Consider the following 55,456-nt stretch of genomic DNA (forward strand, 5'->3'; position numbering starts at 1 on the left):
ATGGGTCAGGACGGGTTGGTGATGGCGAACGGGAGTGTGTCGAAGGATGGGGCGTCGGGAGAAGCCTGGAGCAAGACCTGCCAGATCCTGAGGCGGGAGCTCGGCGAAGCCACCTTCGGGTCCTGGCTGGGCCAGGCCTCCCTGCGGGAGCAGGACGGCGATGTCTGCCTGGTGGCCGCCACCGGCGTCGCGCGGGATTGGATCCGTCGTCACGCCTGGCGCCGGATCGGCGAGCTCTGGGCCCAGAACGACCCCATGGGCCGCAACCTCGCCCTGAAGTCGAAGATGGAGTTCGAGGGCCAGGCCTCCGCCGCGCCGGCCCCGCTTGCCGCTGCGCCTGCGGCGCAGGCGCCCGCAGCGGAGCGCACCGCCCCTGAGGTCTCGGCCCGTCGTCCCGCGCCGGAACCAGCCGAGGCCCGGCCCAGCCTGTCGGGCGCCCGCCAGCAGGGCCTGCAGGAGCGTTTCAGCTTCGAGACCTTCGTCCCGGGGCCCTCCAACGAGTTCGCCTTCGCCGTCGCCCGCCGGGTGGCGACCTGGGCGGATGGACACTTCAACCCGGTGCTCTTCCACGGCCCCTACGGCTTCGGGAAGACCCACCTGCTGAACGCCCTGGCCTGGGAGGCCATGAGCACCGGCGAGGCCAAGCGCGTCGTCTACCTGACCGCCGAACGCTTCACATCGACCTTTGTCCGCGCCATCCAGGACCGCCAGACCGCGGCCTTCAAGGCCGAGCTGCGGAACGCCGACCTTCTCCTGATCGACGACGTTCATTTCGTCGCCGGAAAGCAGAACACCCAGGAAGAGCTCTTCCACACCCTGATCGCCCTGATCGAGGATGGTCGTCGGGTGGTTCTCACGGCGGACAGGTCGCCCTCCGAGCTCTCGGAGATGGAGCCCCGGCTGCGCTCGCATCTCCAGTCCGGCCTGGTCTGCGGCATCGAGCCGGCTGACCGGACCCTCCGGCTAGGGATCCTCGAGCGCAAGCTCGCCATCCTGGCCCAGGCCGGCGGCTTCCTGCCCTCGGCCCGGAGCGAGGTCCTTCAGTTCCTGGCCGACCGCTTCACCGACTCCGTCCGCGAGCTGGAAGGCGCCCTCAACACCCTGGTGGCCCGGGTCGGCGGCGACATCGCCCGTCTGGGCCTGGATGAGGCCCAGGCCATCCTGCGGCCTCACCTGGCTTGCAGCGAGAAGCGGGTGACGGTGGACCAGATCCAGAAGGCCGTGGCCGAGCATTACGGCCTCAAGCAGGCCGACATCATCTCCGAGCGCCGCGCCCGCGTGGTCGCCCGGCCCCGCCAGGCCGCCATGTGGATCGCCAAGCAGATCACCACCCGGTCCCTGCCGGATATCGGCCGCCGGTTCGGAGGGCGCGACCACACCACCGTCCTCCACGCCGTACGCCGGATCGAGGCCCTGAAGCAGGATGACGCCGTCCTCGCCCGCGACCTGGACGCGATCATCCGCAAGCTGCGCAGCTAGATCTCGGCGCCTCAGCTGACCCTTCCGTCCGGGGTCTTGCCCCGGTCCACTCTCCCCGGGCCGCAGTTGCGCGCCCGAGGGGATCTCCCGGCGAAGCCGGGTGAGAGGGTCAACGGCGTTCGAGCTTTCGGATCAGGGCCAGGGCGTCTGGCGGCGGGGGCCGTTCAATGCGGCGGTAATCCCGGCAATCCTCCGTCCGCGACACCAGGCCCAGGGTGAACATCGAGCGTCGCAGCAGGGCCGGGTCGCCGATGAGGCTCAGGGCGTTCAGCCGCTGGTTGAACCCGACTTCCGAGAAGGACCTTCCGGGTTCGACCTGGGCCCAGAGCCCCCAGAGGGCGAGGGTCTGGAGCGAGGTCTTCGCGGGCCAGGTCGCCAGGCGGCCCTCGGCGTCGAAGTGACGGGCGGTTCGCTCCACCAGGACGAGATCCGGCGCAGGTCCGGGGTCCGCCGCCGGGACGGCGGTCGCATCGGGCCCGCCGGCGGCCTGCGCACGAAACTGCTGGAAGTTCCTGTGGCCGGCGGCCCGGGCCAGGATGTTCAGCATCTCGACATGGCCGGGCGGTTCTGTCCGGGCCGCCAGCTGCTCCCGGAGGGACTTGGCCAGGGCCGAGATGTCGTCGACTGCATACGGCAGGAAGGTTCTGGGCATCACGGATCCTCGTGCTGCGCCTGGCCCGTGAGGGCGGTGTCGGGGTCGCCGGCTTCGACCTGGCGCGGAAGGAAGGCGTCAGATGCGGAAAGAACTCGGATTGCGCAGGTTTAGCTCCCCTCGCGGGGCGGCGACGCCTGGGTGAACTGCAGACCCGGCCCCCGCATAGCGCGACGGGGCGGACATGGAAAGGGCGGCCGGATCGCTCCGGCCGCCCCTGAAGTCCGTCGGGAGGGAGGGCGGATCAGCCCTCGGCGTCCTCGCCGGCGCTTTCCTTCTTGGACAGGTCCTCGCCGGTCTCCTGGTCGACGACCTTCATCGACAGCCGGGTCTTGCCGCGGTCGTCGAAGCCGAGAAGCTTGACCTTCACGGACTGGCCTTCCTGCAGGACGTCAGAGACCTTGTTCACCCGCTCCGAGGAGATCTGGCTCACGTGGACCAGGCCGTCCTTGGCGCCGAAGAAGTTCACGAAGGCGCCGAAGTCGACGATCTTCACGACCTTGCCGGTGTAGATGGCGCCCAGTTCGGGCTCCGAGGCGATCGACTTGATCCAGTCGCGGGCCGCGTCGATCTTGGCCTGGTCGGGCGCGGCGATGCGGATGGTGCCATCCTCGCCAATGTCGACCTTGGCGCCGGTTTCAGCGGTGATTTCGCGGATCACCTTGCCGCCCGAGCCGATCACTTCGCGGATCTTGTCCACCGGGATCTTGATGGTCTCGATCTTGGGCGCGAATTCACCGAGCTCAGCGCGCGGGGCTTCCATGGCCTTGGCCATTTCGCCCAGGATGTGCTGGCGGCCGCCCTTGGCCTGCTCCAGCGCCTTGCGCATGATCTCCTCGGTGATCCCGGCGATCTTGATGTCCATCTGGAGGGAGGTGATCCCGTCCTCGGTGCCGGCCACCTTGAAGTCCATGTCGCCGAGGTGGTCCTCGTCGCCCAGGATGTCGGAGAGCACGGCGAAACCGTCCTTCTCGAGGATCAGGCCCATGGCGATGCCGCTGACCGGCTTCTTCAGGGGCACGCCGGCGTCCATCAGGGCCAGGGACGCGCCGCATACGGTGGCCATGGACGAGGAGCCGTTGGACTCCAGGACCTCGGACACCAGGCGCAGGGTGTAGGGGAACTCGTCATGCGAAGGCAGCATGGGGCGGACGGCCCGCCAGGCCAGCTTGCCATGACCCACTTCCCGACGCCCGGGGGCGCCCATCCGGCCGGTCTCGCCGACGCTGAAGGGGGGGAAGTTGTAGTGCAGCAGGAAGCGCTCGTAGTACTTGCCTTCGAGGGCGTCGATCAGCTGCTCGTCATCGCCGGTGCCCAGGGTGGCGACCACCAGGGCCTGGGTCTCGCCGCGGGTGAACAGGGCCGAGCCGTGGGCCCGGGTCAGGACGCCGACTTCCGAGACGATCGGGCGCACCTTGTCCACGGTCCGGCCGTCGATGCGGATACCCGTCTCGATGATGTTGCGGCGGACGACCTCAGCCTCGAGCTCCTTCAGCACGCCGGCCAGCTTCTGGCCGTCGGCGCCGGTCGGATTGGCTTCGGACTTGGCCAGGGCGGCTACGGCCTTGGCCTTGGCCTGGCTGACCGCGTCGTGGCGCTGGCCCTTTGCGACGATCTTGTAGGCGGACGCCAGGTCTGCGCCCACCAGCTTGCGGGCCTCGGCCTTGAGGGCCTCGGTGTCGTCGGGGGCGAACTCGAAGGGCTCCTTGGCCGCATGCTCGGCCAGCTCGATGATCGCGTCGATCACCGGCTGCATGGCCTTGTGCGCAAAGGTCACGCCGCCCAGGACCACCTCTTCGGAGAGCTCCTGGATCTCGGACTCCACCATCATGACCGCGTCGCTCGTGCCGGCGACGACCAGGTCCATGGCCGACTCCTTCATCTGGTCGAGGGTCGGGTTCAGGATGTACTCGCCATTGGCGTAGCCCACGCGGGCGCCGCCGATCGGGCCCATGAAGGGGGCGCCGGACAGGACCAGGGCGGCCGAGGCGGCGACCATGGCGACGATGTCAGGGTCGTTTTCGAGGTCATGGGCCAGCACGGTGGCGACCACCTGGACCTCGTTCTTGAAGCCCTCGACGAACAGCGGCCGGATCGGACGGTCGATCAGGCGCGAGGTCAGGGTTTCCTTCTGGCTCGGCGCGGCCTCGCGGCGGGGGAAGGAGCCGGGGATCTTGCCCGCGGCGTAGTACTTCTCCTGGTAGTTCACGGTCAGGGGGAAGAAGTCCTGCCCGGGCTTGGCGCTCTTGGCGTAGACGGCGGTGGCCAGCACCATTGTCTCGCCATAGGTGGCCAGGACGGAACCGTCAGCCTGGCGGGCCATGCGGCCGGTTTCGAGGGTCAGCGTGCGACCGCCCCACTCGATGGTCTTTCTCTTGATATCGAACATTTGGCTTCTTTCTTCTCCCGCGGGCGTATTCCCAGCGGGGGCGGACAGGGTGTCGGACGACCGAAATCCTCTCCAGGAACGACAGGCGCGGTGAGGATTTCTGTGGAACCCCCGACGTAGGACGGCGACCCCCGAATGGGCCTCCGCGCACCACCCCTGGTCCCCCGGCCTGTCGCGGGGGCGGCGGTGAATGAAGCCAGGGCCCCCTTCGGGGCCCCGGGAACTAGCGGCGCAGGCCGAGCTTCTCGATGATCGCCTGGTAACGGGCGACGTCGGAGGTCTTCAGGTGGTCCAGCAGACGGCGGCGTTGGGACACCATCTTCAGGAGGCCGCGGCGGGAGTGGTTGTCTTTCTTGTGGGTCTTGAAATGCTCGGTCAGGTTGGCGATCCGTTCGGACAGGATGGCCACCTGGACTTCAGCGCTTCCCGTGTCGCCCTGCGAGCGACCATGGGACTGGATGAGTTCCGCCTTGCGTTCCAGCGTAATCGACATCGTAAAGTCTCCGCTCTGGTCAGAGGTGAAAGACGCGTGCGGGTTCGAGCCGTCCCATACGCATCTCGCAGAGCGCCACCAGCGAACCGCCCTCCATGGCTGAAACGGTCCGGGATCCGGAGGTGAGCCGGGTCCTCAGGTCGTCAACCTGTCGGGGAACGAGAACGATGGGCCGTCCCTGCCTGAGCCTGAATGCGTCTTCTGTGGTCACGGCCAGCTCCGGGATGTCGTCCAGGGCGGTCTCGACCGGAAGCAGGGCGTCCAGGAGGGCGGCCTTATGCCCCAGATCCTCCAGGTTTTCCAGTGTAATCGCCCGGGCCTCCGTGAAGGGCCCCACCCGGGTCCGCCGCAGGGCGCTCACATGGCCGCAGGCGCCGAGGCGCTCGGCCAGATCCCGGACCAGGGACCGGACATAGACGCCCTTGCCGCAGTCGATCTCGATCTCGACATGGTCCGGGTCCGGCGCGGCGGTCACCCGGGCCCGGTGGATCACCACCCGGCGGGCCGCCAGCTCCACGGTCTCTCCCGCCCGGGCCAGGTCATAGGCGCGTTCGCCGGCCACCTTGATGGCTGAGTAGGCGGGAGGAACCTGGTCGATCTCGCCGACGAAGTCCGGCAGGGCCGCCTCGGTCGCTGCAGGGCTCGGCCGCACGTCGGAGGCCGCCGAGGTCTCACCCTCGCGGTCCAGGGTGGTCGTCGTCCGTCCCCAGGCGATGGTGAAGCGGTAGGTCTTGCCCGCCTCCATCATGAAGCTGACGGTCTTGGTCGCTTCGCCCAGGGCTATGGGCAGGACGCCTGTGGCCAGGGGGTCGAGGGTCCCGGCGTGACCAGCCTTCTGGGCGTTGAAGATCCTCCGGACCCGGCCGACGGCCTGGGTGGAAGTCAGGTCATAGGGCTTGTCCAGGCAGATCCAGCCCGAGACCGCCTCGCCGCTCTTGCGTCGCCCCACCTCAGTCCTCCCCGTCCGCCGTTTCGGATTGCCCATCGGGGTCCAGGTCGCGGGCGACGCGGGGGTCGCGGAACAGGGCCTCCATGCGGGCCGCCTCGGTAAAGCTCTCGTCGTGGGCGAACTTCAGGTCGGGGGTGAACTTCATGTCGATCCCCCGGCCCAGGCGGCCCCGCAGGAACTTCGCGTGGCGGTTCAGGCCCGCCACCACCCGCCCCGCATCCTGCCCGCCGAGGGGCTCGACGAAGGCGAAGGCGTGTCGCAGGTCCGGGCTCATCCGCACCTCCGTCACGGTCACGGACACGCCCGCCAGGTCGGGATCGGCGATCTCCTCCTCGCGGAGGATCTCGACCAGGGCGTGGCGGATCAGTTCTCCGGCCCGCAGTTGGCGCTGCGAGGGTCCGGCCGGGGCGCCGCGACCGGCGCCGGTATGCTTTTTCATGGGAGGGTCCCGGATGGCTGGCCCGGACCGCGGATCGGACGCGGGCTCGGGGAAAGGCGGGGGGTTCTAGTCGCGCGCAGGCCCCCTGTCCAGCGGCGCTGTCCTCAGGCGCCTGTCCGGCGCTGGAAGAAGTCGATCACCTTCTGCTCTGCGGCCTTGGTGGGGCCATCCTCGCGCAGGTGCAGGGTCAGGACCGAGTGCGGGGGCATGTCGGCCGGAGCGGCGTCGGCGTCGTCCAGCTCGACCGGATCGAAACGGTCGCCGAAGGTCGCCTTCAGGGTCTCGAAGCGGGCGTCCGGCACGAACCGGTCGGAGCGGAAGCGCAGGCCCATCACGGTCAGGTCCTCGGCTTCCAGCCGGTCCTTCACGCAGCGCAGGTCCGCGGGCGAGACGTCGATGTCGGCGCCCCGGGCGCGGGAGCCGAAGGGCACGGGCAGGGAGGGCTGGGACAGGACCGGCGCCACCACGGCCGGCTCGGTCATCATGGCCAGGGCGAAGCCGCCCGAGAAGCACATGCCCACGGCGCCCACTCCCGCCCCGCCGCATTCGGCGTGGGCCTTGCGGGCCAGGGCCCTCAGCCAGTCGGCGATCGGGCTGGTCCGCCCGGTCCGCCAGACGTTGAACTCGCGCCGGACGCAGAAGGCCGTGGCCATTGACTTCAGGGCGTAGCCGCCGCTGACCGGCCGGCCCGGATCGCCGATCAGGCTCGGCAGGAAGACGGTCATCCCGGCCTCGGCCACGCGGTCGGCGAAGCGGATGACCAGGGGGTGCAGGCCGGGGATCTCGTGGATCACGATGACGGCGGGTCCCTGTCCGCGACGCCAGACCGGACGGGTCCAGGGGCCGTCCTCGAACTCGAACTTCTCGTAGGCGGAGAGCGCATCTTCCCAGGCCATATCAGCCTCCCTCAGAGCCGGATCTTCAGCGAGGAGAGATCGCCCTCAAAGCCGCTCAGCCGCCACCGGCCCTCGGACGAGCGGGTGAAGACGAGGAGGCAGGGGCCGTCCTTCTCACGGGTCGCGCACACCCGCCCGTCAGGCTGGGCCTTCAGGCGGCTGGCGATGGCCACCGTCCCGGGCAGCGGCTTGTCAGGCGAATATCCGTAGGCCTCGGCCACCTGCCGGAAGACCCGCGGCTGGAGGAGGGCGTCGCCGGCCAGGTTGGCCAGGCCTGGAGCGACCACGGCCCCGAAACGGCCAAGGTCGAGGCCCTCGATCTTCAGGCGCCCGGCCTCCCGGGACAGGCGGGCGGTCATTTCCGCCTTCAGGGCCTCGCGGTCGACGCGGGCGTCGAAGGCGGCCCTGTCGTCGTCGCGGATGGCCACCAGCAGGGCGTGGACGTCGTTGGCGGCATCCAGCCGGTTGGCCGTCGCGCAGGCGGCGAGAAGGAAGAGCAGACCGGCGAGGGCGAGGCGTTTGATCATGAAACCCCCTGGGACGCGCATTCCGGAGAGGCGCATCCTAGAGGCTGCGCTTCACCTCTTCGATGTTGAAGCACTCGATGATGTCGCCTTCCTGGATGTCCTGGAAGCCCTGGAAGGCCATCCCGCACTCCACCCCGTTGCCGACCTCGGCCACCTCTTCCTTGAAGCGCTTGAGGGTCTGCAGGACCCCCAGTTCGAGGACGACGATATCGTTGCGCACGATCCGGACGCGGGCGCCGCGGCGCACCACGCCTTCGGTGACCCGGCAGCCGGCGACCTTGCCCACGCGGGTGATGTCGAACACCTGGAGGACCCGGGCGTTACCGAGGAAGGTTTCCCTCTGCTCGGGGGCCAGCAGGCCGGACATGACGCCCTTCACGTCATCGAGCAGGTCGTAGATGATCGCGTAGTAACGGATCTCCACGCCCTCGCGCTCGGCGAGCTGGCGGGCCTGGGTGGTGGCGCGGACGTTGAAGCCCAGGATGGGCGCGCCCGATCCCTTGGCCAGCATCACGTCGCTCTCGCTGATCGCCCCGGCGCCGGACAGGATGATCCGGGCGCGGACCTCGTCGGTGGCCAGCTTGTCCAGCGAGCCGACGATGGCCTCTGCGGATCCCTGGACGTCGGCCTTGATGATGACCGGCATCTCCGAGATCTTCTTGTCCTGCATCTTGGCCATGAAGTCGGCCATGGAGACGCCGCCGCCCACGGGGGCCCCGGCCTTCTCGCGCTTCAGGCGGATGCGGTATTCGGTCAGCTCGCGGGCGCGGGCCTCGGATTCCACCACGGCGAAGGCCTCGCCGGGGGACGGGGCGCCGTCCAGGCCCAGGATCTCCACCGGCTCGGAGGGCCCGGCCGAGACAACCTGTTCGTCCCGTTCGTTGAGCAGGGCGCGGACGCGGCCAAAGCTGGCGCCCGCCACGACGATGTCGCCGCGCTTCAGGGTGCCGCGCTTGACCAGGACGGTCGAGACGGCGCCGCGGCCACGGTCGATCTTGGACTCGATGACCACGCCTTCGCCGGTGCGGTCTGGGTTGGCCTTCAGCTCAAGCACCTCGGACTGCAGCAGGATGGCCTCGATCAGGTCGTCCAGGCCGGTCTTCTTCAGGGCCGAGACCTCGATGATCTGGGTCTCGCCGCCCAGGCTCTCGGCCACCACCTCATGCTGGAGCAGCTCGTTCACCACCCGGGTCGGGTTAGAGTCCGGCTTGTCCATCTTGTTGACGGCCACGATGATCGGGGTCCCGGCTGCGCGGGCGTGCTGGATGGCCTCGATCGTCTGGGGCATGACCCCGTCGTCGGCGGCGACCACCAGGACGACGATGTCCGTCACCTCCGCGCCGCGGGCGCGCATGGCGGTGAAGGCGGCGTGGCCGGGGGTGTCCAGGAAGGTCACCTTCTGGCCGTTGGGCAGCTTCACCTGGTAGGCGCCGATGTGCTGGGTGATGCCGCCGTGCTCGCCGCCGGCCACGTCGGCCTGGCGAAGGGCGTCCAGCAGCGAGGTCTTGCCGTGGTCGACGTGGCCCATGACCGCGACCACGGGGGCGCGGGTCTCCAGGTTCTCGTCCACGTCCTCGGCGCCCAGGAAGCCTTCCTCGACGTCGGAGTCCGAGACGCGCTTGACGGTATGGCCGAACTCGGTGGCGATCAGTTCCGCCGTGTCGCTGTCGATCACGTCGTTGATCTTCACCATCATCCCCTGGCGCATCAGGAACTTGATGACGTCGACGCCGCGGGTGGCCATCCGGTTGGACAGCTCGGCGACGGTGATCACGTCGGGGATGACCACCTCGCGGGCCACGCGGGCCTGCTCCTGCACGCCGCCCTTGCGCTTCTCGCGCTCACGCTCCCGGGCCCGGCGGACCGAGGCGAGGGAACGCATCCGTTCGACGGCGCCCTCGTCATCCCCGGCGACGGCCTGGATGGTCAGCCGCCCCTCGCGGCGCTGGGTGGCGCCCTTGGCGCGGCTGATCGGCTTTCCGGCCGCGTTGGCGGCCTTGCGGCGCGTATCCTCATCGTCGTCCACGCGGCGATCGAGGGTCTGGGAGCCGGGCCGGGGGGCCTGGCGGGTGGCGCGCTGGATCTCGGGGGTCGCCGGGGCGGCGGCCGGGGCCAGGCGCGGCGGCCTCGGACCGCCGGGGCGCGCGCCGTCGCGGGCGCCGGGCGCCGGGCGCGGCGACAGGGCCGAATAGCGGACAGGCTCGCCGCCCGGGGCTACGGGCCGGGGCGGCCGGGGGCCGCGATCGCCGTCACGCGGGCGGTCAGGGGCGCCGCGGTCGCGGGGCGGCTGGTCGGCCCGGGGCGCGCGCTGGCCGAAGCTGGTGTTCTCGAAGCGGCCGGCCGGACGTTCAGGTCGGTAGGTGGTGGTCGTCGGCCGGTCATCGCGACGTTCGCGGGACGGCTCGTAGGTCCGGGTCTGACCGGACGCGGCGGGCCGTGAGGGCTCGACCGGGGGGCGGGGCGCCGGCGCAGCGGGCGCCACAGCGGCCGGCGCCGCCGGAGCTGCGGGCGAGTCGGGGGCCGGCTGGGGCGCCGCCGGAGCGGGCGCTGGCGCCTGTGCTGCGGCTTCCGCCTGGGCTGCGGCGCGGGCGGCGGCCTCGGCCCTGGCGGCGGCTTCGGCGCGGGCGTTGGATTCCGCGGCCTGCCGGGCCTGGTGTTCGCGGGCGAGTTCGATCGCCCTCTGGCGGGCCTTGAGCTCCTCGGAGGACAGGCCGCCGTCAGAGGAGACCGGTGCGGCGGGCCGGGGCGCGGCCGGCGCGGCGGGGGGAGGCGTTCGGCGCTCGGCGGAGGACGGGGCGGCAAGGTTGCCCGGAGCCGGGCCGGCCGTGCGGGCGCGCTTGGTCTCGACCACCACCGTCTTCGAGCGGCCGTGGCTGAAGCTCTGCTTCACCGTGCCGGCGCTGACCGATCCGGCGCCGAGGCGCGGCTTGAGGGTCAGGGGCTGGCGTCCGCCGGGGGCGGAGGGACGGCCGTTGTCTTTATCGTCGCTCATGCGCTCGCTTTACATCCGGCCGGACGGGTCCAGCCCACTTCAAAATCCCTAGCCCTGGGCCGGGTCCGGCGTCCCGGGCGCCGAAGGGGGCGCCTCGATCCAGGACTCCGGAACCAGGGGGCGGAAACCCGAAAGCCGCTGGACATCCAATGTCCAGCGGTCGGAAGCCCGTCCCGCAAGGAAAGCGGTGTGTATCACATTCTCGCCGCCCAAGGCCAAACTCAATTCTTCACCGGTCCAGAGACCCGCCACCCCTGGCTGCGGAGAGGCCCTTCGGGCGGCGGCCAGGACCTTCCGGCGGCCGTCTGCGGCGCCGTCCGCGGCCTCGATGATCCAGGCGGCCCGCCCCGCCGCGATCGTCGCCACGACCTTCTCGAAGCCAAAGACCAGTTCTCCCGCCCGCCGGGCCAGGCCCAGTCCGTCGAGGAGGCGCCGCACCAGCAGGCGCTCGACCTGGTCCGCGAGGCCGGGATCCGCCTTCAGCGGCGCCCGCGCCGCCCGGCTGAACAGGCCCTTGCGGGCCGCGGCGTCCACCGACGCCCGGTCCGCCGCGACCCAAAGGCCGCGACCCGGCAGCCGGGCCGCGAGGTCCGGCGTGACCTGGCCTCCGGGCCCTGCGGCGAAGCGGATCAGGGACTCGCGCGGGCGCACCTGTCCCGACACCAGGTCCCGGCTCTCGCGGGAGGCCTCGGCGTGGGTCTTCGGGGTCCTGGGCCCGGCGACGGTCACTCCGGCGTCAGGCCTCCCGGGCGCCCGGCTGGCCGAAGACGATGTCCTCTTCGCTCAGCTCGGCCTCGATCTCTTCCTCCACCTCTTCGGGGGGGGCCTCGATCCAGCCCATGGCGACCCGGGCGCGCATGATCAGGGCCTCGGCCTCGGCGGCGTCGAGGCTGAAGGCGTCCAGGACGCCCGGCTCGCGCACGCGCTCGCCGTTGCGGGTCTCGTACCATCCGCGCAGGTCGTCGGGGACCAGGCCGGCGAGGTCCTCGACGGACTTCACCTCGCCCTCGCCGAGGGCCACGGCCACCGGCAGGGTCACGCCCTCGATCTCCAGGAGGCCGTCCTCGACGCCCAGTTCACGGCGGCGGGCGTCCAGCTCGGCGGCCTCACGCTCCAGGTGATCCCGGGCCCGGGCCTGGATCTCCTCGGCGGTGTCCTCGTCAAAGCCCTCGATGTTGGCGACTTCCGAGGCGTCCACATAGGCCACGTCCTCGACGGTGGCGAAGCCCTCGGTGACCAGCAGCTGGGCGATGACCTCGTCCACGTCCAGGGCCTCCTGGAACAGGGCGGTGCGCTCGGCGAACTCGCGCTGGCGGCGCTCGCTCTCCTGGCTCTCGGTCATGATGTCGATCTGCCAGCCGGTCAGCTGGGACGCCAGGCGGACGTTCTGGCCGCGCCGGCCGATGGCCAGGGACAGCTGCTCGTCCGGCACCACCACCTCGACGCGCTCGTCCTCCTCGTCCATCACCACCTTGGACACCTCTGCGGGCGCCAGGGCGTTGACGATGAAGGTGGCCTCGTCGGGGTTCCACTGGATGATGTCGATCTTCTCGCCCTGGAGCTCGGCCACCACGGCCTGGACCCGGCTGCCGCGCATGCCGACGCAGGCGCCGACAGGGTCGATGGAGCCGTCATTGGAGACCACGGCCATCTTGGCCCGGCTGCCAGGATCGCGGGCCACGGCGCGGATCTCGATGACCCCATCGTAGACCTCGGGCACTTCCTGGGCGAAGAGCCTGGCCAGAAAGCCGCCATGCGCCCGGCTCAGCAGGATCTGCGGGCCCTTGGCCTCACGCCGTACGTCGTAGATGTAGCAGCGGATCCGGTCGCCGATGTTGAAGTTCTCGCGCGGGATGGACTGGTCGCGGCGCATGATGCCCTCGCCGCGGCCCAGGTCGACGACGGTGTTCCCGTACTCGACCCGCTTGACCACGCCGTTGACGATCTCGCCGACCCGGTCCTTGAACTCCTCGTACTGGCGCTCGCGCTCGGCCTCGCGAACCTTTCCGGTCACCACCTGGCGGGCCATCTGGGTCTGCACCCGGCCGAACTCAAAGGGCGGCAGGACCTCTTCGTAGGTTTTTCCGACAGAGGCTTCGGGGTCGTCCCGCAGGGCTTCGGAAAGGCGTCGGACGCCGATCGGCTCGACGGGCAGCCCGTCCTCGTCGGTGAAGATCTCGTCATCCGGGATCACCCGGATCACCCGCTTCAGGCTGGTCTCGCCGGTCTTGGGGTCGATCCGGACCCGGATGTCGTGCTCGGCGCCGTATCGGGCCCGGGCCCCCTTCTGGATGGCCTCCTCGATGGCCGAGATGACCACCTCGCGGTCAATGGATTTCTCGCGCGCCACGGCCTCTGCGATCTGCAGAAGCTCAAGCCTGTTTGCGGCGATCCCTGTCGGGCTCATGGGACGTCCTCCTGGTCGGAATCGGGATGGGTGTCGCCGGCCATCCGCTGGGCGCGCGACTGGGCGCCCCGCTCCATCAGCCGGTCGGTCAGAACAAGCTTCGCCTCGGTGATCCAGGCGAAGGGGATGAGGGCGGTCTCGGCCTCGCCCTCGAGGTTGACGGCGACCTGGTCGCCCTCGACCCCGGCGAGCTCGCCGCGGAACCGCTTGCGGCCCTCGGCCATGCGGTCCAGCTCCAGCCGGGCCTCGTGGCCTTCGAAGGTCTCGAAGTCCTTCAGCCGTGTGAGGGGCCGGTCGACGCCGGGAGTGGAGACCTCAAGCGTGTACTCGCCGGACACGGGGTCGGCGGCGTCCAGGACCTCCGAGAGGGCCCGCGACAGGCGGGCGCAGTCCTCGACGTTCATCTCGCCCTCGGGCGTGTCCGCCATGACCTGCAGGCGACGGGCCTGGTCGCCGCCCATCAGCCTCAGCCTCACGATCTCGTAGCCCGCGGCCTCCGCCACCGGGTCGAGAAGCTCCAGGAGTCGGGCGTCTTCCGCCGTCCTGCTGCGCATGCGCTCTCTCCGCGCCCCTGCGGGGCCCTCGGGTCCAACAAAAAAGCGGCCGGGCCGCAGCCCGCCGCTCGCAGACGTCATCCAACGTCACAAACGATGTTGCGACGGTGTATAGACGAGACGACCGCGCCTGTCAGCCCCTTCCGCCGGCTGGCGCTTTCGGCCATCACCCCGGCGCCTTCGCCGCCCCCTCAACAGGACCCTCGCCCATGGACATTTCCCGGATCCCCGTCGGGGTGAACCCGCCCTACGACGTCAACGCCCTGATCGAGATCCCGCAGGGTGGAGCGCCTGTGAAGTACGAGCTGGACAAGGCCTCGGGCGCGATGTTCGTCGACCGCTTCTTGCATACGGCCATGTTCTATCCGGGGAACTACGGCTTCATTCCCCACACCCTGTCCGGCGATGGGGATCCCATCGACATCCTGGTGGTGGGCCCCACGCCGGTGGCCACGGGCGCCATCATCCGATGCCGGCCGATCGGCTGCCTCATCATGGTCGACGAGGCGGGCGAGGACGAGAAGGTCCTGGCCGTGCCGGTGGACAAGCTTCACCCTTACTACGCCGGCATCGATTCCTGGCGGTCCCTGCCGTCCATCCTGACCGAGCAGGTCGCCCACTTCTTCTCGCACTACAAGGACCTGGAGAAGGGCAAGATGTCCGAGGTCGGGCGCTGGGCCGACCCGGAGGAGACCGGCGACCTGATCCGCCAGGCGATCGAGCGGGGCCGTCAGGCCGGGGCCTGATCCGCCTCTCCGGCGGCCCGGATTCGCGCTCTGCGCTCCCGCGCCGCGACGACCAGGGTCAGGACCAGCCCCACCGCCCCCAGGGCGGCCGAGTAGACGAAGAAGGCGACATAGCCCGTCCCCAGGCCCGCGGCGCTCACCCCCGACTTCGCCGCCGCCGTGGCGAAGGCGCCGGACGCCGCGGGGAAGAGGACAGATCCCGCGCTGTCCGCCATCCGCGCCGCCCCCTCGACGATGCGGCCCGACTGCGAGGCGACCAGCTTGCCCAACAGGGCGTAGAGCGATGAGAAGAGGGCGTACTGCGAGGCGGTGAAGCCCCGGCTGGTCAGGCTGGACATGTAGGCGATCAGGCAGGTGCCGGCGAAGCCGGACGCCAGGTTGTCCAGGCCGATGGCGACGGCCAGGGCCCAGAGCTGCGGCCCCTGCAGGGTCAGCCAGGCGAAGGCCAGGTTCGAGATGGGGCCGGCGAAGGCGCCGATCACCAGCGATCGCATCAGGCCGAGGCGCGCCACCGCCCAGCCGCCCAGCCCCACCCCCGCCACGGACATCACCACGCCCAGCACCTTGCGCACCTCGGCGATCTCCAGCTTCGAGAACCCGAGGTCGAGATAGAAGGGGTTCATGATGTTCAGCACGAAGTCCGGCAGGCGGTAGACGCAGATCAGGGCCAGGATCAGGGCCGCGGTTCCCTGGTGACGCCGGACGAAGTCAGCCAGGGGCTCGCCCAGGGCCCGGAAGAGAAAGCGGCCGGGCCGGGTGGGCCGCCCCGGCAGGGGCAGGACCGCCGCCGCCAGCAGGGCCAGCCCCCCGAGGGCTGACGCCACCTGGGCGATCGCGCCGGCCGGCTTGGCGGCCCAGAGGTCGTCCAGGCCCTGGGCCGGTCCCGCCAGTCCGAGGGCGGCCAGGGGCGCCCGGATCAGGAAGGGGTCGCCCGACAGGCCTGATCCCAGGAGGGCCGCCGCAGCCAGGACGAGGCCGCCGCGGCCGACCCACTCCAGGAGGTCGGGGACCGGTCGCCGGGGGGCGGGATGGGCGTCAGCCGGGCGGGGCGCCAGGGCGGCCTCCCGCGGCGCGGCCAGGACGCCGGCGGTCCCCGCCAGCATCAGGCCCGCCATCAGGGCGTAGGAGCCCCCCCAGCCCATGGCGTCACTGAGGACCAGGGGCAGGATCCCCGCCAGGATCATGGCGATCCGGTAGCCCCACTGGTAGGCGGCGGCCAGGGCGCCGGCCCGCTCTTCCCCCGCAGCCTCGATCCGCCAGGCGTCGATGACGATGTCCTGTGTGGCGGAGACAAAGCCCACCAGCACGGCGAGCCCCGCCATGGCGCCCAGGCTCTTCGCCGGATCGACCCCCGAGATCGCCAGGAGGGCCAGGATGATCACCGCCTGGCAGACCAGCATCCAGGAGCGCCGGTGGCCCAGGTTCCGGGTCAGGCCAGGGATCGCCACCCGGTCGACAAGGGGCGCCCAGAGGAACTTCACGGAATAGGCCAGGGTGGCGAGGCTGAAGACGCCGATGACCTCCAGCGACAGTCCCGCATCCCGCAGCCAGGCCGAGAGCGTGTCGAAGATCAGGAGGTTGGGAAGGCCTGAGGCGAAGCCCAGGGCCAGCATCACCAGGGACCGGCGCTCCAGGTAGACCGCCAGGGCCTGGAGGGTCGATAGCGGCTTGCCGCCCGCTTCCGGAGACTGGGTGTCGTGCATGGGTCCGTCCGGGTCGCCGCCCGGCGCGGCCCTCGCACAGTGGCGCGCACCGCCGGCGCCGTCCAGCGGGTCAGGTCCAGCGGGTCAGGTCATGTGCAACTGGCGGCCGTTCAGGCCGAGCGCCGGCGGCCGGTGGGCTCGTTCCAGCCCCTCGCCACCCGCGAGAGGACCCGCCTGAGGGCGTCTGCGGACAGGGGCTTGACCAGGAAGTCGTCCATGCCGGCCGCCAGGCAGGTCTGCCGGTCGTCCTCGAAGGCGTTGGCCGTCAGGGCGACAATGGGTGTGGCTATGCCCTGGGTGCGCATCTCCTGGGCGGTTTCCGGTCCGGTCATGCCCGGCATCCGCATGTCCATGAGGATCAGGTCGTATGCGCCCACCGCCACTGCGGCCAGGGCCTCGGGCCCGCCGGCGGCGTGGTCGACCACGCAGCTCTCGCGGTTCAGCATGGCCGTCGCCAGGAGGGCGTTGATGGCGTGGTCCTCGACCAGCAGGACCCTGAGGCCAGGCGCCACGGCGGGGGCGATCCGGTCGTCCAGCCGCTCGATCCGGCTCCGACCGCCCGCAGCGGCCAGGACCCGCTCGGCGAGGGAGCCCGGGCGGAGCGGCTTGATGAGATAGCCGGCGAAACCCCGGGCCCGGTAGTCGTCGATGAGACCGCGGTCCTCGGGGGACAGCAGGATGATGGCGGGGCGGTCGTCCGGCGGAGCCCGGGGCGCCAGGACGTGGTCCACCAACAGCACCTCTGCGTCCGCCGGAAGGTCGCGCACGCTCGCCGCCGCGACGCCCTCGCCGCCGCGGGAGGCGACCTGGCGCACCGCCGCCTCGCAGACCAGCGGGCTGGGACTGACGACCCCAATCCTTCGGCGCGCAAGGTTCCGGCCCGGCGCCCCGCCGGCCCGCGGGGCCGGCAGGTCGAGCCAGAAATCGGCGCCTCCGCCCGGGGCCGGACTGACCCCTGCAGCGCCCCGCAGGGCTATGGCCAGGCTCCGGACGATGGCCAGGCCAAGCCCGGCGCCGCCCAGGCTGACCCCGTCGACGCGGGGATCGGTCTGGACGAAGGGCTCGAAGATGCGCTCGCGCTCTCCATCCGTGACGCCCGGCCCCGTGTCGCGGACGCTCAGGCGGATCCGGCCGGGTCCGGCGGGCGAGGCCGAGACGAGAACGCCGCCCTCGCTCGTGAACTTGATGGCGTTGCCCACATAGTTGAGCAGGACCTGGCGCAACCGTCCCTCATCCCCGCGGATGCGGCCCAGGCCGGGCGCAATCCACCAGCCGATCTCCAGCCCCTTCTCGGCGGCCCGCGGGGCGGTGAGCTCGCAGACCCCGCGCAGCAGGTCCTCCAGGACCACTTCCTCGGAATGGACCTCGATGGCCGAGGCGCCCAGGCGCGCGAAGTCCAGCAGCTGGTTGACCAGCCCCAGCATGTGCTCGCCGGACTCGCGAAGGGCGTCCACATAGCTCCTCTGCTCTCCGGTCAGCGGGGTGGCTTCCAGAAGGCGGGCCAGGCCCAGGACGCCGTTGAGGGGCGTACGGAACTCATGGCTCAGCCCGGCCAGCTCCTCGATGGTGACCGGGGTTGCGACCCCTTCAGGCGCCGCCGGCGGGTCGGGGGCTCCGGCGCCTGCATCCGCAGCTGGGGTCGGGGCGTTGAGGGCGACGGGTCGGGTCATGCCGGTTTCGTCGCACGCCATGTTTAAGGCTCCGTCAAACCGGGCGATTAACGCCCCGTCAACGGGCGCGGTCAACCGCTTGGGTGCGGGCCCCGATCGCCGCGGATCACGCCCCGGCGCCGACCCCCCGGTAGGCCAGGGCCTCGGCCACGTGGCGGCGGGCGACGACCGGTTCGGCGTCCAGGTCCGCCAGGGTTCGCGCCAGCCTCAGCACCCGGCTCCAGCCCCGGGCGGTCAGGCCCGCGGCATCGGCGGCGCGGGTCAGAAGGGCGCGGGCCTCGGGCTCGGGGTCGGCGATGGCCTGCAGCCAGTCGCCGGACGCCCGGGCGTTGGCCGCCTCGGTCTCGGGACGTCCGGCCTCGGCCGCGCGCCGGACCTGGATCTCCCGGGCGGCCTCCACCCGGGCGGCGACCACGGCTGAGCCCTCGGCGGCGGCGGGCAGGGCGAGGTCGGCGGCGCGGACGGCGGGAACCTCCACCTGCAGGTCGATGCGGTCCAGGAAGGGCCCCGACACCCGCGCCCGGTAGTCGACCTGGCAGCGCGGCGCCCGGCCGCAGGCGCCCCGACCCTCGCCCCCCTTGCCGCACTTGCAGGGGTTCTGGGCGGCGACCAGCTGGAACCGGGCCGGATAGCGCACGTGCCCGGCGGCCCGGGCGACGGTGATCTCGCCGGTCTCAAGAGGCTGGCGCAGGGAGTCCAGGGCCTGGGCGCTGAACTCCGGCAACTCGTCCAGGAACAGCACGCCATTGTGCGCCAGGGAGGCCTCCCCCGGGCGGATGCGCGCGCCGCCGCCGGTCAGGGCCGCCATGGTCGCCGAGTGGTGCGGCGCGCGGAAGGGCCGGGCCCGGGTCAGCTCGCCCCGGGCGATCAGGCCGGCCACCGAGTGGACCATGGAGGTCTCGAGCAGCTCGGCGGCGGACAGGGGCGGCAACAGGCCGGGCAGGCGGGCGGCCATCATCGACTTGCCCGCCCCGGGCGGCCCGGTCAGCAGCAGGTTGTGGCCCCCGGCGGCGGCGATCTCCAGGGCCCGCCGGGCGGTCTCCTGGCCGCGCACCTCGCTCAGGTCGGGGGCGGGCGCGCCTTCGGTCAGGGCGCCCGGTTCCGGGGGCGAGAGCGCCTGGGTTCCGCGGAAGTGGTTGACCAGGGCCACCAGGCTGGGCGGCGCCAGCACCGGGGTCGATCCCGCCCATGCGGCTTCCGGCCCGCTGGCCTCGGGGCAGATCAGGCCCAGCCCGAGGCCGCCCGCCGCCACCGCCGCCGGCAGGGCGCCGGCCGAGGCGGTGATCCGCCCGTCGAGGGACAACTCGCCCATGGCCGCCCAGCCCTCCAGGGCGTCGGGCGGGATCACCCCCATGGCCGCCATCACGGCCAGGGCGATGGGCAGGTCATAGTGGCTGCCCTCCTTGGGCAGGTCGGCGGGGGCCAGGTTGCAGATGATCCGGCGGCCCGGCATGGCCAGGCCTAGGCCGGCGAAGGCGGCCCGCACGCGCTCGCGGCTCTCGGCCACGGCCTTGTCGCCCAGTCCCACCAGGACGAACTTCTGCTCGCCGGCGGTCAGCTGGACCTCGACCTCGACGGGTCGGGCCTCGACGCCCAGGAAGGCCAGGGTGGTGACGCGGGCGGCCATGAGCGCTCCTTGCGCTGCGCCCCGGTCCCCAACGGCAGACAAGCATGACGCCCGCCGCCTCGCAAGAACAAATACGGAACCGAAGGCGGCTCAGCCGCCGGCGCGCTTCGTCTCGATCACGTCCCAGAGCGCGGTGATGGCGTCGATGCCCGACAGGCGCTTCAGGGCGCGCGCGCCGGTGGGGGAGGTGACGTTGATCTCGGTCAGGTAGTCGCCGATCACGTCGACGCCGACGAACAGGAGGCCCCGGGCCCTCAGCTGCGGGCCGATGATGGCGCAGAGCTCCAGGTCCCTGGCGGTCAGCTCCACGGCGTCGGCCCGGCCGCCCACGGCCAGGTTCGAGCGGATCTGCCCGGGCGCCGGCACGCGGTTGATGGCGCCGACGGGCTCGCCGTCCACCAGCAGGATGCGCTTGTCCCCCTTGGTCACCGCCGGGATGAACTTCTGGGCGATCACCGGCTCGCGGCCGATCATCCGGTGCAGGTCCAGGAGGGCGTCAAGGTTGGGGTCGTCCGCCAGCAGGCGGGCCACGCCCGAGCCGCCGCCGCCGTAGAGGGGCTTGAGCACGATGTCCCCATGCCGGGCGCGGAAGTCGTAGAGGGCCTCGACATCCGAAGTGATCAGGGTCGGCGGCTGCACCCCCGGGAAGGTGGTGACGTACAGTTTCTCCGGGGCGTTACGCACCTCGGCCGGGTTGTTCACCACCAGGGTCTTGGGGTGGATGGCGTCCAGGAAGTGGGTGGTGGTGATGTAGGCCATGTCGAAGGGCGGGTCCTGGCGCAGCAGGACCACGTCGGCCTCTGAAAGGTCGCGCTGTTCCCATGGACCGAAGGCGGCGTGCTCGTCCTGGACGTCCTTCACCCGGACGGACCGGCCGCGGGCCATCAGGCGTCCGCCTTCCAGGGCCAGGCGGTCCGGCGTGTAGACGAAGAGGTCGTGGCCCCGGTCCTGGGCCTCCAGCATCATCGCGAAGGTGGAGTCTCCCTGGATGCGGATATGCTCCAGCGGGTCCATCTGGACGGCGACGTTCAGCTTCATGGCGGGCTCCCTCTCCGGGGGCCTTCTAGCACGGCCCGCCCGCTGCGCGTCAAAGCCCCGCCCCTTACTGCCCCGCCCAGGCGTCGGCCAGGTGGCGGGGGCGACGCCCGGGGGCCAGGGCCACCAGGTCCAGGCGCACGGTCCGGCCGGCGAGGTCCGGCCTGCGGGCGGCCAGGGTCCGCCCCGCCCGCCTCAGCCGGTCCCTCTGGTCGGGACCCACGGCTTCCAGCGCCGCCTCCAGGCTGGCGCGGGACTTGACCTCCACCACCGCCAGGACGGGTCCGCGCAGGGCCAGGATGTCGATCTCGGCCTGGGGGGTCTTCAACCGGAAGCCCAGGATCCGCCAGCCCTTCAGCATGAGCCAGGCCAGGGCCACCCACTCGGCCCGGCGGCCGCCGGACCGGGCCAGGGCCCCCAGCCTGCGCCGCCAGGGCCGGGCCGCCGCCTTCATCCGGCGCCCTTCAGGTCCAGGGCCCGGCGATAGAGCTCGCGCCGGGGCAGGCCCAGGGCCCGGGCGACTTCCGAGGCCGCCTCGCCGGGTGAAAGGCGCGTCAGGGCCTCGGCCAGGGCCGCGTCGGCGTCGTCCGCCGTGGCGGCTTCCTCGCGGCCGGGGGCGATCACGATCACCACCTCGCCCAAGGGATGGTCCAGCGCCGGGTCGGCGGCCAGGGCGTCCAGGGGCCCGCGCACCAGGGTCTCGTGCAGCTTGGTCAGTTCGCGCGCGACGGCGGCGGGGCGGGGCCCCAGCACCTCGGCCATGTCTGTCAGGCTCGCCTTCAGCCGGCTGCCGCCCTCGAACAGGATGAGGGTGGCGCGGACCCCCGCCAGCTCGGCCAGCTCCCGCCGGCGGGCGGCGGACTTCGGCGACAGGAAGCCGGCGAAGAGGAAGCGTTCGGCGGGCAGACCCGAGACCGTCAGGGCCGCCAGGGCCGCCGAGGGGCCGGGCGCGGCGAAGACGGGCAGGCCCCGGGCGATGGCCTCCCGGACCAGGGGAAAGCCCGGGTCCGAGACCAGGGGGGTGCCGGCGTCGGAGGCGAGGGCCACCCGCCCGCCCTGCTCCAGCAGGGCCAGGGCCCGGGGCGCCGTGCGCCCGCCCGCGTGCTCGTCATACCGGGCCATGGGCTTCGACAGGCCGTAGGCTGCGAGAAGCTTGCCCGTCACCCGGGTGTCCTCGGCCAGGACCAGGTCGGCCGCCGACAGGATGTCCAGGGCCCGCAGGGTGATGTCCCTCAGGTTCCCGATGGGAGTCGCCACCAGGTAGAGGCCGGGCGCCAGGGGGGCGTCGGACAGGGGCGGCGGCGGGGGTCTGCGGCTCATGGCCCAGCCTTCGCGGCATTATGCGGCCAATGCAAGGCGCCCGTATCAGCGGGCCAGCAGGCGCTCCAGCACGGCGTCGAGCAGGCGGCGGCCGTATGCGGTGACTCTCAGCCGGTCCGGGTCGGCGGCCAGAAGGCCCGCTTCGGCCAGGTCGCGCACCTCGGGGTGTCCGGGCGACAGGCCAAGGACGGACAGCTCCCGGAAAGGGACGCCCTCGGCCAGCCGCAGGCCGGAGAGGACCCGCTCCACGGCGGCCTCTGGCGCCGGGAGGACCTCGGCCTCCCCCTCGCCCTCGCCCCGGGCGACGGCGGCGATGTAGTCGGCGGGACGTGCTGCGCAGACCTGCCCCCGCCGCACCCCGTCCAGTGTGAGCCGCCCGTGCGCCCCCGGCCCGACGCCCAGCCAGTCGCCGCCCCGCCAGTAGGTCAGGTTGTGCCGGGACCGGTCGGCGGGGGTGCGGGCGTGGTTGGAAACCTCGTAGGCCTCGAAGCCTGCGGCGGACAGCCGGTCCTGCGTCACGTCCCAAAGGTCCGCGGCGCCGGAATCGTCGGGCGGGACCAGCCGCCCGCGGCGCACCGCCCGCTCGAAGGCCGTCCCCGGCTCGATGGTCAGCTGGTAGGGCGAGACATGGCCGGCGCCCAGGTCGAGGGCCGCATCCAGCTCCGCCGCCCAGGCCTGCGGCGTCTGGCCAGGCCGGGCGTAGATCAAGTCGATGGAGACCCTGGAAAAGACCGCCAGGGCCGCCTCCGTCGCCCGCCGTCCGGCCGCCGCATCGTGGTTGCGGCCCAGCTGGACCAGGGCCTCGTCCTCCAGGGACTGCAGGCCCAGGGACAGGCGGTTGACCCCGGCGTCAGCCAGGGCGGCGAACCGCCCGGCCTCGGCGTCCGTCGGGTTCGCTTCCAGGCTCACCTCAAGGTCCGGGCTGGCCTCCCAGCGCCGCCGGCAGGCCTCGATGACCTCCGCCACGGCCTCGGGCGGCATCAGCGAGGGCGTGCCGCCGCCAAGGAAGATCGAGCCCAGCCGCCGCGGCCCCGTGGTCGCGGCCCGCCGGGCCAGGTCGTCGACGATCGCCCGGGCCAGCTCGGCCGCCTCGCCGGGACGCCTGTCACGGTGGACGTTGAAGTCACAGTAGGGGCAGATCCGGGCGCAGTAGGGCCAGTGGACGTAGACGCCAAAGCCCGCCGCGTCGGGGTCGGGGGTCAAGCCAGGGCCGCCTTCAGGCGTGAAAAGGCCCGGGCCCGGTGGCTCATGGCGTCCTTGGCGGCGGGATCCATCTCGCCGAAGGTCAGGTCGTGGCCATCGGGCCGGAAGATGGGGTCGTAGCCGAAGCCCCGGTCGCCCCGGGGCGGAAAGACCAGGTCGCCGTCGATCCGGCCCTCGGCCACCACCGCCAGGTCGTCAGGCCAGGCCAGGGCCAGGGCGCAGGTGAAATAGGCGCGCGGGCTGTCCGCGCCGCGCTCGGCCAGTTCCCGCTCGATCCGCGCCATGGCGGGGGCGAAGTCCTTGCCCGGGCCGGCCCAGCGGGCCGACAGGACGCCCGGCGCCCCGTCCAGTCCCGCGACGGACAGGCCGGAATCGTCCGCCAGGGCGGGCAGGCCGCTGGCCATGGCCGCCGCGCGGGCCTTCAGGAGGGCGTTGCCGGTGAAGGTCGCTTCGGTCTCCTCGGGCTCGGAGAGGCCCAGCTCGCCGGCGGTGACCAGCCGGTAGCGGCCCTCGAGGATCTCGGCCAGCTCCCGGGCCTTGCCCGGATTGTGGGTCGCCACCACCAGGCGCGCCCCGGCCTCAAGTCTGATCGCCATGCTGAACTCCGCGGCCCATCCGGCCCTTACGACAATTTAACGCGAATGACGCCGCTTTCGCGACATAAGGGCGCTGACGGCGGAACGGAACCGGGGGGTCACGACATGCCGACCATGCGAGCCCTCGGCCCGGGCTCCCTCTCTAGCCTGCTCAAGGCGGTCCTCGACCTGGCCCGCCTCCTGCTTCTCGTCCTTCTGGCGATCCTTGCGGCGGGCCTGCTCTACGGGGTCCTTGCGGCCTTCAACCCGGACATGCCCTTTGGGGACCGCGTTCGGTTCGAGGGCCTGGACAGGATCCAGGCCTGGGCGGTGGTCCTGGCCAGGATGCTCACCGCCACCTTGTTCGTTGCAGGCGTCCTTGTGATCGTGAGTCGCCTGCGCGAGGTCTTCGCCACCCTGAAGGCCGGCGATCCCTTCCACCCCGACAACGTCACCCGGCTGAGGGTGGTGGCCGCAGGCCTGGCCGGCCTGGAGCTGGTCCGCTACGCGGTCTGGCTCCTGGGAGCCCTTCTGCCGCCACAGGCGGCGCCTGAAAGACCCAACCTGTCCCTGACCGCCTGGTTCTCGATCCTCGTGGTCATCGTCCTGGCCGAGGTTTTCCGGGAGGGGGCCCGATTGCGGCGCGAGGCGGAGCTGACCATCTGATGCCCGTCCGGTTCCACCTCGACCGACTGCTCGTGGAGCGCCGCATGTCCCTCGTCGAACTGGCCGACCGGACGGGCCTTTCCGCCGCCAACCTGGCCATCCTCAAGGCGGGTGACGCCCAGGCCCTGAGGTTCTCGACCCTCGAGGCCCTTTGCCGGGAACTGGCCTGCCAGCCCGGCGACATCCTGACCTGGGAGCCCTGACCCCGCGTCAGGTGTCGCCGCATTGCAACATGAGGGGTTCCAGGGCCCCCGGAGCCTTGCGCTGCCGGGCATACAGGCCTATGTGCACCGCAACATTTATTGCATTGCACAAGGAGCTCGCCATGGCCCACGTCCTGGACATCCGCGACATCCACGTCTTCGACGGCCTGCTGCGTCGCCTGGAGGCCATCCTCGATGGCCTGATGATGCCGTTCGCCGAGGAAATCGGCCGCCTGTCGCCGGCCGCCTTCCGGCACCTACTGAACGCCCGCTTCTGATCGCGGTCCGCGCCGGCCGCCGCTGTCTCTCCCGACGGGGGTCCGGCGCCGGGAACGGGCGGCCCTGAGGGGTCGCCCGTCTCCCTAGCGGGTTCAGGCCGCGGCCGCCGCCCGCTGGAGGGCGAAAAGCTCTCCGATCCCCTTCTCGGCCAGGCCGAACAGGGCCTCGAATTCGGCCCGGGTGAAGCCCCGCTTCTCGCCGGTGGCCTGGATCTCCACGATATCCCCCGCCCCTGTCAGGACGAAGTTGGCGTCGGCCTCGGCGTTGGAATCCTCCTCGTATTCAAGGTCCAGCACAGGGACGCCCTGGCAGACCCCGCAGGACACCGCCGCCACCTGGTCGAGCAGGGGCGAGCGGGCGATCATCCCCTCCTGAACCAGCAGGTCGGTGGCCTGGCGAAGGGCCACCCAGGCGCCGGTGATGGCCGCCGTCCGCGTGCCGCCATCCGCCTGGATCACGTCGCAGTCCAGGGAGATCTGGCGCTCGCCCAGGGCGGCCATGTCCACCACGGCCCGCAGGGAGCGCCCGATCAGGCGCTGGATCTCCTGGGTCCGTCCCGACTGCTTGCCCTCTGAGGCCTCCCGCCGGCCGCGGGTGTGGGTGGCCCTGGGCAGCATGCCGTACTCGGCCGTCACCCAGCCCTGGCCGCGCCCGCGAAGGAAGGGCGGAACCCGCTCCTCGACGCTGGCGGTCACCAGGACCCGGGTGTGCCCGAAGGCGACCAGGCAGGAGCCCTCGGCATAGCGGTTCACCCCGGTCTCCAGGGTCACGGTCCTCAGGCTGTCGGCGGCGCGGTCAAAGGGACGCTTGGCGGTCATGGGTCGGGCAGGCTCCGGCGAAGGGTGAAGCGGTCCCGGCGCCTTGCGCCGGCGGGGTGGGTGCTTATCCTGTAACCTCGGGCCTGCGTCCATGCCCGACCGGAAACAGGACTCCCCCGAACGTGACCGGCCAGTTCCTCCCGCGGGGTCCGACCCTCGCCGAACTCGACAACCGCGCCCGCGAAATCTTCCGCCGGGTCGTAGAGACCTATCTCGAGACCGGCGAGCCCGTGGGGTCGCGCACCCTGTCCCGGGGCGGCGTCCAGCTGTCCCCCGCCTCCATCCGCAACACCATGCAGGACCTTACGGAGCTGGGTCTGCTCGGCGCTCCGCACATCAGCGCCGGCCGCCTGCCGACCCATGCGGGCCTCCGGCTCTTCGTCGACGGCCTGATGGAGGTGGGCGATGTCGGCGACAGCGAGCGCCGGGAGATCGAACAGCGGCTGGCCGGCCGCGGCCGGTCCTTCGAAGACATGCTGAACGAGGCCTCGTCCCTCCTCTCCGGCCTGGCGGGCGGCGCCGGCATCGTCGTGGCCCCCATGCGCGAGGCCGGCGTCAAGCACGTGGAGTTCGTCGCCCTGGGCGTCGACCAGGCCCTGGCCGTGGTGGTGTTCGAGGACGGCGCCGTCGAGAACCGGCTGATGCAGCTGGCCGCCGGGGTCACGCCCTCGTCCCTCCAGGAGGCGTCGAACTTCCTCAACGTCCGGATGCGCGGCAAGACCCTGGCCGAGGCCGGACAGGACATCCGCTCCGAGCTCGACCACGCCCGGCGCCAGCTGGATGTCGCCGCCGCCCGCCTCGTCGAGGAGGGGCTGGCGGTCTGGGGCGGCGGCGAGGGGCGTGACCGCGCCCTGATCGTCCGCGGCCGCGCCAACCTCCTGGCCGACCGCGAAACCCTCGAGGACCTCGAGCGGGTGCGGATGCTGTTTGACGACCTGGAGCAGAAGGAACAGCTGATCGGCCTTCTGGACGGGGTGCGCGAGGCCCAGGGCGTGCGCATCTTCATCGGCGCCGAGACGCGCCTTTTCTCGCTTTCCGGTTCCGCGGTCATTGCGGCGCCCTATATGTCGGGCCAGAAGAAGCTGCTTGGAGCCATCGGCGTGATCGGCCCAACGCGGCTGAACTATGCGCGGGTCATTCCCCTGGTCGACTACACCGCCAGGGTCCTGTCCCAGATGGCCGGCGTCTGAGGCCGGGGCCTGTCCCCGGCGCGTGAAGACACGGGCCCGGCGGCCCGGTCCAGAGAGGTTGAGTGAGACATGTCCGAGGATCCCCAGTCCCCCGAAGAGGCGCCGTCGGAGGCGCAGGCCGGCGCCGATGGCGAGGTCGATGGCCCATCCGCCCTCGAGGCCGAGGTCGCGGCGCTCAAGGAACAGGTGCTGCGCTACGCCGCGGACGCCGAGAACATCCGTCGCAGGGCCGAGCGCGAGACCAACGACGCACGGGCCTACGCCATCCAGAAGTTCGCCAGGGACCTGCTGGGGGTGGCTGACACCCTGGGCCGGGCCCTGACAGCCCCGCCCGCCGGCGAGGACGCGGGTGTGCGCAACTTCGTGGTCGGCGTCGAGATGACCCAGAAGGCCCTTCTCGCGGCCTTCGAGTCCAACGGACTGAAGTCGGTGGAGCCGTCTGCAGGGGACCGTTTCGACCCGCACCTGCACCAGGCGATGATGGAGCAGGAGAGCCCTGACCTCGCCCCCGGTGCGGTAATCCAGTGCCTGCAGCCCGGCTACGAACTGCTGGGCCGTCTTGTGCGCCCGGCCATGGTCGTGGTCGCCTCGCGGGGTTCCGGCGGCGCCGCGCCCGGCGGAGAGGGTCCGGGCGGCCGCCTGGATACCCGCGCCTGACTCCGGCCCCCTTTCCCAAGCCCGACAAATGATTAAAGTCGGGAATCCACCCCACGGGACGGAGACGGCTCCGCCGCCGCCGTCCCCGGCCCACACCGGACCCGACTGATGAAGCTGACGATCGAGCGCGCCGCACTGCTGAAAGCCCTGGGACACGTCCAGAGCGCGGTGGAGCGCCGGAACACCATCCCGATCCTCTCCAACGTGCTGCTGTCCGCCGAGCGCGGCCGCCTCAGCTTCTCGGCCACCGACCTCGACATGGAGATCGTCGACGAGGCCGAGGCGCGGGTCGAGCAGGCCGGGCAGGTCACGGCGCCCGCCCACACCCTCTACGAGATCGTCCGCAAGCTGCCCGAGGGCGCCGAGGTCACCCTGGCCTGGACCGGCGAGGACCCGCGCCTGTCCGTCTCTGCGGGCCGCTCGCGGTTCAGCCTTCCGGTCCTGCCGGCCGGCGACTTCCCCGTCATGTCCTCCGACGGCCTGTCCGGCCGTGTGGCCGTGGACGTGAACGACCTTATCCGCCTGATCGACCGCACCCGCTTCGCCATCTCCACCGAGGAGACGCGCTACTACCTGAACGGTCTCTACCTCCACACGGTCACCGAGGGCGGGATCCCCCGCCTGCGCGCCGTCGCCACCGACGGCCACCGCCTGGCCCTCGCCGAGATGCCGGCCCCCGAAGGCTCGGTGGGCGCCCCGGGCGTCATCGTGCCCCGCAAGACCATCGGCGAGGCCCGCCGCCTGCTGGACGACGCCGGCGAGAGCGTCGACCTGGCCGTCAGCCCCCAGAAGGTGCGCTTCGACTTCGGCGCCGCGGCCCTGACCTCCAAGGTCATCGACGGCAGCTTCCCTGACTACGCCCGCGTCATTCCCCGGGACAACAACCGGGTCATGATGGTTGACAACCAGCTCTTCGCCCGGGCCGTCGACCGGGTCGCCACCATTTCGGCCGAGAAGAGCCGGTCGGTGCGCATGGCCATCGAGCCGGGCCGGATGACCCTGACGGTCCGCAACATGGAGGCGGGCCAGGCGGTCGAGGAGCTCGAAGTCGACTACGACGGCGAGGCCTTCGAGCTGTCCTTCAACGCCCGCTACCTGCTGGACGTGACGGACCAGATCAGCGCCGAGCAGGCCGAGTTCCGTTTCGGCGGTCCGAACGACCCGGCCCTGGTGCTGGATCCCACGGACCCGGACGTCCGCTACGTCCTCATGCCCCTGCGCGTCTGACGCACCGATCGACCCTCACCCCGGCCTCCCGAAGCGGCTATAGACTGGGGCCGTGCGCTCGGTCCTGACACGCCTGTCCCTGACGGATTTCCGCTCCTACGAGCGGGCGGACATCCCGCTGGATGGCCGGATGGTGGTGCTGACCGGTCCGAACGGGGCCGGCAAGACCAACATCCTGGAGGCCGTATCCCTGCTCTCGCCAGGCCGGGGCCTGCGCAACGCCGCCCTGCCGGAGATCGGGCGCCGCGCGCCGGACGAGACCGCCGGCCGGGCCTGGGCGGTCTCGGCCCTCCTGGAAGTGAGCGGCGAGCCGGTCCGCATCGGGGTCGGCGTCGAGACCGCCGGCGCCGCGCGCCGCGCCGTGCGCCTGGAGGGTGAGGCCGTTCCTCCCGCCCGGCTCACCGACCTGGTCCGGCCCGCCTGGCTGACCCCCGCCCAGGACCGCCTCTTCCTCGAGGCGGCCGGAGAGCGCCGCCGGTTCCTGGACCGCCTGGTCTTCGCCGCCGAACCCGCCCACGCCGCCCACGCCCAGGCCTACGAGAAGGCCCTGCGCGAACGCCTGCGCCTGCTGACCGACGGTCCGGCGGACGGCGTCTGGCTGGACGCCCTCGAGCAGCGCCTGGCCCTCAGCGGCGCCCGGCTGGCGGAGGCGCGGGCCCGCACCCTCGCCGTTCTCCAGGCCGAGATCGACGCCCGGGGAGACCGACCCTTCCCGCAGGCCCGGATCGCCCCCCTGGGCGAGTGGGAGAAGCGCGCGGCGGGGGGCGAGTCCGGCGCGGCCCTCGAGCAGGCCCTGGCCGCCGCCCTGGCCGCCGCCCGGGGGCGGGACGGGACGGCCGGGCGGTCCCTGACCGGCCCGCACCGGGGGGATCTCTCCGTCATCCACGCCGAGCGCGGCCGGCCCGCCGCCGAATGCTCGACGGGCGAACAGAAGGCCCTGGTCCTCAACCTCGTCCTGGCCCAGGCGGCGCGTCTTTCCCGTGCCGAATCAGCGCCGGCGCCTGTATTGTTGCTGGATGAAGTTGCAGCGCACCTGGACCGCCGCCGGCGGGCCGCGCTGTTCGACGAAATCGAGGCGCTCGGGCTTCAGGCCTTCCTGACCGGCACGGACGACCCTCTCTTCGAGGAGCTTGCGGGCCGCGCCCTCAGGCTCCGGGTCGAGGGCTCCCGGCTGGCTGTTGCGGACACCCCATGACCGACGAATCCCAGACCCCGAACGAAACCCCAGTGGAAGCCCCAGTGGAAACCCCTGAAGAAGCCGCCGCCGCCTATGGCGCGGAGTCGATCAAGGTCCTCAAGGGGCTCGACGCCGTCCGCAAACGGCCGGGCATGTACATCGGAGACACCGATGACGGCTCGGGCCTGCACCACATGGTCTACGAGGTGGTGGACAACGCCATCGACGAGGCCCTGGCCGGCCACGCCTCCCGCGTCGAGGTGATCCTCAACGCCGACGGGTCCTGCACCGTCACCGATGACGGCCGCGGCATTCCCACCGACATCCACGAGGGCGAGGGGGTCTCGGCGGCCGAGGTCATCATGACCCAACTCCACGCCGGCGGGAAATTCGACCAGAACGCCTACAAGGTCTCCGGCGGCCTGCACGGCGTGGGCGTGTCTGTGGTCAACGCCCTTTCCGACTGGCTGAAGCTCAAAGTCCACAGGGGCGGCCGCGCCCACGAGATGACGTTCCGCCGAGGCGACGCCGTCTCGCCCCTGGTGATTACGGGCGCCTCACCCCTGCGCGAGTCGGGCGAGCCCCTGACGGGCACGGAGGTCACCTTCCTGCCCTCGCGGGAGACCTTCGCCTTCATCGAGTTCGACCGCCGCACGCTGGAGCACCGCCTGCGCGAACTCGCCTTCCTCAATTCCGGGGTCCACATCCGCCTGCGTGACAACCGCGAGGCCGAGCCCTGGGAAGAGATCATGCACTACGAGGGCGGGGTGGAGGCCTTCGTGCGCCACCTCGACAAGGCCAAGTCCCCCCTCATGAAGGAACCCGTCGTGGTGCGGGGCCGTCGCGACAGCGTCGAGATCGACCTCGCCCTGTGGTGGAACGAAAGCTACCACGAGAACGTCCTCTGCTTCACCAACAACATCCCGCAGAGGGACGGCGGCACCCACCTGGCGGCCTTCCGCTCGGCCCTCACCCGGATCATCTCGGGCTATGCCGAAACCAGCGGCGCCGCCAAGCGCGAGAAGGTCAGCCTGTCCGGCGAGGACGCCCGCGAGGGCCTGACCTGCGTGCTGTCGGTCAAGGTGCCGGACCCCAAGTTCTCGTCCCAGACCAAGGACAAGCTGGTCTCGTCAGAGGTCCGTCCAGCCGTCGAGGGCCTGGTGGGCGAAGGCCTGGCCAACTGGTTCGAGGAACATCCCGTCGAGGCGCGGATGATCGTCCAGAAGATCGCCGAGGCCGCCGCGGCCCGGGAGGCCGCCCGCAAGGCCCGTGAACTCACCCGGCGCAAGTCGGCCCTCGACATCACCTCCCTGCCCGGCAAGCTCGCCGACTGCCAGGAGAAGGACCCCGCCAAGTCCGAGATCTTCCTGGTCGAGGGGGATTCCGCCGGCGGCTCGGCCAAGCAGGCCCGAAACCGCGAGAACCAGGCCGTCCTGCCCCTGCGCGGCAAGATCCTCAATGTCGAGCGCGCCCGGTTCGACCGGATGCTGGGCTCCGACCAGATCGGCACCCTGATCACCGCCCTCGGCGCCGGCATCGGGCGCGACGACTTCAACATCGAGAAGATCCGTTACCACAAGATCGTGATCATGACGGACGCCGACGTCGACGGCGCCCACATCCGCACGCTGCTGCTGACCTTCTTCTACCGGCAGATGCCCGAGGTGATCGAGCGGGGCTACCTCTACATCGCCCAGCCGCCGCTCTACAAAGCCGCCAAGGGCCGCTCCTCCCGCTACCTCAAGGACGATACTGAGCTGGAGGCCTACCTCACCGAAGAGGGCGTGGACGGGGCGACCCTCGACCTCGCCTCCGGCGAGCGCCTGACCGGCCAGGACCTCCTGAACCTCGTCCAGGCCTCACGGGCGGCCCGGGCCAATATCGAGCGCCTCACCGCCCGGGCGCCAGCCTTCGCCATCGAGCAGGCGGCCCTGGCCGGCCTGTTCGGCGAGGAGGGCGATCCCGCCGCCGCCGCGCGGCGTCTCGACCTCTATGCCGAGGAGGGTGACGGCCCCTGGTCCGGAGAGACCGCGCCGGCGGGCGGCTTCGCCTTTTCCCGCCGCCGCCGCGGCGTGACCGAGCGGGTGGTCCTGGACGATCTCCTGATCGCCGCCGCCGACGCCCGGCGCCTGGCCGAGCGCGCCCTGGCCCTGTCCGAGCCCTTCTCCGGGACGGCCACCTTCACCCGACGGGACCGCACGACCCGGGTCCGCGGGCCCCTCGACCTGACCGCCGCCATCATGGAGGCCGGCCGCCGGGGCCTGACCATCCAGCGCTACAAGGGCCTGGGCGAGATGAACCCCGAGCAGCTCTGGGAGACGACCCTCGACGCCGAGGCCCGCACCCTCCTCCAGGTCCGGGTCGCCCATGCCGACGACGCGGACGACATGTTCACCCGCCTGATGGGGGACCTCGTCGAGCCGCGCCGGGAGTTCATCCAGGAGAACGCCCTCGACGCCGAGGTCGACGTCTGATCAGTCGCCCTCCGCCCAGCGGGGGGCCTTTGCGAAGTCCGCCGCGCGGAACGGCGTCTCGTTGAAGATGTAGGGGTAGTAGAACCGCCGGATCCGCTCGTGGAAGGCCCGGATCCGGTCCTGGTAGGCAAGCTGGGCCGCCAGGTCCGTTCCCGCTATCCGGTGCAGGGCCGTCTGCACCCCCACCGCCGGGAGGACGAGGCCGACCCTGCCCGTCCAGGCGTCCCGTGACTCAAGCCCCCGCCGGTAGGCTCGGACCGGGTCGGCCACGCTCAGGTCCCCGAGGTGCTGGAAGGCGTAGTACCACTTCCAGTGGAATCCCGAGGTGACTGGCGGCGTGTCCCGCCATTCCGGATGGACCTTGAAGAAGGCGCCAAGGGTGGCGTCCTTTGGTTTGTCCCAGCCGGCGTGGACGGCCTCGCGCTGGGCGAGGGTCAACTCGACCCCCTGCCGGACCGGATTGGCGCGGTTGATGGCGATGTGCGCCAGGGCCGGCAGGACCAGGCTCAGGATGACCCAGGTCGCCGCCAGGACAGCGCCATTGGCCACCGAGCTGCGTCCGAGGGCGCCGACGCCCAGGCAGACCAGGGACCAGAACAGCAGATAGAGGCCCGCGACGCCCAGCATCGACAGGACTGCGACGGCCTGCGCCCCGGACGCTGCGGCGCCGGCGACAAAGGGTGCGGCCACGGCGACGAAGACCAGGCCCAGCCGGAGGCCCGCCCGACGGGTCCAGAGCCCTGCCCGCCCCCCCGCCGCCTGAAGGGCCTGGAGTCTCCCCGCCTCCCGCTCTCCCGAGATCAGGTCATGCAGCAGGACAACGAGGATCAAGGGGGCCAGGAAGGTCAGCACAAAGGCCCAGTCGAAGCGTCCGGGCAGGGCGAGCTCCGCATTGTAGTTCTCGCCTTCATGGATCTGGCTCTCGAGGGCCAGGGCGCGGACCCGAAGCACATAGGGCGCCACGTCGCGTTGCCCGAGGGCGGCGAAGGCGAGGGCGGAGGGCCGGTCCCAGGTCGCATGGAAGGTGTAGTAGGCGGCGTTTCCCGCGTCGCCGTCCCGGGCGACCCAGGCCGCCACAGCGGCCTCCTCCGCCGCCTGGAGGGGCTGGATCCGGGCGATGGTCTCGGTCTGGCGGCGGATCTCGGAAATCCCGGCGCCGACGCTGACGGTGGACAAGATGGCGAGCAGGGCCAGCGTGGGGAGCGCCAGCTTCTGGCGCAGGAAGAGTCGCAGCTCCTGTCCCAGACGGGTCATGCGCCTGCCCTTCCCAACCGCCGACTGGCCGTCCAGGCCAGGCCCCCCGCAATGGCCATCCAGGCGCCCAGAAGCAGCAGTCCCGGGGTCGCAGCCCCCAGGGCCTCTGTGGTGGAGGCCGGCCGGTAGACGAAGTCCGGCGTCTGGCTCCAGGCGCCGGGGTCAATCCGGACCCGGCGGCCCGCCTCCGGGTCGCTGTTGCGGTTGCTGTCGTCTGAATAGGTCAGGCGCTCCGCCTGGAGGCGGTTCAGCCTCTGTACGATGGCGTAGCGGTAGGCTTCCGCCTGTCGCAGGAACCGCCGGTGACCCTCAAGGTCTGTCCCGGAGGCGGCCATGGACAGGCTCCGCACCGCCAGGGTCGGGCTGACCAGTCCGAGGGCAAGGGCCAGTCCGGACTGGCGTCTCTGGTCGTTGAACTGGCGCTCGGCGTAACGCTCGAAGAGGGATGAGGTCAGCCGCTCTCCCTCCATGGCGATCAGGCCCCGGTAGTTCACCGGCAGGTCCTCGACGCGCGCCACCCCGTAGGTCTTCAGGACTGAAGCCCGGAAGGCGTTGAAGTAGGGATCGTCGGGGTTATGGCTGTCACCGATCTCCTTCAGGTCCCGCTGGATGGCGATGTCGGTTTCCAGCCGGGTCGGATGGGGGGCCGCCAGGAGGGCGATGTCCGTCGCCAGCCGGGGGGCGAGGATCGCCGACAGGGCCCAGGCGGCGACAAGGGTGGCGAGGGCGGTGCGACTGCTTGGGGCCAGGGCGGAGACTGAAGTGGTGACCAGCACCCAGACCAACAGGTAGGCTGCATAGCCCGCCGCCAGCATCAGGGCGGCCACGGGCGCAGCGCCGGCGGTGATGGTGAGCCAGGCCAGGGCGGCGAGCGCAGGCGCCAGGATGAGCCCGGCGACGACCGAAAGCGCTGCGGCCTTTCCCAGAACCACCTGGCCAGCTGTCACCCCCTGGGCGAAATGCAGGCGCAGCAGGCCGGAGTCCCGTTCCCGCGCAATGGCTCCAAAGCCGAGGAAGATCAGGACCAGGGGTCCAAGCGCCTGGATCACGAAGGCGGGGGTCAACTGGCCGAACCGGACCAGCAGGGAGGACTGCCGGACGTCCCCGAAGTTGGCGCTGTTCTGCCTGTGGCCCTCGAGGAACAGGGTCGATCCGGTGAAGGCGTCGACGCCCGGATCGAAGCCTGCAAGGGCGGGCAGGGGCCGGAAGACGAAGTGTCCGTAATGCACCATCCGGTGCGGGTGTCGGGCGGGCTGACCATCGAACTCCCGGTCCGCCTGGGCCTGGAACCGGCTCCGGATCTCCTGGCTTTCCCGGCCCTGCGAAATGGAAGTCAGGGCGGCGATGGCGGAAAGGACGACCACCAGGGCGACGGCCAGTTGGGCGACCCGCGCCCGGGCCATGAGGCGCAGTTCGTTTGCGGCGATTCGGAGGACCGCACTCATCCGGCGGCGGCCTCGCCAAATCGGCGGTGAAGCGAAAGGACGTCCAGCCCGCCCTCGGTCCGGACCTCCTCGACGATCCCGCCCCCGGCCAGGAACCCGATCCGGTCGGCGCAGTCCGCCGCCCCAAGAAGGTCGTGGGTCACCATCAGGACCGCGGCGCCCCGTTGGCGCAGGCCTCCCACCAGGGTGTTGAAGTCCGATGCTGCGGCCGGGTCGAGGCCCGTCGTCGGCTCGTCCAGCAGCAGGACGGGAACCTCCCGCAGGAGGGCCATGGCGATCGCCACCTTCTGCCGCATGCCCTTGGAGAAACCGCCGGTCCGCCGGGACCGGGCCCCAGCCTGCAGTCCCGCCGCGTCCAGGGCTGCATCCATCTCCGCCCGCGAGGGTCGTGCGCCGGACAGGCCCAGGAAGTAGCCGATGTTCTCGTAGGCGCTCAGGGTCTCGTAAAGGGCGACGGTCTCCGGCAGGTAGGCGATACGCTGGCGGACGGCGTCGGCCTGGGCTGCGGGGTTGAGGCCCATCACGCGCACCGATCCGCTCGAGGGCCGCAGCAGGCCCATCAGGACGGCCAGAGTGGTCGACTTGCCTGCTCCATTGCCGCCGAGCAGGGCGTAGACCTCACCGGCGTTCACCGACAGGTGCAGGCCCTTCAGAACGGGGGTCCCGCCCCTGTCGACGCAGAGTTTGCGGACATCGATGACGGGTTCGGCGGCGGTCAGGTCCGGCATGTCTGTTTGTTCCCGCGGGCTCGGCGCCCTGTCAATGCTGATATAACATAGCATTGACAGCAGGCGCCTGGCGGCTAAGACGATTGCCGATACAATATAACACTCCGAGAGGGCCCGGTGAACTCCCCATCCAAGTCGACCCTTCTTCTCGCGGCCGGCCTTGCCTGCATCTCCAGCGCGGCCCTGGCGGAGGTCGCCGAAGGCGTCTCCGAGGTCGTGGTCACCGGACAGAGACAGGCCTATCGGGGCCAGTTCACGCTGCAGGAGACGCCCCAGAGCCTGGCGGTGATCTCGCAGCGCACCCTTCAGGACAACAACATCACCGGCCTGACAGAGGCCCTGGACCTCAATGCGGGGGTCGCCCGGCAGAACAATTTCGGCGGTCTCTGGGACGCCTATGCGGTGCGCGGCTTCGCCGGGGACGAGAACCTCCCCAGCGGATATCTCGTGAACGGCTTCAATGGCGGACGTGGTTTTGGCGGCCCGAGGGACGTCGCCGGCGTCGAGCGCATCGAGATCCTGAAGGGCCCCAACGCCGCTCTCTTCGGCCGCGGCGAGCCGGGGGGGACGGTGAACATCGTTACCCGAAAGGCCCGGTTCGGTGAGACCGGAGGATCCCTGAGCGCCAGCCTTGGCGGGTTCAGCGCCCGCCGGGCTGAGGCTGACGTCAATATCGCAGCCGGGGAGGTTTTCGGAGCCCGGCTTGTCGGCTTCTACGACGAGGCCGAGAGCTTCCGACGGACAGTCAGCACCGAGCGTTATGGCTTCCTGCCCTCCTTCGGATTCCGGCTGGGTGAGGACACCATGGTCACCTACGACCTGGAGGTCACCCGCCAGAAGGCGCCCTTCGACCGCGGCGTCCCGGCCATTGGCGGCGTTCTGGGCAAGGTGGACCGACGGACCTTCCTGGGCGAGCCCGGCGACGGCCCTATCGAGGCGGACGCCACGGGGCAGCAGCTGGAAGTCCAGCACGACTTGAGCTCCACCTGGAGCCTGCTTGTCGGCGCCGGCTTCCGTACGACAAACCTGACCGGGTTCTCCACCGAGGCCGAACTCGCCGCCTCCCGGCAGAAGCTCAGTGTCGACGGCAGATCCCTATCCCGGCAGAGACGATTCCGAGATTACGAGGCTGATCACGCTGTCCTTCGGGGAGAGCTGTCGGGCGATTTCCAGGCCTTTGGCCTGCGCCACCGCCTCCTTGCCGGCGCCGACTTCGACCGCTTCGAGAACAGCCAGCTGTTCCTGAGGTTCCGGCCCGCGGCCGTCAGCGGCAATCCCTCGGACCAGGCCGCCAACGTCATTGACGTCTTTGCCCCGGTCTATGGCCGGTTCCCGCTGCCGACCCCGGGGCCGCTGACCAACCGGCTTGATGTGCAGGAGGCGGCTGGCCTCTACCTGCAGGACCAGATCGCGCTCACCGAGTCCCTGCAGGTCCGGCTGGGCGTCCGCTATGACGACTTCTCCCTGGAAAGCCTCAACCGGGCGACGGGCGTGTCCCAGAGCCGCTCGGAAAGTCGCCTCAGCCCGCAGGTTGGCCTGGTCTGGACCGCCGCCCCGTCCCTGTCCTTCTTCGCCGCTTACGGCGAGGGCTTCCGCGCCAATATCGGCGCTACGGCCAGGGGCGAGATCTTTGATCCCGAGACCAGCCGGTCCTTCGAGGCCGGCGCCCGGTTCACCCTCCTGGACGGCGACCTGACCGGGACCCTGGCCGTCTTCTCGATGCGAAAGAGCCAGGTTCTCGCTGCTGACCCGGCCAATCCGGGCTTCTCCCTGCCCATCGGCAAGGCCGGCAGCCAGGGGCTGGAGTTCGACCTGAACGGCCGCCTCCCCGGCGGGGTCGAGGCCCTCCTGTCCTACGCCTATGTCGAGGCTGAGGCCCGCTCCGATGTCCTCGATCCCAACTTCTCCCTCCAGATCCGCAAGGGAGACCGGCTGATCAACGTGCCGCGGCACAGCCTCAACGGACAGGTCGCGCGCGACTTCACCCTTGGCGAAACCGAGGTCCGCCTCGGCGTCGGCGTCCAGCACGTGGGCGAGCGCCTCGGAGAGACCGCGACGAAGTTCGAGCTGCCCGCCTACACCCTGGTCCGGCTGTTCGGCGCCTGGCGCGCCACCGACCAGGTCGAGGTCTTTGGCGAGGTTCAGAACCTGTTCGACGAGACCCATTACACCAACAGCTTCTCCACCCTCTGGGTCCAGCCGGGGGCCCCGAGGACGGGCTCAGTGGGCGTACGCCTGCGCTTCTGAGGCTCAGTCGCCGGGCGGGACCTCTCCCGCCACCAGGGCCAGGACGGCGGGACCGTAGCGGGCCAGCTTGCTCTCGCCCACGCCGCTGACCCGCGACAGGGCCGCCGCGTCGGCGGGCCTGCGGGTGGCGATCTCCGCCAGGGTGCGGTCGCTGAAGATGACATAGGGCGGCGCCTTCTGGCGGATCGCCTCAGCCCGGCGCCAGGCGCGAAGGGCGGCGAAGAGTTGCGGATCGCCCTCGAAGACGGTCTCCGAAGCGTCGCGGCGGCGTCGTCCCGGCGTCCCGCCACCGTCGGGGGAACCGTCCCCGGACCCGGGGGGGCGCCCCTGGGACAGGCGTCCCTCCACCCGTCGCTCCCCGCGGTAGACCGCCCGCACCGCCTCGGCGTCGCCCAGGCCGATGAGGGGGCGGCCCTCGTTCGGGTCCTCGCGCAGCAGGCCGTCGAAGATCAGCTGGTCGATCAGGCCGCGCCAGTCCCCCGCCGAAAGCTCGGCGCCGACCCCGAAGGTGCTCAGCCCCGCCTCGAAGGCCGAGGGCTCGCGGGTCTTGCCGAGGAGGTGCTCCACCAGCCGGCCCCGGCCATACCGCCCGTTCAGTCGCTGGGCCGCCGACAGGACTTTCTGAGCCTGGAGGGTCAGGTCCGCGCCCTTCGGGGGATTCAAACAATTGTCGCAGCGCCCGCAGTCGGCCACCCCCTCCTCGCCGAAGTAGCGGCGGACCGCCGCCGTGCGGCAGGCGCCCCCGTCCAGCAGGGCGTAGAGCTGGCGCACCTTGCGCACCTGCACTGCGCGCACCTCGTCGGAGAGGGCCTGACCGTCCAGCCGGCGCAGGGCCCAGGCCATGTCCGCCGCCCCGTAGAGGGTGATCCCCTCGGCCGGCTCGCCGTCGCGCCCGGCCCGGCCCACCTCCTGCCAGTAGGCCTCGATGGAGGCGGGCGGATCGGCGTGGATCACATAGCGGACGTCCGGCTTGTCCACCCCCATGCCGAAAGCGATGGTCGCCACCATGACCGCCGCGTCGGAAGCCAGGAACTCGGCCAGGCGGCGCTCGCGCAGGTCGCGGTCCAGGCCGGCGTGGTAGGCCATGGCCGGCAGGCCCGCGGCGCACAGCTCGGCGGCCAGGGCCTCGGTCCCGTCCCGGGAGCCGGCGTAGATCACCCCGGGCCGGTCGCGCCGCGCCTTGGCCAGCTCCAGCACCCGCCTGCGGCCGGTCCCGGCCTTGCGCTCGGCAGACAGGGCCAGCTCCGGTCGGTCGAAGGAGGCGACGAACTCCCGGGCCTCGCCCAGGTGCAGGCCCTCGCGGATGTCCCGCCGGGTCCGGGCGTCGGCGGTGGCGGTGACCGCCAGGCGCGGGACCCCCGGGAACAGGCCGGCCAGCTGGCCCAGCTGCCGGTACTCCGGCCGGAAGTCATGGCCCCACTGGCTGACGCAGTGCGCCTCGTCGATGGCGATGACCGAGAGGGGAACCTGCGACAGCCGCTCCAGCATCCAGGGCTGGAGCAGCCCCTCCGGCGAGACATAGAGCAGGTCCAGGGTCCCGGCCTCGATCCGCGCCCAGGTGGCGGCCCGGGCCTCGGGATAGGTGAGGGAGTCCAGCCGGGCCGCGGCCACCCCGGCCTGGACCAGGCCCGCCACCTGGTCGGCCATCAGGGCGATGAGGGGGCTGACCACCAGGCCGAGGCCCGGTCGCAGCAGGGCGGGGATCTGGTAGCAGACGCTCTTGCCGCCGCCGGTGGGCAGGACGGCCAGGGCCGGACGCCCGGCCATGACCTCGGCGATCACCGACGCCTGAAGCCCACGGAACCCGGGGTGTCCGAAGACACGGCGCAGGACCTCCTGCGCCTCCTTGAGCGAATCGTCGGACATGCCCCTCTATCGCGCGGCCCGCCCCGCCTGCGAAGGGGTTGGGTCGGGGCGACCGGGCCTATTCCGCCGCCAGGGCGACCGGGGCGTCCTGGGCGCCGCGCACCAGCCGCCCGGGCAGGGCGCCGGTGGGCTCGCCGTCGCGATAGGTGACCTGTCCGGCCACCAGGGTGGCGACATAGCCCCGGGCCCTCTGCAGGAGGCGGCGCCCGCCCGCCGGCAGGTCGTAGCCCACCGACGGCGGTTCCACCGCCAGCCGGTCGAAGTCGATGACGTTGAGGTCGGCGCGAAGGCCCGGCGCCACCAGCCCCCGGTCCAGCAGGCCCACCGTCTCGGCCGTGGCCCGGGTCTGCAGGCGGACCATGTGCTCCAGGGGCAGGCGCGGCCCCCGGGTCCGGTCCCGGGCCCAGAGGGTCAGGTTGGTGGTCGGGAAGCTGCCGTCGCAGATCATGCCCACATGGGCCCCGCCATCCGAAAGGCCGGCCACGCAGTCCGGGTGGCGCAGCATGTCGTAGGCCGGGTCCAGCCCGCCGTCGGCATAGTTGAGGAAGGGCAGGTAGAGCATGCCCCGCCCGTCGCGGCTCATCATGTGCTCCAGGGCGACCTGCTCAGGCGTCACGCCCCGGGCCCGGGCCAGGGCGGAAATCGAGTCCTGGCGGGTCGGCTCGTAGTCTGGCGTCTCGGCCATCAGGAACATGTTGTCCCAGTCCCGGGTCAGGCGCGAGGCGATGGCGGCGCTGCCAGGCGTCGCGGCGTCGTCCAGCAGGGCGGCCCGGAAGGCGGCCTCCGCCAGCCGCGCCAGCCTCTGCCCTAAGGGCAGGGTCGCCACGGATTTCCAGGCCTCGGTATGGCTGAAGGGATTGAGGGTCAGCTCGAAGCCCAGGAGGACGCCCACCCCCCGGCCGGCTACCTGTGCCCGCATGGGCAGGCCGTCGGCGGTGGCGGCGGACAGGGCGGCCAGCAGGTCGCGCCAGGCGTCGGGCGCCTTGGGGCCTTGCAGCAGGCTGAAGGACAGGGGCCGGCCCGAGGCCTCCACCAGCCGGCGCATGAGGCCGAACTCGGCGGCCGGGTCGGCGAAGTCGGAGACGAACTGCAGGACGCCGCGCCCGGCGGCCTTCAGCCCCAGGGCGATGCCCATCAGCTCGTCCTCGGCGGCGGTCAGGGTCGGCGTCGGCTGGCCGTCCGACGTGCGGTGGTTGAGGGTGCGCGAGGTGGAGAAGCCCAGGGCGCCGGCCTCCATGGCCCGCTTCGCCAGGGCCGACATGGCGGCGATGTCGGCGGGGCTGGCCGGCTCCCGGTTCGCGCCGCGCTCGCCCATGACGAAGACCCGCAGGGCCGCGTGCGGCAGCTGGGCGCCGACGTCCAGGTCGTAGGCCCGGCCGGACAGGGACTGGAGATAGTCGGGATAGCTCTCCCAGTTCCAGGGCAGGCCCTCGGCGAGGACGGGATGGGGAATGTCCTCCACCCCCTCCATCAGCCGGATCAGCCGGTCGTGATCCTCGGGCCGGCAGGGGGCGAAGCCGACCCCGCAATTGCCCATGACGGCGGTGGTGACCCCGTGCCAGGCGGAGGGGGTGAGGTGGTGGTCCCAGGTGACCTGGCCGTCATAGTGGGTGTGGATGTCGACGAAGCCGGGGGTGACGATACTGCCCCGCGCGTCGATCTCCTCGGCGCCTGACCCGCTGACGGCGCCGACGGCGGCGATCCGCCCGTCCTTCACCGCCACGTCGGCCTCGAAGCCCGGCGCCCCGGAGCCGTCGATCACGGTCCCGCCGCGGATCACCAGGTCGTAGGCGCGTTCCCGTCCGGCCATGACATTCCCTCCGTCGCGGTCCCCGCCGCGTGGGGAGGATTCAGCGCCCATGCCGGGGCGCCGGTCAAGACACCCGGCGCCTTTCGCCGGAGACGCGCGGCCACCATCTCTCCGCCGCAGACAGAAGGAACCCCTCATGCAGACGTCGACCACCCCCTACATCGCCGGCCGGGAGATCGCCGAGACCCTCGGCGTGGTGACGGGCGAGGCCATCATCGGGGCCAACATTTTCCGCGACCTGCTGGCCGGACTGACCGACATCGTCGGCGGTCGCTCCCGCGCCTATGAATCCGCCATGCGGGACGCCCGGGAGATCGCCCTGAAGGAGATGGCCGACGAGGCCCGTCGTAAGGGCGGCGACGCCGTGGTGGGCGTGGACCTGGACTACGAGACCCTGGGTTCCGGCAGCATGCTGATGGTGTCGGCCACCGGCACGGCGGTGCGACTGAGATAGGCCCGGGCCCGTCGCCACCGCCCCTTCCGGCGCCTATGCTGCGCCCATGAGTCGCACCTTCCTGGAATTCTTCGCGGGCGGCGGCATGGCGCGGCTGGGGCTGGGGCCGGGATGGTCCTGCCTGTTCGCCAATGACTTCGACCCGGTGAAGGGGGCCGCCTACCGGGCCAACTTCCCGGACGCCGGGGCGCATTTTTCCGGCGCGGACGTCTGGAGCCTCTCGGCGGCGGACCTGCCGGGGCCGGCGGCCATGGCCTGGGCCTCCTCGCCCTGCCAGGACTTCAGCCTGGCCGGCGGCCGGGCGGGGCTGTCGGGCGGACGGTCCTCGGCCTTCTTCGGCTTCTGGCGGCTCATGGAGGCCCTGGACGAGGCCGGCCGGGCGCCGCCCCTGATCGTGGTGGAGAACGTTGTCGGCCTGCTCACCTCCCGGGGCGGGGCGGACTTCGCGGCCCTCTGCGCGGCCCTGACGGGGCGCGGCTACCGGGTGGGCGCCATCGAGGTGGACGCCGCGGCCTTCACGCCGCAGTCCCGCCCCCGCCTTTTCGTCATCGCCTTCCGGGGCGCGCCGCCGCCGGACCTGTCCGCCGGCGGTCCCTTCGTGACCCCGGCGGTGGCCCGGGCCCGGGACCGGCTGGAGGGCGCGCCGCGGGCGGCCTGGACCGACTGGTCCACCCGCTCGCCGGCCGGGCGGAACACCCGCCTTGCGGACCTCCTGGAGCCGGACGGTCAGGTCGCCTGGAACCCGCCGGACCTGACCCGCCGGCTGGTCGCCATGATGTCGCCGGTCCAGGCGGCCCGGCTGGAAGCCCTGAGAACGGCGGGGGGCCGGCACGTGGGCGCCTTCTTCCGCCGCACCCGGCGCGAGGACGGGCAAAGCGTCCAGAGGGCCGAGGCCCGGTTCGACGGCCTGGCGGGCTGCCTTCGCACGCCCCGGGGCGGCTCTTCCCGCCAGTCGGTCATCGTCGTCGAGGACGGCGCCGTCCGCACCCGCCTCCTGACCCCACGGGAGGCGGCCCGGCTGATGGGCCTGCCGGAAGGGTATGTCCTGCCCCGCGGCGTGTCGGCGGCCCTTCACGTGGCCGGCGACGGGGTGTGCGTCCCGGCCGTCCGCTGGCTGGCCGACGCCCTGCTGGAGCCCCTGCTGGACAGCCTGCCCGCGGCCAGGGTTTAGATTTCCTGAGCCGCCGGCGCGACAACCTGCCTTCCCAAAGCCGCCCGGGCGCCTAAGGTCGCTCACTTCAACCCTCCGGAGACTTCGCCATGGCTGGATCCGACTACGATGCCGCCCGCTACCGCCGCGTGGGCCGCGGCAAGGTCTATGAGTCCATCGTCGACACCATCGGCGACACCCCCCTCGTGGCCCTGCCCAACCTGACCCGGGCCCTGAAGCCCAAGGGGCGGGTCCTGGCCAAGCTGGAGTTCTTCAACCCCACCGCCTCGGTGAAGGACCGCATCGGGGTCTCGATGATCGAGAGCCTCGAGGCCCAGGGCCTGATCCAGCCGGGCGCAACCCTGATCGAGCCGACCAGCGGCAACACCGGCATCGCCCTGGCCTTCGTGGCCGCCTCCAAGGGCTACAAGCTGATCCTCTGCATGCCGGAAAGCATGTCCATCGAGCGCCGCAAGATGCTGGTCCTGCTGGGCGCCCAGCTGGAGCTGACCCCGGCCGAACGCGGCATGGCCGGCGCCGTGGCGCGGGCCAAGGAGCTGGTGGAGGCCACCCCCGGCGCCGTCATGCCCCAGCAGTTCGACACCCCCGCCAACCCCCTGATCCACAGGGTCTCGACCGCCGAGGAGATCTGGAACGACACGGACGGGGCGGTGGACGCCGTCGTCTCGGGCGTCGGCACGGGCGGCACCATCACCGGCGTCGGCCAGGTGCTGAAGGCCCGCAAGCCGGGCCTGAAGATGGTGGCCGTGGAGCCTGCGGCCTCGCCGGTCCTTTCCGGCGGAACCCCCGCGCCACACAAGATCCAGGGCATCGGCGCGGGCTTCGTGCCCTCCATCCTCGACCGCGGGGTGATCGACGAAATCATCCAGGTCTCCAACGAGGACAGCTTCGCCATGGCCCGGCGCGTGGCGCGGGAGGAGGGGATCCCCGTGGGCATCTCCTCCGGCGCGGCCCTCACCGCGGCCTTCAACCTGGCGGACCGCGCCGACTACGCCGGCAAGACCATCGTCGCCATCATTCCCTCCTTCGCCGAGCGCTACCTCTCGACGGCCCTGTTCGACGGCCTCTGAGGGCGTGCCCGACGTTTTTGACCCGCCGACCCGCTCTGCGGTCATGCGGCGGGTCAAGGCGCGCGGCACCGGGCCCGAGCTGAAGGTTCGCCGCCTGCTGACCCGGCTGGGCGCGCGATACCGCCTTCACCGGGCTGACCTGCCGGGCCGCCCCGACATCGTCCTGCCCGGGCGGCGGCTGGCGGTCTTCGTCCACGGCTGCTTCTGGCACGGCCATGACTGCGCGCGCGGGGCGCGGGTCCCGGAGGCGCGGCGGGAATACTGGACGGCCAAGGTCGCCGGCAACCGGGCGCGGGACGCGCGCAACCTCTCCGCGCTCGCCGAGGCTGGCTGGCGGGTGGAGACGATCTGGGAGTGCGAGCTGAAGGCCCGCGACCTGCCGGCGCTGGAGGACAGGCTCAGCCGGCTCCTTGCGGAGACGGCGCCTCGATCCTGACCTCGCACCTCACCGAGTTGGCGATGAAGCACTCGGCGTGGCTGGCCTCGTGCAGGGCCTCCAGGGCGGCGGGGTCCGGGGCCGCGCCGACCCAGGAGATGTCGGGCCGCAGGACCACCTCGACCAGGCCCTTCCGGCCCGGGGCGACCTCGCCCATCCGGCCGCGGGCGGCGTCGGCGTAGCGGTCGATGAAGAAGCCGGCCCGCCGCGCCTTGTCCAGGAAGGTCAGCATGTGACAGCTGGAAAGGGCCGCCACCAGCATCTCCTCGGGATCGATCCCGGCGGGGTCGGCCCAGCGGCCCACCACTGAAGGAGCGGCGGAGGCAAGGATCTCGGCGCCGCCGTCGAAGGTGATCCTGTGGGCCCGGCTGTAGCGCCCCCTGGGGAAGTCGGCGTCGGGCTGGACGGTCCAGGTGACGAAGGCGTCGTGGTCGGACACGGGCGGCGGCTCCGGTTCAGAAGGCCTCGGCGGGAAGGGCCATGACGGTCTCGGCCCCGGACTTCAGCCGGGCCAGGTGCACGCCGGCCTCCGGCAGGATCCGCGCAAGGAAGAAGCGGCCGACGGCCAGCTTGGAGGTCCAGAAGGGGTCGGCGTCGCCGGCGGCGATCTTCGCCTGGGCGACCAGGGCCATCCGCGCCCACATCCAGGCGAGGGCCGTCAGGCCCACCAGGTGCAGGAAGTCGTGGGAGCCGGCCGCGGCGTTGTCGGGATTGGACAGGCCGTTCTGCATGAGCCAGCCGACACCGTCCTGGAGCTGGGCCCGGGCGCCGTCGAGGCCGTCGAGGAAGGGGTCGGTGGCCGCATCGCCCCGGGCTCCGGCCGAGAAGGCTTCCAGCTCGGCCAGCCAGGTCAGCATGGCCCGGCCGCCCTGGGCGGGCAGCTTGCGGCCGACGAGGTCCAGGGCCTGGACCCCGTTGGTCCCCTCGTAGATCAGGGCGATGCGCACGTCGCGCATGTACTGGCTGGCGGGGAAGTGCTCTGTGAAGCCGGAGCCGCCGTGCACCTGCAGGGCGTCGGAGCAGACCTTCAGCCCACGGTCGGTCAGGTAGGCCTTCACCACCGGCGTCATCAGGGCGGCGTAGTCGGAGGCCTTCTGGCGCACAGCTTCGTCGGGGTGGAGGTGGGACAGGTCCCCCTGCAAGGCGGCCCAGAAAAGGAAGGCCCTCCCGCCCTCGACCAGGGCCTTGCCCTCCATCAGCTGGCGGCGGACATCGGGGTGGACGATGATGGGGTCGGCGGGGCCGTCGGGGTTCTTCGGGCCGGTCAGGGCCCGGCCCTGGAGCCGGTCGCGGGCGAAGTCCGAGGCCGCCTGCAGGGCCGCCTCGGCCTGGGCGATCCCCTGGAGGCCGACGCCGATCCGGGCCTCGTTCATCATCACGAACATGAGGGCCAGGCCCCGGTTCTCCTCGCCGACGAGCCAGCCCACGGCCTCTTCGTGCCGCATGACGCAGGTAGCCGAGCCGTGGATGCCCATCTTCTCCTCGAGGCCGTCGCACCAGACGCCGTTGCGGGCGCCGGGCTTGCCGTCGGCGTCGGGGATGAACTTGGGCACGATGAAGAGGGAGATGCCGCGCACGCCCTCGGGCGCGCCCTCCACCCGGGCGAGGACCAGGTGGACGATATTGTCCGCCATGTCGTGCTCGCCGCCGGAGATCCAGATCTTGGTCCCGGAGATGCGATAGGTCCCGTCGCCCTGGGGCGTGGCGCGGGTGCGCAGGAGGCCCAGGTCCGTGCCGCAGTGCGGCTCGGTCAGGTTCATGGTCCCGCACCACTCTCCCGAGGCCAGCTTGGGCAGGTAGAGGGCCTTCTGGGCGTCTGAGCCCCCGTTCAGGATGGCCGAATAGGCGCCGTGGGTCAGGCCCGGGTACATGGAAAAGGCCATGTTCGCCGAGGAGCTCATCTCGGAGAAGGACAGGTTGATCACGTGCGGCAGGCCCTGGCCGCCAAAGGCGGTGTCGGCCCCGATGGCCGCCCAGCCGCCCTCGACCAACTGCCTGTAGGCGTCTGCGAAGCCCTTCGGGGTGCGGACCGAATGGTCCGGCGACCAGGTGCAGCCCTCCTTGTCGCCCACGGCGTTCAGGGGGGCCAGGACCCCGGAGGTGAACCGGCCGGCCTCGTCCAGGATCTGGGCGACGACGTCTGGCCCGGCCTCGGAGAAGCCCGGCAGATCGGCATGTTCGCCGATCCCCAGCAGGTCATTGAGGAGAAAGGCGTGCTCGCGGACCGGTGGGCGGTAGGGCATGGGGAACTCCGGGGAGACTGGGGCGTCGGGGACGGCTGTCAGCCGGCGCGGCGCATCTCGCCGGGCCGCGGACGCCGCGGGCGGATCGCCTCGACAGGCTGCTCCAGAAGGTCCGGACGGGTCTGCTTCAGCTGGGACTCCAGCCGCGCGCAGGCCTCCTGCAGGACGTCGACGGCCATGTCGATATCCCGGCGCTGGGATTCCAGGGCGCGGATACGTTCGCGGAACTTGGCCAGGGAGATGGCGTTCTGGGTGGCGCAGCCGTCGCCCAGTTCATAGAGGTCGAGGATCTCGCCGATCTCGGAGAGCGCCAGGCCGACGCGCTTGCCGCGGAGGATCAACTGGAGGCGGGCGCGGTCCTTGTAGGAATAGACCCGGTTCATGCCGTCGCGCTCAGGGAAGATCAGTCCCTTGTCCTCGTAGAAGCGCAGGGCGCGCGGCGTGCAGCCGAACTCCTGGCAGAGCTGGCGAATGGTGAAGGTGCGGGCGGGGCGACGCAGTTCCGTAGGCATGTCCGGTGGCTCCCTCTCAGACGGAATGGGTGACGCGCACGTAAGAAGACCTTACGCGAACGTCAAGGGGCCCCTCAGGCGTCCGGGCGCGCCCGGCGGGGGCCTCTGGCGCCCGCCGCAGGGAGCTGGATCTCGAAGACCGTCCCGGCGGGACCTGTAGCGGTGAGGCTCAGTTCCCCGCCATGCCCCAGGACAAGCTCGTGGGCTATGGCAAGGCCCAGGCCCGCCCCGTCCGGCCGGCCAGAGCCGGCGAAGGGCTGGAAGAGGCGATCCCGCGCCCGGTCGGAAAGCCCCGGCCCATTGTCGGCCAGGGTGATGATGTCGGTCTCGCCCTCGCGGCGCCAGCCGGCCCGCACCACGCCTGAGCGGGGCGGGGTGACCGCCTCGATGGCCTCGCGGGCGTTGCGCATCAGGTTGACCAGGATCCGGTGCAGCTGGTCGGGATCGGCCTGGACCTGCACCTCCGGCCCGACCTCGCAGACGAAGAGCACCCCCTCCGGCCGGTCTGACAGCCGGCCTTCCTCGGCCGCGTCGTCCAGGGCCTGGGCAAGGGCCAGGGAGACAGGAGACGGCGGCGCCTCCTGGGTCTTGCCATAGGCCAGGACGTCGCTGGCCAGGCGCACGGCCCGGTCTAGGGCCCGCTCGAGACGCGGCAGGGCCTGGGCCACCCGGGGGTCCGGCACCGAGGCCATGCGCTCCGAGGCCATCTGGGCGCTGGTCAGCATGTTGCGCAGGTCGTGGTTGATCTTGGCCACCGCCTCGCCGAGGGCGGCCAACCGGGCCCGGGAAGCGAGGGCGGTGCGAAGGTCCGCCTGCATCCGGTCGAGCTCGGCCTCCGCCCGGCCGACTTCGTCCCGGCGTCCCGAGGGCTCGAGGTGGGCGGCGGGATCGTCGGGGTCGGCCCGGAACCGCTCCATGGCCCGGGTGATCCTCTGCATGGGCCGGACGAGGAAGAAGTTCAGCGACAGGAAGACCAGGGCCCCCGCCAGACCGGCGACGAACAGGGTGGTGAAGACCAGCTGCCAGAGATAGGCCTTGAGCTCGCCCTTCAGGGGGGCGTGGGGCGCCACCACCTCGATGAACTCGGCCTCCTCGCGGAAGCGCGGTTCGGCGATCACCCGGACGGCCCGGTCGTCCCCGGCGCTGAGCGTCTGGAACGGAGCTATGAGCCAGGAGCTGACCGCCTGCTGGCGCAGGTCGACGAAGTAGGGCGCCTCGTCCCGGCGCGGCCCCTGCAGGACCAGGCGGCGAAGGCCCTTTGACTGGATGGCCACGGTCTCCACCCCGGCGCCGGCGAGGAGCTGGGCGGAAAGCTTCTCTGTGACGACCCGGTCGGGCGCCACCTCGGTGGCCAGGGAGGCCAGCTCGGCGGCCCGCACGCGGTCCAGCAGCCAGTTGCGTTCGAAGGCCGCAAGGGCCGGCGGCAGGATGAAGGCGCCGGCCAGGGCGACGAAGAGGGCGGTCAGCACCAGAAGGCGCGCAGACAGGCCGCCCGGCCAGAACAGTCTCCGGCCGGTTCGACCCCATCCGGCCTTTCCGGCGGCGGGTTCTGGCGCCTGGACTTCGGCCATGGCTCTCCAGTAGGCGAAAGCCGGCCTGCGGGCAACGCGCGGGGCCGGATCGGCGTCTCAGCTGGCCCCCTCCGACGCGCTTTCGCGCGCCACCTCCCCTTGGGGGAGGAATGATGAGGGAATTGCTCCCCCTAGGGGGAGCTCGCGGCGAAGCCGGGTGAGGGGGTCAATCCCCCTCGCCGCAGACCCCCTCCGGCCCGCTGCGCGGTCCACCTCCCCCTTGAGGGAGGAATTAGAGGAGAGCCAATTGCTCCCCCAAGGGGGAGCTCCCGGCGAAGGCGGGTGAGGGGGTCGACGGCGGTCCAGCTGACCCCTGCGGCCCGCCCCGTCGGTTCAGGGGCCCGCCCCCACCGCCTCGGCGAGGGTGCGGAACCCGTCGGCGCGCAGGCGGGCGGCGAGGTCATGGCCCAGGCGGACCGCCAGGCCCGGTCCGGCGTAGACCAGGGCCGAATAGAGCTGGATGGCCGAAGCTCCGGCGCGGATCCGGGCGTAGGCGTCGGCGCCCGAGGCGATCCCGCCAGCGCCGATCAGGGGCAGACGCCCGGCGGCGGCGTCGCTGAACCGGCCCAGCACCGACTGGGCGAGATCACGCAGGGGGACGCCCGACAGGCCCCCGGTCTCGCCAGCCAGGGGCGAGCGCAGGCCCGGGCGGCTGAGGGTGGTGTTGGCGACGATGATCCCCGACAGGCCAAAGGCCAGGACCGTCTCGACGATGGCCTCGATCTCGGCGTCGTCGAGGTCCGGCGCGACCTTCAGGAAAAGGGGAACGGCCTGGTCCTGCGGCAGGGCGTCGCGGGTCTCGGCGGCGCGGCCGAGCAGCTCCTCAAGGGCCGCGCGGGTCTGCAGGGCGCGCAGGCCGGGGGTGTTGGGCGAGGAGATGTTGAGCGTGAACCAGTCGGCCAGGCCCCAGAGCTGCTTCAGCCCCGTGACATAGTCGCCGATCCGGTCCTCGGAGTCCTTGTTGGCGCCGATGTTGGCGCCGACGGGGCCGGGGCGGCCCGGCCGGGCGAGGCGGGCGGCGAAGGCCTCCAGCCCGGCGTTGTTGAAGCCCATGCGGTTGATGACCGCCTTGTCCTCCGGGAGCCGGAACAGGCGCGGGCGCGGATTGCCCGACTGGGGCAGGGGGGTGACGGTGCCGCACTCCACGAAGCCGAAGCCCGCCGCCAGCATGGGGCCAAAGGCCTCGGCGTTCTTGTCGAAGCCGGCGGCCAGGCCCAAGGCGCTGGGAAGGGACAGGCCCGCGACGGTCGTCGCCAGGATCGGGTCGGGCGCCGGGGCGCGGGGGCCGAGCCCGAGCGCCAGGGCCCGGATGGTCAGGCGGTGGGCGTCCTCGGGATCAAGGGTGCGCAGGGCCGCTGCGGCCAGGTCGTGCAGGCCGCTCACGTCGCCAGCCTCAGGCGCGGGACCCCGTCCTCGCCAAGGGGGGCGGGCAGGACCCGGCGGACGCACGCGGCGGGAAGCTCGCCGTAGAGGTGGGGGAAGAGGTCGCCGCCCCGGGAGGGTTCCCAGCGCAGGGCCTCGCCCAGGTCGTCGCCCTCGATCTCCAGGACCACGAGGCCGACCTTGCCGGCGAAGTGCCGGGCGGCGGTCTCCGGCGCCTGGGCCGCCGTGGAGAAGTGGATGTAGCCGTCGGCCAGGTCGACGGCCGAGCCGGTGAAGCGCCCCGCCTGCATGGCGGCCTCCCACTCGGCCCGGGGCAGGATCTTGTAGATCAGGGTCATCCGAGGGGGTCGGGCTGGAAGAAGCCGTCGAAGGCCGGGCGGCCGTTGGCGTCGAAGGCAAAGGCCACCGCCGCCGAGGTGGGGAAGCCGCTGCGGATGCGGGACAGGGTATCCGACGGACCGGAGGCCTCGACCATGAGGGCCTCGGCCAGCTCCTGCAGTCCCGGATTGTGGCCGACCAGAAGCACCACGCCTGCGGCGCCCGCGCTGCGGACCTGGCGCTGCATCTCCGGGGCCTCGGCCAGGTAGAGACCTTCCTCGAAGCGGACCTCGCAGCCGGGAAGGAGCCCGCTCATGGCCGCCCAGGTCTCACGGGTGCGCACGGCGGCGGACACCAGGGCCAGGTCCGGGATCAGGCCGACGTCGGCCAGGGCCGAGGCCACGGCGGCGCTGGCCTCGCGGCCGCGCGCAGTGAGCCTGCGCCCGAAGTCGCCGCCCGTCTCCGAGCCCGCCTCGGCCTCCCCGTGCCGGAGGAGAATCAGCCTGTCCATGCCCGCTCCAAATGCCTTGCCGCATGTTCATAGCCGCACCGCCGCCGCGTGCGAAGCGGTTGACAGCGAAACGGACAGGCGTTCCAAGCGGGCCAATGAAGGCCCTCTCGTCCCCTCAAGACGGAATCGAGTCCGGCGGCGGCGTCTGGCGGTTTCCCGCCGACCAGCCCCTGAGGCTGGACTCGGGCGCGACACTGTCGCCCCTGGAGGTGGCCTACCGCACCTACGGGACGCTGAACGCCGACCGCTCGAACGCGGTCCTGGTGATGCACGCCCTGACCGGCGACCAGTACCTGGCCTCCACCCACCCGGTGACGGGCAAGCCCGGCTGGTGGACCCGGGTGGTGGGACGCGGCCTGCCCCTCGATCCCGACCGCTTCTTCATCATCTGCGCCAATGTCCTGGGCGGCTGCATGGGCACGACGGGCCCCGGCTCCACCGACCCGGCGACCGGCGCGCCCTGGGGCCTGGCCTTCCCGGTGATCACCATCGCCGACATGGTCCGCGCCCAGGCCATGCTGGTGGAGGCCCTGGGGATCGAGACCCTGTTCGCCGTGGTCGGCGCCTCCATGGGCGGCATGCAGGCCCTGCAGTGGGCGGCGGACTATCCTGACCGGATCTTCTCGGCGGTCTGCATCGCCGGCGCGGCCCGGCACTCGGCCCAGAACATCGCCTTCCACGAGGTGGGCCGGGCGGCGATCATGGCCGACCCCGACTGGCGCGGCGGCGCCTACGAGGCCGCGGGCGTGCGCCCCGAGAAGGGCCTGGCCGTGGCGCGCATGGCGGCCCACATCACCTACCTGTCCGAGGCGGCCCTGCAGCGGAAATTCGGCCGGGAGCTGCAGAGGGACGGCCTGTCCTGGGGTTTCGAGACCGACTTTCAGGTGGAGAGCTACCTGCGCCACCAGGGCGCCAGCTTCGTCGACCGGTTCGACGCCAACTCCTACCTCTACATCACCCGGGCCCTGGACTATTTCGACCTGGGCGCGGCCTACGAGGGACAACTGGCGCGGGCCTTCGCCCGGGCCCGGGACGTGAGGTTCTGCGTCCTGGCCTTCTCGTCGGACTGGCTCTACTCCACCGCCGAGAGCCGGGACGTGGTGCGGGCCCTGAACGCCGCCGGCTGTCGGGCCAGCTTCGTCGAGATCGAGACCGACAAGGGCCACGACGCCATCTTCCTGGACGAGCCGGCCCTGGACTCCGCCCTGCGCGGCTTCCTCGCCTCGGCGGCGGAAAAGCGGGGGCTGGCGTGACGGCGGCCCTGCGCGAGGACTTCCGCGAGATCCTGCGACTGACGCCCCCTGGCGCCCGGGTGCTGGACGTGGGCTGCGGCGAGGGGGACCTCCTGGACCTCCTGGCCCGCGAGCGCGGCGTCGACGGCCAGGGGCTGGAGATCTCCGCCGAGGGGGTCTCGGCCTGCCTGGCCCGGGGCCTGGCGGTGGTTCAGGGCGACGCCGACCGCGACCTCGACAGCTTCCCGACCGGGGCCTTCGACATGGCCATCCTGTCCAAGACCCTGCAGCAGATGCGCGACCCCCGGCACGTGGTCTCGGAGCTTCTGCGGATCGCCGACCGGGCGGTGGTGAGCTTCCCGAACTTCGGTCACTGGCGGGTGCGCTGGGCCCTCCTGGCGCGCGGGCGGATGCCCGAGACCCGCACCCTGCCCAACCCCTGGTGGTCGACGCCCAACATCCACCTGTGCACCCTGCACGACTTCCTGGCCCTCACCGACGACCTGGGGCTGGCCATAGAGTCCTGCGCCGCCCTGTCGGAAGGCCGCCCGGCCCGGCCCATTGACCCGCGCTCCGTGCTGGAGAACTGGCGGGCCGAGGCCGCCGTCTTCGTGCTGAGGCGGGGCTAGGGCGTCGCAGTGTGACCAGGTGGCGGCGCAATTTGATTACATGTCTTGTGTGATCATTCTGAAATCGACTTAGTCGGGTCGGAGGCACAATCCCCCGCTAGAGAACCTCGACCTGGTGCGACATGAAGCCCTTCTTCATCATCGTAGTTTCGTCTGTATTCCTGGCTGCGTTTCCGGCGAAAGCAGGCAGTGATTGGGGTAGAGGTTATCCAATCTATCGCATCACCGAAGAGGGGGGCGGACTTGGGATTTTCGTCGACAGCGTCGTTGTCGTCACGAGACCAGAGGATGACCGCTGGGTGGCGGAGCGCTGGCGCGAGGACAATGTCCTGACCAAGAAGAAGATTGCCCATGACTGGATCGATAGCCGCGCTTGCCCCCAGTTCGCTGCGGTTCTGGCCAGCCTCGCAACACTGCCAAAGAATGGCGTTCTGACCCCAGACCGCGCCGAGAGCAGGTCACTGGCATTCGACGTGACAACGGTCAGCGTAACGGGCCCAGCAAGCGTCGACGGCGAGACCCTGATCACGCTGTCGGATAGGCTAGGGCCAATTCATGATTGGTGGCGGCGCAGTGAGGAGGCGCTGCAGCCCTGCTGGCAGGCAGACCCACCCAAGGTTGGTGGGGTCCCACTCAGCCCGGGGCTAGGCCCGACGAATGCGCGAGGAGGTCCGGAGAGCGACTAGGGAAGGCTGTTGACACCCGCCATCCAGGAGCGTCCACAGCGTTCCAATTCCCCTATAGAGTGGAATCACAAAGCCAATCGCTCCCCCAAGGGGGAGCTCGCGGCGAAGCCGGGTGAGGGGGTCAAACCCCGTTTCAGCAGACCCCCTCCGGCCCGCTTCGCGGTCCACCTCCCCCTGATGGGGAGGAATGAGAGCGCCAATTGCTCCCCATCAGGGGGAGCTGTCAGCGAAGCTGACTGAGGGGGTCTACGGCGCCTCAGCTGACCCCCTCCGCCGCGCTGCGCGCGCCACCTCCCCCTGGGGGGAGGAATTGGAGTCTGCAGCGCTACTGAAGTCCTAGCCCGAGATCGCGGCGGCGTCGGCTTCGCCGGTGCGGATGCGCAGGGCTTTCTCGAGGTCCATGACGAAGATCTTGCCGTCGCCGATCTTGCCGGTGTTGGCGCTGCGGGTGACGGCCTCGATGACGGCGTCGGCGATGTCGGTGGGGACCGCGATCTCGAGCTTCACCTTGGGCAGGAGCTTAACCTCATACTCGGCGCCCCGGTAGACCTCGGTCTTGCCCCTCTGGCGGCCATAGCCACGCACCTCGGTGACGGTCAGGCCGGAGGCCCCGGCTTCGGTGACGGCCTCGAGCACGGCGTCCAGGCGGCTGGGCTTGATCACGGCGACGATCATCTTCATGGGCGGATCTCCGGGTGCCTGCGGGGAACACTAACGCTGAACCGGCCCGGCGGCCAAGCCCGACGGCGCTTCAGCGCCCGGCGAGGTCCAGGAGATACTGGCCGTAGGCGGTCTTCGACAGGGCCTCGCCGGCCCTGCGGACCTGGTCGGCGTCGATGAAGCCGTTGAGGAAGGCGATCTCCTCGAGGCAGGCGATCTGCAGGCCCTGGCGCTTCTGCAGGGTGCGGACCAGTTCGCCCGCCTCCAGCAGGCTGTCGTGGGTGCCGGTGTCCAGCCAGGTGAAGCCCCGGTCCATCTTCTGCACGAAGAGGTCGCCGCGCTCCATGTAGAGCCGGTTCAGGTCGGTGATCTCCAGCTCGCCCCGGGCCGAAGGGCGGACCTGACGGGCCATCCCGACCACGTCGTGGTCGTAGAAGTAGAGGCCGGTCACCGCCTGGCGCGAGCGCGGGCGGGCGGGCTTTTCCTCAAGGCTCAGGGCCCGGCCGGTCGCGTCGAGCTCGACCACGCCGTAGGCCTCCGGGCGCTCGACCTCGTAGGCGAAGATGGTGGCGCCGGTGGTCCGGGCGGCGGCGGCGTCGAGCAGGCCGGTCATGCCGGCGCCGAGGAAGATGTTGTCGCCCAGGATCAGGGCGGCCGGGTCCCCGGCCAGGAAATCCTCGCCGATCAGGAAGGCCTGGGCCAGGCCGTCGGGGCTGGGCTGGACGGCGTAGGCCATGCGCACGCCGAACTGCGAGCCGTCGCCGAACAGGCGCTGGTAGTTCCCCAGGTATTCCGGGGAGGAGATGATCAGTATGTCCTGGATCCGCGCCTGCATGAGGACGGACAGGGGGTAGTAGATCATCGGCTTGTCGTAGATCGGCAG

At 71.5% G+C, this 55,456-nt stretch carries 52 protein-coding genes (1 of these 52 cut by a window edge); 18 read left to right on the plus strand and 34 right to left on the minus strand.

Translation table 11 applies throughout. The annotated features are described in order from the left end of the window. Positions 1 to 15 precede the first annotated feature (15 nt). Complete coding sequence (gene dnaA / locus HYN04_RS00005) at positions 16 to 1,479, plus strand: chromosomal replication initiator protein DnaA (RefSeq protein WP_422385672.1); 1,464 nt, start codon at positions 16 to 18, stop codon at positions 1,477 to 1,479. Between the two features lie 109 nt (positions 1,480 to 1,588). On the opposite strand, the gene HYN04_RS00010 is transcribed toward dnaA, so the two are convergent. From HYN04_RS00010 to rimP, 11 genes are all read right to left on the minus strand, one after another. Then, entirely contained in the window at positions 1,589 to 2,131 is a 543-nt protein-coding gene (locus HYN04_RS00010) for a DUF2087 domain-containing protein (RefSeq protein WP_110448849.1), read from the minus strand. Between the two features lie 244 nt (positions 2,132 to 2,375). Further along, the gene (gene pnp / locus HYN04_RS00015) at positions 2,376 to 4,520 is read right to left on the minus strand and encodes a polyribonucleotide nucleotidyltransferase (protein WP_110448850.1); all 2,145 of its coding nucleotides are present in this window, start codon (positions 4,518 to 4,520) and stop codon (positions 2,376 to 2,378) included. A gap of 223 nt (positions 4,521 to 4,743) precedes the next feature. Next, on the minus strand, positions 4,744 to 5,013 hold the full coding sequence (gene rpsO, locus HYN04_RS00020) for a 30S ribosomal protein S15 (protein ID WP_110448851.1): 270 nt from the start codon (positions 5,011 to 5,013) through the stop codon (positions 4,744 to 4,746). A gap of 19 nt (positions 5,014 to 5,032) precedes the next feature. After that, positions 5,033 to 5,962: a tRNA pseudouridine(55) synthase TruB gene (gene truB, locus HYN04_RS00025; protein WP_110448852.1), complete on the minus strand. Its 930-nt coding sequence runs from the start codon at positions 5,960 to 5,962 to the stop codon at positions 5,033 to 5,035. Position 5,963: 1 nt separating this feature from the next. Further along, positions 5,964 to 6,401, minus strand: a complete 438-nt coding sequence (gene rbfA / locus HYN04_RS00030; protein WP_110448853.1) for a 30S ribosome-binding factor RbfA — start codon at positions 6,399 to 6,401, stop codon at positions 5,964 to 5,966. Between the two features lie 104 nt (positions 6,402 to 6,505). Continuing rightward, positions 6,506 to 7,297 (minus strand): dienelactone hydrolase family protein, encoded by a 792-nt coding sequence (locus HYN04_RS00035; RefSeq protein ID WP_110448854.1) that lies wholly within the window; start codon positions 7,295 to 7,297, stop codon positions 6,506 to 6,508. Between the two features lie 11 nt (positions 7,298 to 7,308). Then, positions 7,309 to 7,824: a DUF2939 domain-containing protein gene (locus HYN04_RS00040; RefSeq protein ID WP_110451221.1), complete on the minus strand. Its 516-nt coding sequence runs from the start codon at positions 7,822 to 7,824 to the stop codon at positions 7,309 to 7,311. A 37-nt stretch (positions 7,825 to 7,861) separates the two neighbouring features. After that, the gene (gene infB / locus HYN04_RS00045) at positions 7,862 to 10,816 is read right to left on the minus strand and encodes a translation initiation factor IF-2 (RefSeq protein WP_110448855.1); all 2,955 of its coding nucleotides are present in this window, start codon (positions 10,814 to 10,816) and stop codon (positions 7,862 to 7,864) included. Positions 10,817 to 10,864: 48 nt separating this feature from the next. Beyond that, on the minus strand, positions 10,865 to 11,545 hold the full coding sequence (locus HYN04_RS00050) for an RNA-binding protein (RefSeq protein ID WP_110448856.1): 681 nt from the start codon (positions 11,543 to 11,545) through the stop codon (positions 10,865 to 10,867). Positions 11,546 to 11,552: 7 nt separating this feature from the next. After that, positions 11,553 to 13,223 carry a transcription termination factor NusA gene (gene nusA, locus HYN04_RS00055; protein ID WP_110448857.1) on the minus strand — a complete coding sequence of 557 codons (1,671 nt, stop codon included), beginning with the start codon at positions 13,221 to 13,223 and terminating at the stop codon, positions 11,553 to 11,555. Continuing rightward, complete coding sequence (rimP, locus tag HYN04_RS00060) at positions 13,220 to 13,777, minus strand: ribosome maturation factor RimP (RefSeq protein WP_110448858.1); 558 nt, start codon at positions 13,775 to 13,777, stop codon at positions 13,220 to 13,222. Before rimP ends, nusA begins: the two co-directional genes overlap by 4 nt. Before the next feature lie 209 nt (positions 13,778 to 13,986). Between rimP and ppa the strand changes: the two genes are divergently transcribed. Then, the gene (ppa, locus tag HYN04_RS00065) at positions 13,987 to 14,523 is read left to right on the plus strand and encodes an inorganic diphosphatase (protein ID WP_110448859.1); all 537 of its coding nucleotides are present in this window, start codon (positions 13,987 to 13,989) and stop codon (positions 14,521 to 14,523) included. Here ppa and HYN04_RS00070 read toward each other — a convergent pair. The 8 genes from HYN04_RS00070 to rdgB all read right to left on the minus strand — a co-directional run bounded on the left by HYN04_RS00070 (position 14,508) and on the right by rdgB (position 23,677). Further along, a complete protein-coding gene (locus HYN04_RS00070; protein ID WP_110448860.1) occupies positions 14,508 to 16,226 on the minus strand; it encodes an AmpG family muropeptide MFS transporter in 1,719 nt (572 codons plus the stop codon). The two genes, ppa and HYN04_RS00070, sit on opposite strands and share 16 nt — an antisense overlap. Positions 16,227 to 16,336: 110 nt before the next feature. Beyond that, entirely contained in the window at positions 16,337 to 17,917 is a 1,581-nt protein-coding gene (locus HYN04_RS00075) for an ATP-binding response regulator (RefSeq protein ID WP_241962641.1), read from the minus strand. An 85-nt stretch (positions 17,918 to 18,002) separates the two neighbouring features. Next, on the minus strand, positions 18,003 to 19,523 hold the full coding sequence (locus HYN04_RS00080; protein WP_110448861.1) for a YifB family Mg chelatase-like AAA ATPase: 1,521 nt from the start codon (positions 19,521 to 19,523) through the stop codon (positions 18,003 to 18,005). A gap of 90 nt (positions 19,524 to 19,613) precedes the next feature. After that, positions 19,614 to 20,561, minus strand: coding sequence for a glutathione synthase (gshB, locus tag HYN04_RS00085; RefSeq protein ID WP_110448862.1), 948 nt, complete (start codon positions 20,559 to 20,561; stop codon positions 19,614 to 19,616). Between the two features lie 64 nt (positions 20,562 to 20,625). Then, a complete protein-coding gene (locus HYN04_RS00090) occupies positions 20,626 to 21,012 on the minus strand; it encodes a YraN family protein (protein WP_110448863.1) in 387 nt (128 codons plus the stop codon). Next, positions 21,009 to 21,878, minus strand: coding sequence for a 16S rRNA (cytidine(1402)-2'-O)-methyltransferase (gene rsmI, locus HYN04_RS00095; protein WP_110448864.1), 870 nt, complete (start codon positions 21,876 to 21,878; stop codon positions 21,009 to 21,011). The genes HYN04_RS00090 and rsmI overlap by 4 nt, the downstream gene beginning before the upstream one ends. 45 nt (positions 21,879 to 21,923) lie before the next feature. Then, positions 21,924 to 23,081 (minus strand): radical SAM family heme chaperone HemW, encoded by a 1,158-nt coding sequence (hemW, locus tag HYN04_RS00100; protein WP_110448865.1) that lies wholly within the window; start codon positions 23,079 to 23,081, stop codon positions 21,924 to 21,926. Continuing rightward, positions 23,078 to 23,677: an RdgB/HAM1 family non-canonical purine NTP pyrophosphatase gene (gene rdgB / locus HYN04_RS00105; protein WP_110448866.1), complete on the minus strand. Its 600-nt coding sequence runs from the start codon at positions 23,675 to 23,677 to the stop codon at positions 23,078 to 23,080. The genes hemW and rdgB overlap by 4 nt, the downstream gene beginning before the upstream one ends. Before the next feature lie 114 nt (positions 23,678 to 23,791). Between rdgB and HYN04_RS00110 the strand changes: the two genes are divergently transcribed. The 3 genes from HYN04_RS00110 (at position 23,792) to HYN04_RS13350 (ending at position 24,803) form a co-directional block, all read left to right on the plus strand. After that, positions 23,792 to 24,322: a DUF2975 domain-containing protein gene (locus HYN04_RS00110; protein ID WP_110451223.1), complete on the plus strand. Its 531-nt coding sequence runs from the start codon at positions 23,792 to 23,794 to the stop codon at positions 24,320 to 24,322. Continuing rightward, positions 24,322 to 24,525 (plus strand): helix-turn-helix domain-containing protein, encoded by a 204-nt coding sequence (locus tag HYN04_RS00115; protein WP_110448867.1) that lies wholly within the window; start codon positions 24,322 to 24,324, stop codon positions 24,523 to 24,525. Before HYN04_RS00110 ends, HYN04_RS00115 begins: the two co-directional genes overlap by 1 nt. Positions 24,526 to 24,647: 122 nt before the next feature. Continuing rightward, the gene (locus HYN04_RS13350; protein ID WP_162599492.1) at positions 24,648 to 24,803 is read left to right on the plus strand and encodes a hypothetical protein; all 156 of its coding nucleotides are present in this window, start codon (positions 24,648 to 24,650) and stop codon (positions 24,801 to 24,803) included. 93 nt (positions 24,804 to 24,896) lie between these two features. Here HYN04_RS13350 and rph read toward each other — a convergent pair whose 3' ends face one another. Next, positions 24,897 to 25,622: a ribonuclease PH gene (rph, locus tag HYN04_RS00120; protein ID WP_110448868.1), complete on the minus strand. Its 726-nt coding sequence runs from the start codon at positions 25,620 to 25,622 to the stop codon at positions 24,897 to 24,899. A 122-nt stretch (positions 25,623 to 25,744) separates the two neighbouring features. Between rph and hrcA the strand changes: the two genes are divergently transcribed. The 5 genes from hrcA (at position 25,745) to gyrB (ending at position 32,347) form a co-directional block, all read left to right on the plus strand. After that, positions 25,745 to 26,812 carry a heat-inducible transcriptional repressor HrcA gene (hrcA, locus tag HYN04_RS00125; protein ID WP_110448869.1) on the plus strand — a complete coding sequence of 356 codons (1,068 nt, stop codon included), beginning with the start codon at positions 25,745 to 25,747 and terminating at the stop codon, positions 26,810 to 26,812. A 69-nt stretch (positions 26,813 to 26,881) separates the two neighbouring features. Then, positions 26,882 to 27,469 (plus strand): nucleotide exchange factor GrpE, encoded by a 588-nt coding sequence (gene grpE, locus HYN04_RS00130; protein WP_110448870.1) that lies wholly within the window; start codon positions 26,882 to 26,884, stop codon positions 27,467 to 27,469. A 108-nt stretch (positions 27,470 to 27,577) separates the two neighbouring features. Next, complete coding sequence (gene dnaN / locus HYN04_RS00135; RefSeq protein WP_110448871.1) at positions 27,578 to 28,696, plus strand: DNA polymerase III subunit beta; 1,119 nt, start codon at positions 27,578 to 27,580, stop codon at positions 28,694 to 28,696. 52 nt (positions 28,697 to 28,748) lie between these two features. After that, positions 28,749 to 29,891: a DNA replication/repair protein RecF gene (gene recF / locus HYN04_RS00140; protein ID WP_110448872.1), complete on the plus strand. Its 1,143-nt coding sequence runs from the start codon at positions 28,749 to 28,751 to the stop codon at positions 29,889 to 29,891. Next, entirely contained in the window at positions 29,888 to 32,347 is a 2,460-nt protein-coding gene (gene gyrB, locus HYN04_RS00145; protein ID WP_110448873.1) for a DNA topoisomerase (ATP-hydrolyzing) subunit B, read from the plus strand. The genes recF and gyrB overlap by 4 nt, the downstream gene beginning before the upstream one ends. On the opposite strand, the gene HYN04_RS00150 is transcribed toward gyrB, so the two are convergent. Genes HYN04_RS00150 through HYN04_RS00160 form a run of 3 tightly spaced genes read right to left on the minus strand, consistent with a single transcriptional unit; the run spans position 32,348 to position 35,774 of the window. After that, positions 32,348 to 33,601 carry a DUF3526 domain-containing protein gene (locus tag HYN04_RS00150; RefSeq protein ID WP_110448874.1) on the minus strand — a complete coding sequence of 418 codons (1,254 nt, stop codon included), beginning with the start codon at positions 33,599 to 33,601 and terminating at the stop codon, positions 32,348 to 32,350. Continuing rightward, positions 33,598 to 35,046: an ABC transporter permease gene (locus HYN04_RS00155; protein ID WP_110448875.1), complete on the minus strand. Its 1,449-nt coding sequence runs from the start codon at positions 35,044 to 35,046 to the stop codon at positions 33,598 to 33,600. Before HYN04_RS00155 ends, HYN04_RS00150 begins: the two co-directional genes overlap by 4 nt. Further along, positions 35,043 to 35,774: an ABC transporter ATP-binding protein gene (locus HYN04_RS00160; RefSeq protein WP_110448876.1), complete on the minus strand. Its 732-nt coding sequence runs from the start codon at positions 35,772 to 35,774 to the stop codon at positions 35,043 to 35,045. Before HYN04_RS00160 ends, HYN04_RS00155 begins: the two co-directional genes overlap by 4 nt. 117 nt (positions 35,775 to 35,891) lie before the next feature. On the opposite strand from HYN04_RS00160, the gene HYN04_RS00165 reads away from it, so the two are divergent. Further along, the gene (locus tag HYN04_RS00165; protein ID WP_110448877.1) at positions 35,892 to 38,021 is read left to right on the plus strand and encodes a TonB-dependent siderophore receptor; all 2,130 of its coding nucleotides are present in this window, start codon (positions 35,892 to 35,894) and stop codon (positions 38,019 to 38,021) included. 3 nt (positions 38,022 to 38,024) lie between these two features. Here HYN04_RS00165 and recQ read toward each other — a convergent pair whose 3' ends face one another. Next, complete coding sequence (recQ, locus tag HYN04_RS00170) at positions 38,025 to 39,887, minus strand: DNA helicase RecQ (RefSeq protein ID WP_110448878.1); 1,863 nt, start codon at positions 39,885 to 39,887, stop codon at positions 38,025 to 38,027. Between the two features lie 58 nt (positions 39,888 to 39,945). Further along, positions 39,946 to 41,697, minus strand: a complete 1,752-nt coding sequence (locus HYN04_RS00175; protein WP_110448879.1) for an N-acyl-D-amino-acid deacylase family protein — start codon at positions 41,695 to 41,697, stop codon at positions 39,946 to 39,948. Positions 41,698 to 41,833: 136 nt separating this feature from the next. Between HYN04_RS00175 and HYN04_RS00180 the strand changes: the two genes are divergently transcribed. From HYN04_RS00180 to HYN04_RS00195, 4 genes are all read left to right on the plus strand, one after another. Continuing rightward, positions 41,834 to 42,151 (plus strand): YbjQ family protein, encoded by a 318-nt coding sequence (locus tag HYN04_RS00180; RefSeq protein ID WP_110448880.1) that lies wholly within the window; start codon positions 41,834 to 41,836, stop codon positions 42,149 to 42,151. A 46-nt stretch (positions 42,152 to 42,197) separates the two neighbouring features. Next, positions 42,198 to 43,322 carry a DNA cytosine methyltransferase gene (locus tag HYN04_RS00185; protein WP_110448881.1) on the plus strand — a complete coding sequence of 375 codons (1,125 nt, stop codon included), beginning with the start codon at positions 42,198 to 42,200 and terminating at the stop codon, positions 43,320 to 43,322. An 89-nt stretch (positions 43,323 to 43,411) separates the two neighbouring features. Continuing rightward, entirely contained in the window at positions 43,412 to 44,392 is a 981-nt protein-coding gene (gene cysK / locus HYN04_RS00190; protein ID WP_110448882.1) for a cysteine synthase A, read from the plus strand. Positions 44,393 to 44,396: 4 nt separating this feature from the next. Then, positions 44,397 to 44,828: a very short patch repair endonuclease gene (locus HYN04_RS00195; RefSeq protein ID WP_110448883.1), complete on the plus strand. Its 432-nt coding sequence runs from the start codon at positions 44,397 to 44,399 to the stop codon at positions 44,826 to 44,828. On the opposite strand, the gene HYN04_RS00200 is transcribed toward HYN04_RS00195, so the two are convergent. From HYN04_RS00200 to HYN04_RS00230, 7 genes are all read right to left on the minus strand, one after another. After that, complete coding sequence (locus HYN04_RS00200; RefSeq protein ID WP_110448884.1) at positions 44,791 to 45,267, minus strand: OsmC family protein; 477 nt, start codon at positions 45,265 to 45,267, stop codon at positions 44,791 to 44,793. The genes HYN04_RS00195 and HYN04_RS00200 overlap by 38 nt on opposite strands. Positions 45,268 to 45,283: 16 nt before the next feature. Then, positions 45,284 to 47,071 (minus strand): acyl-CoA dehydrogenase C-terminal domain-containing protein, encoded by a 1,788-nt coding sequence (locus tag HYN04_RS00205; protein ID WP_110448885.1) that lies wholly within the window; start codon positions 47,069 to 47,071, stop codon positions 45,284 to 45,286. A gap of 38 nt (positions 47,072 to 47,109) precedes the next feature. After that, a complete protein-coding gene (locus tag HYN04_RS00210; RefSeq protein ID WP_110448886.1) occupies positions 47,110 to 47,583 on the minus strand; it encodes a MerR family transcriptional regulator in 474 nt (157 codons plus the stop codon). Positions 47,584 to 47,657: 74 nt separating this feature from the next. Further along, positions 47,658 to 49,154: a sensor histidine kinase gene (locus tag HYN04_RS00215; RefSeq protein ID WP_110448887.1), complete on the minus strand. Its 1,497-nt coding sequence runs from the start codon at positions 49,152 to 49,154 to the stop codon at positions 47,658 to 47,660. 333 nt (positions 49,155 to 49,487) lie between these two features. Beyond that, entirely contained in the window at positions 49,488 to 50,537 is a 1,050-nt protein-coding gene (locus HYN04_RS00220) for a quinone-dependent dihydroorotate dehydrogenase (protein WP_110448888.1), read from the minus strand. Beyond that, positions 50,534 to 50,875 (minus strand): DUF952 domain-containing protein, encoded by a 342-nt coding sequence (locus HYN04_RS00225; protein ID WP_110448889.1) that lies wholly within the window; start codon positions 50,873 to 50,875, stop codon positions 50,534 to 50,536. The genes HYN04_RS00220 and HYN04_RS00225 overlap by 4 nt, the downstream gene beginning before the upstream one ends. Continuing rightward, positions 50,872 to 51,366 (minus strand): SixA phosphatase family protein, encoded by a 495-nt coding sequence (locus HYN04_RS00230; RefSeq protein ID WP_110448890.1) that lies wholly within the window; start codon positions 51,364 to 51,366, stop codon positions 50,872 to 50,874. The genes HYN04_RS00225 and HYN04_RS00230 overlap by 4 nt, the downstream gene beginning before the upstream one ends. Before the next feature lie 95 nt (positions 51,367 to 51,461). On the opposite strand from HYN04_RS00230, the gene metX reads away from it, so the two are divergent. From metX to HYN04_RS13355, 3 genes are all read left to right on the plus strand, one after another. Continuing rightward, positions 51,462 to 52,619: a homoserine O-acetyltransferase MetX gene (gene metX / locus HYN04_RS00235; protein ID WP_110448891.1), complete on the plus strand. Its 1,158-nt coding sequence runs from the start codon at positions 51,462 to 51,464 to the stop codon at positions 52,617 to 52,619. After that, on the plus strand, positions 52,616 to 53,227 hold the full coding sequence (gene metW / locus HYN04_RS00240) for a methionine biosynthesis protein MetW (RefSeq protein ID WP_110448892.1): 612 nt from the start codon (positions 52,616 to 52,618) through the stop codon (positions 53,225 to 53,227). Before metX ends, metW begins: the two co-directional genes overlap by 4 nt. Positions 53,228 to 53,349: 122 nt before the next feature. Then, the gene (locus tag HYN04_RS13355) at positions 53,350 to 53,913 is read left to right on the plus strand and encodes a hypothetical protein (RefSeq protein ID WP_162599493.1); all 564 of its coding nucleotides are present in this window, start codon (positions 53,350 to 53,352) and stop codon (positions 53,911 to 53,913) included. Between the two features lie 336 nt (positions 53,914 to 54,249). Here the strand turns inward: HYN04_RS13355 and HYN04_RS00245 are convergent, their stop codons facing one another. Both HYN04_RS00245 and rfbA read right to left on the minus strand, forming a co-directional pair. Then, on the minus strand, positions 54,250 to 54,594 hold the full coding sequence (locus HYN04_RS00245; protein WP_110448893.1) for a P-II family nitrogen regulator: 345 nt from the start codon (positions 54,592 to 54,594) through the stop codon (positions 54,250 to 54,252). 70 nt (positions 54,595 to 54,664) lie between these two features. Further along, a protein-coding gene (gene rfbA / locus HYN04_RS00250; RefSeq protein ID WP_110448894.1) for a glucose-1-phosphate thymidylyltransferase RfbA crosses the window boundary here: on the minus strand, positions 54,665 to 55,456 show its 3' portion. 75 nt of this gene lie beyond the right edge of the window; 792 of the gene's 867 nt are visible here — the last part of the coding sequence; its start codon lies beyond the right edge, outside the window — the gene reads right to left on this strand; it ends in the stop codon at positions 54,665 to 54,667.

The sequence above is a fragment of the Phenylobacterium parvum genome, from assembly GCF_003150835.1.
Lineage (GTDB): Bacteria > Pseudomonadota > Alphaproteobacteria > Caulobacterales > Caulobacteraceae > Phenylobacterium > Phenylobacterium parvum.

Coding starts and splice junctions, on each gene's coding strand:
- recQ (WP_110448878.1), bottom strand. CDS start 39,887: ATGTCCGACGATTCGCTCAAGGAGGCGCAGGAGGTCCTGCGCCGTGTC.
- rdgB (WP_110448866.1), bottom strand. CDS start 23,677: ATGGCGATCAGACTTGAGGCCGGGGCGCGCCTGGTGGTGGCGACCCAC.
- HYN04_RS00160 (WP_110448876.1), bottom strand. CDS start 35,774: ATGCCGGACCTGACCGCCGCCGAACCCGTCATCGATGTCCGCAAACTC.
- rph (WP_110448868.1), bottom strand. CDS start 25,622: ATGACCGCCAAGCGTCCCTTTGACCGCGCCGCCGACAGCCTGAGGACC.
- gshB (WP_110448862.1), bottom strand. CDS start 20,561: ATGAAGCTGAACGTCGCCGTCCAGATGGACCCGCTGGAGCATATCCGC.
- dnaN (WP_110448871.1), top strand. CDS start 27,578: ATGAAGCTGACGATCGAGCGCGCCGCACTGCTGAAAGCCCTGGGACAC.
- HYN04_RS13355 (WP_162599493.1), top strand. CDS start 53,350: ATGAAGCCCTTCTTCATCATCGTAGTTTCGTCTGTATTCCTGGCTGCG.
- nusA (WP_110448857.1), bottom strand. CDS start 13,223: ATGAGCCCGACAGGGATCGCCGCAAACAGGCTTGAGCTTCTGCAGATC.
- HYN04_RS00035 (WP_110448854.1), bottom strand. CDS start 7,297: ATGGCCTGGGAAGATGCGCTCTCCGCCTACGAGAAGTTCGAGTTCGAG.
- HYN04_RS00075 (WP_241962641.1), bottom strand. CDS start 17,917: ATGGCGTGCGACGAAACCGGCATGACCCGACCCGTCGCCCTCAACGCC.
- rimP (WP_110448858.1), bottom strand. CDS start 13,777: ATGCGCAGCAGGACGGCGGAAGACGCCCGACTCCTGGAGCTTCTCGAC.
- HYN04_RS13350 (WP_162599492.1), top strand. CDS start 24,648: ATGGCCCACGTCCTGGACATCCGCGACATCCACGTCTTCGACGGCCTG.
- rpsO (WP_110448851.1), bottom strand. CDS start 5,013: ATGTCGATTACGCTGGAACGCAAGGCGGAACTCATCCAGTCCCATGGT.
- HYN04_RS00180 (WP_110448880.1), top strand. CDS start 41,834: ATGCAGACGTCGACCACCCCCTACATCGCCGGCCGGGAGATCGCCGAG.
- HYN04_RS00070 (WP_110448860.1), bottom strand. CDS start 16,226: ATGCACGACACCCAGTCTCCGGAAGCGGGCGGCAAGCCGCTATCGACC.
- HYN04_RS00090 (WP_110448863.1), bottom strand. CDS start 21,012: ATGAAGGCGGCGGCCCGGCCCTGGCGGCGCAGGCTGGGGGCCCTGGCC.
- HYN04_RS00205 (WP_110448885.1), bottom strand. CDS start 47,071: ATGCCCTACCGCCCACCGGTCCGCGAGCACGCCTTTCTCCTCAATGAC.
- rbfA (WP_110448853.1), bottom strand. CDS start 6,401: ATGAAAAAGCATACCGGCGCCGGTCGCGGCGCCCCGGCCGGACCCTCG.
- HYN04_RS00115 (WP_110448867.1), top strand. CDS start 24,322: ATGCCCGTCCGGTTCCACCTCGACCGACTGCTCGTGGAGCGCCGCATG.
- ppa (WP_110448859.1), top strand. CDS start 13,987: ATGGACATTTCCCGGATCCCCGTCGGGGTGAACCCGCCCTACGACGTC.
- infB (WP_110448855.1), bottom strand. CDS start 10,816: ATGAGCGACGATAAAGACAACGGCCGTCCCTCCGCCCCCGGCGGACGC.
- rsmI (WP_110448864.1), bottom strand. CDS start 21,878: ATGAGCCGCAGACCCCCGCCGCCGCCCCTGTCCGACGCCCCCCTGGCG.
- HYN04_RS00040 (WP_110451221.1), bottom strand. CDS start 7,824: ATGATCAAACGCCTCGCCCTCGCCGGTCTGCTCTTCCTTCTCGCCGCC.
- HYN04_RS00110 (WP_110451223.1), top strand. CDS start 23,792: ATGCGAGCCCTCGGCCCGGGCTCCCTCTCTAGCCTGCTCAAGGCGGTC.
- HYN04_RS00215 (WP_110448887.1), bottom strand. CDS start 49,154: ATGGCCGAAGTCCAGGCGCCAGAACCCGCCGCCGGAAAGGCCGGATGG.
- HYN04_RS00175 (WP_110448879.1), bottom strand. CDS start 41,697: ATGGCCGGACGGGAACGCGCCTACGACCTGGTGATCCGCGGCGGGACC.
- HYN04_RS00150 (WP_110448874.1), bottom strand. CDS start 33,601: ATGACCCGTCTGGGACAGGAGCTGCGACTCTTCCTGCGCCAGAAGCTG.
- HYN04_RS00010 (WP_110448849.1), bottom strand. CDS start 2,131: ATGCCCAGAACCTTCCTGCCGTATGCAGTCGACGACATCTCGGCCCTG.
- HYN04_RS00080 (WP_110448861.1), bottom strand. CDS start 19,523: ATGGCCGCCCGCGTCACCACCCTGGCCTTCCTGGGCGTCGAGGCCCGA.
- metX (WP_110448891.1), top strand. CDS start 51,462: ATGAAGGCCCTCTCGTCCCCTCAAGACGGAATCGAGTCCGGCGGCGGC.
- cysK (WP_110448882.1), top strand. CDS start 43,412: ATGGCTGGATCCGACTACGATGCCGCCCGCTACCGCCGCGTGGGCCGC.
- HYN04_RS00225 (WP_110448889.1), bottom strand. CDS start 50,875: ATGACCCTGATCTACAAGATCCTGCCCCGGGCCGAGTGGGAGGCCGCC.
- HYN04_RS00210 (WP_110448886.1), bottom strand. CDS start 47,583: ATGCCTACGGAACTGCGTCGCCCCGCCCGCACCTTCACCATTCGCCAG.
- gyrB (WP_110448873.1), top strand. CDS start 29,888: ATGACCGACGAATCCCAGACCCCGAACGAAACCCCAGTGGAAGCCCCA.
- HYN04_RS00185 (WP_110448881.1), top strand. CDS start 42,198: ATGAGTCGCACCTTCCTGGAATTCTTCGCGGGCGGCGGCATGGCGCGG.
- pnp (WP_110448850.1), bottom strand. CDS start 4,520: ATGTTCGATATCAAGAGAAAGACCATCGAGTGGGGCGGTCGCACGCTG.
- HYN04_RS00155 (WP_110448875.1), bottom strand. CDS start 35,046: ATGAGTGCGGTCCTCCGAATCGCCGCAAACGAACTGCGCCTCATGGCC.
- HYN04_RS00230 (WP_110448890.1), bottom strand. CDS start 51,366: ATGGACAGGCTGATTCTCCTCCGGCACGGGGAGGCCGAGGCGGGCTCG.
- HYN04_RS00245 (WP_110448893.1), bottom strand. CDS start 54,594: ATGAAGATGATCGTCGCCGTGATCAAGCCCAGCCGCCTGGACGCCGTG.
- grpE (WP_110448870.1), top strand. CDS start 26,882: ATGTCCGAGGATCCCCAGTCCCCCGAAGAGGCGCCGTCGGAGGCGCAG.